63 protein-coding genes, 1 tRNA gene and 1 pseudogene (1 of these 65 running past the window's edge) are annotated in these 55,026 nt (G+C 58.9%); 12 read left to right on the forward strand and 53 right to left on the reverse strand.

All coding sequences use genetic code 11. The features are described 5' to 3' along the window. The 6 genes from ET524_RS10490 to ET524_RS10515 all read left to right on the forward strand — a co-directional run. On the forward strand, positions 1-4,625 hold the 3' portion of the coding sequence (locus ET524_RS10490) for an acyl-CoA dehydratase activase (RefSeq protein WP_129425658.1). It extends 187 nt beyond the left edge of the window; 4,625 of the gene's 4,812 nt are visible here — the last part of the coding sequence; the start codon falls outside the window, past its left edge; the stop codon is at positions 4,623-4,625. 371 nt (positions 4,626-4,996) lie between these two features. Continuing rightward, positions 4,997-5,329 carry a cupin domain-containing protein gene (locus ET524_RS10495; protein WP_129425660.1) on the forward strand — a complete coding sequence of 111 codons (333 nt, stop codon included), beginning with the start codon at positions 4,997-4,999 and terminating at the stop codon, positions 5,327-5,329. A 228-nt stretch (positions 5,330-5,557) separates the two neighbouring features. Then, on the forward strand, positions 5,558-5,899 hold the full coding sequence (locus tag ET524_RS10500; protein ID WP_201738785.1) for a cupin domain-containing protein: 342 nt from the start codon (positions 5,558-5,560) through the stop codon (positions 5,897-5,899). A 382-nt stretch (positions 5,900-6,281) separates the two neighbouring features. Continuing rightward, positions 6,282-7,499: an ATP-binding protein gene (locus ET524_RS10505; RefSeq protein ID WP_129425662.1), complete on the forward strand. Its 1,218-nt coding sequence runs from the start codon at positions 6,282-6,284 to the stop codon at positions 7,497-7,499. A gap of 1,082 nt (positions 7,500-8,581) precedes the next feature. Continuing rightward, positions 8,582-10,108, forward strand: a complete 1,527-nt coding sequence (locus ET524_RS10510) for an MFS transporter (protein ID WP_201738786.1) — start codon at positions 8,582-8,584, stop codon at positions 10,106-10,108. A 568-nt stretch (positions 10,109-10,676) separates the two neighbouring features. Further along, positions 10,677-11,015: a hypothetical protein gene (locus ET524_RS10515; RefSeq protein WP_129425664.1), complete on the forward strand. Its 339-nt coding sequence runs from the start codon at positions 10,677-10,679 to the stop codon at positions 11,013-11,015. A 301-nt stretch (positions 11,016-11,316) separates the two neighbouring features. On the opposite strand, the gene ET524_RS10520 is transcribed toward ET524_RS10515, so the two are convergent. Beyond that, positions 11,317-11,970 carry a TetR family transcriptional regulator gene (locus tag ET524_RS10520; protein ID WP_129425666.1) on the reverse strand — a complete coding sequence of 218 codons (654 nt, stop codon included), beginning with the start codon at positions 11,968-11,970 and terminating at the stop codon, positions 11,317-11,319. A gap of 391 nt (positions 11,971-12,361) precedes the next feature. Here ET524_RS10520 and ET524_RS10525 point away from each other — a divergent pair, with 391 nt between their 5' ends. Continuing rightward, positions 12,362-13,528, forward strand: a complete 1,167-nt coding sequence (locus ET524_RS10525; protein ID WP_129425668.1) for an iron-containing alcohol dehydrogenase — start codon at positions 12,362-12,364, stop codon at positions 13,526-13,528. A gap of 181 nt (positions 13,529-13,709) precedes the next feature. On the opposite strand, the gene ET524_RS10530 is transcribed toward ET524_RS10525, so the two are convergent. The 3 genes from ET524_RS10530 to ET524_RS10540 all read right to left on the reverse strand — a co-directional run bounded on the left by ET524_RS10530 (position 13,710) and on the right by ET524_RS10540 (position 15,592). Then, complete coding sequence (locus tag ET524_RS10530) at positions 13,710-14,591, reverse strand: MBL fold metallo-hydrolase (protein ID WP_129425670.1); 882 nt, start codon at positions 14,589-14,591, stop codon at positions 13,710-13,712. 261 nt (positions 14,592-14,852) lie between these two features. Next, complete coding sequence (locus ET524_RS10535) at positions 14,853-15,203, reverse strand: sensor histidine kinase (RefSeq protein WP_129425672.1); 351 nt, start codon at positions 15,201-15,203, stop codon at positions 14,853-14,855. Further along, entirely contained in the window at positions 15,200-15,592 is a 393-nt protein-coding gene (locus tag ET524_RS10540; RefSeq protein ID WP_129425674.1) for a hypothetical protein, read from the reverse strand. Before ET524_RS10540 ends, ET524_RS10535 begins: the two co-directional genes overlap by 4 nt. A 495-nt stretch (positions 15,593-16,087) precedes the next feature. Here ET524_RS10540 and ET524_RS12065 point away from each other — a divergent pair, with 495 nt between their 5' ends. Both ET524_RS12065 and ET524_RS10545 read left to right on the forward strand, forming a co-directional pair. Continuing rightward, positions 16,088-16,219, forward strand: coding sequence for a hypothetical protein (locus tag ET524_RS12065; protein WP_269089556.1), 132 nt, complete (start codon positions 16,088-16,090; stop codon positions 16,217-16,219). Between the two features lie 152 nt (positions 16,220-16,371). Then, the gene (locus ET524_RS10545) at positions 16,372-16,563 is read left to right on the forward strand and encodes a hypothetical protein (RefSeq protein ID WP_117628898.1); all 192 of its coding nucleotides are present in this window, start codon (positions 16,372-16,374) and stop codon (positions 16,561-16,563) included. Between the two features lie 84 nt (positions 16,564-16,647). Here the strand turns inward: ET524_RS10545 and ET524_RS10550 are convergent, their stop codons facing one another. From ET524_RS10550 to ET524_RS10750, 43 genes are all read right to left on the reverse strand, one after another. Further along, the gene (locus ET524_RS10550; RefSeq protein ID WP_161566699.1) at positions 16,648-17,685 is read right to left on the reverse strand and encodes a GH25 family lysozyme; all 1,038 of its coding nucleotides are present in this window, start codon (positions 17,683-17,685) and stop codon (positions 16,648-16,650) included. 5 nt (positions 17,686-17,690) lie between these two features. Further along, positions 17,691-18,389 (reverse strand): C39 family peptidase, encoded by a 699-nt coding sequence (locus ET524_RS10555; RefSeq protein ID WP_129425678.1) that lies wholly within the window; start codon positions 18,387-18,389, stop codon positions 17,691-17,693. After that, positions 18,367-18,777 carry a phage holin family protein gene (locus ET524_RS10560; protein ID WP_129425680.1) on the reverse strand — a complete coding sequence of 137 codons (411 nt, stop codon included), beginning with the start codon at positions 18,775-18,777 and terminating at the stop codon, positions 18,367-18,369. Before ET524_RS10560 ends, ET524_RS10555 begins: the two co-directional genes overlap by 23 nt. Then, positions 18,777-18,893, reverse strand: coding sequence for a CD1375 family protein (locus ET524_RS12070; RefSeq protein WP_269089557.1), 117 nt, complete (start codon positions 18,891-18,893; stop codon positions 18,777-18,779). The genes ET524_RS10560 and ET524_RS12070 overlap by 1 nt, the downstream gene beginning before the upstream one ends. Further along, positions 18,893-19,264: a hypothetical protein gene (locus ET524_RS10565; protein WP_129425683.1), complete on the reverse strand. Its 372-nt coding sequence runs from the start codon at positions 19,262-19,264 to the stop codon at positions 18,893-18,895. The genes ET524_RS12070 and ET524_RS10565 overlap by 1 nt, the downstream gene beginning before the upstream one ends. Then, positions 19,230-20,555, reverse strand: a complete 1,326-nt coding sequence (locus ET524_RS10570; protein WP_161566700.1) for a reverse transcriptase domain-containing protein — start codon at positions 20,553-20,555, stop codon at positions 19,230-19,232. The genes ET524_RS10565 and ET524_RS10570 overlap by 35 nt, the downstream gene beginning before the upstream one ends. 114 nt (positions 20,556-20,669) lie before the next feature. Continuing rightward, entirely contained in the window at positions 20,670-22,232 is a 1,563-nt protein-coding gene (locus tag ET524_RS10575; RefSeq protein ID WP_129425687.1) for a hypothetical protein, read from the reverse strand. A gap of 2 nt (positions 22,233-22,234) precedes the next feature. Continuing rightward, positions 22,235-23,035: a BppU family phage baseplate upper protein gene (locus ET524_RS10580; protein ID WP_129425689.1), complete on the reverse strand. Its 801-nt coding sequence runs from the start codon at positions 23,033-23,035 to the stop codon at positions 22,235-22,237. Then, on the reverse strand, positions 23,035-23,508 hold the full coding sequence (locus ET524_RS10585) for a hypothetical protein (RefSeq protein ID WP_129425692.1): 474 nt from the start codon (positions 23,506-23,508) through the stop codon (positions 23,035-23,037). Before ET524_RS10585 ends, ET524_RS10580 begins: the two co-directional genes overlap by 1 nt. After that, on the reverse strand, positions 23,501-23,689 hold the full coding sequence (locus ET524_RS10590) for a hypothetical protein (protein ID WP_129425694.1): 189 nt from the start codon (positions 23,687-23,689) through the stop codon (positions 23,501-23,503). Before ET524_RS10590 ends, ET524_RS10585 begins: the two co-directional genes overlap by 8 nt. Before the next feature lie 12 nt (positions 23,690-23,701). Continuing rightward, positions 23,702-26,488, reverse strand: a complete 2,787-nt coding sequence (locus ET524_RS10595) for a phage tail spike protein (protein ID WP_161566701.1) — start codon at positions 26,486-26,488, stop codon at positions 23,702-23,704. Then, positions 26,479-27,213: a distal tail protein Dit gene (locus tag ET524_RS10600; RefSeq protein WP_161566702.1), complete on the reverse strand. Its 735-nt coding sequence runs from the start codon at positions 27,211-27,213 to the stop codon at positions 26,479-26,481. The genes ET524_RS10595 and ET524_RS10600 overlap by 10 nt, the downstream gene beginning before the upstream one ends. After that, positions 27,203-29,809 (reverse strand): phage tail tape measure protein, encoded by a 2,607-nt coding sequence (locus ET524_RS10605; RefSeq protein ID WP_129425700.1) that lies wholly within the window; start codon positions 29,807-29,809, stop codon positions 27,203-27,205. The genes ET524_RS10600 and ET524_RS10605 overlap by 11 nt, the downstream gene beginning before the upstream one ends. A gap of 82 nt (positions 29,810-29,891) precedes the next feature. Continuing rightward, entirely contained in the window at positions 29,892-30,038 is a 147-nt protein-coding gene (locus ET524_RS11620; protein WP_161566703.1) for a hypothetical protein, read from the reverse strand. Between the two features lie 40 nt (positions 30,039-30,078). Then, positions 30,079-30,525, reverse strand: coding sequence for a hypothetical protein (locus ET524_RS10610; protein ID WP_129425702.1), 447 nt, complete (start codon positions 30,523-30,525; stop codon positions 30,079-30,081). Beyond that, positions 30,525-31,115, reverse strand: a complete 591-nt coding sequence (locus tag ET524_RS10615; RefSeq protein WP_129425704.1) for a major tail protein — start codon at positions 31,113-31,115, stop codon at positions 30,525-30,527. The genes ET524_RS10610 and ET524_RS10615 overlap by 1 nt, the downstream gene beginning before the upstream one ends. A gap of 14 nt (positions 31,116-31,129) precedes the next feature. Continuing rightward, positions 31,130-31,456 (reverse strand): hypothetical protein, encoded by a 327-nt coding sequence (locus ET524_RS10620; protein ID WP_129425707.1) that lies wholly within the window; start codon positions 31,454-31,456, stop codon positions 31,130-31,132. Then, entirely contained in the window at positions 31,453-31,833 is a 381-nt protein-coding gene (locus ET524_RS10625) for a hypothetical protein (RefSeq protein ID WP_129425709.1), read from the reverse strand. Before ET524_RS10625 ends, ET524_RS10620 begins: the two co-directional genes overlap by 4 nt. Then, entirely contained in the window at positions 31,830-32,045 is a 216-nt protein-coding gene (locus tag ET524_RS10630) for a hypothetical protein (protein ID WP_129425711.1), read from the reverse strand. The genes ET524_RS10625 and ET524_RS10630 overlap by 4 nt, the downstream gene beginning before the upstream one ends. 89 nt (positions 32,046-32,134) lie before the next feature. Further along, positions 32,135-32,452, reverse strand: a complete 318-nt coding sequence (locus ET524_RS10635) for a phage head-tail connector protein (protein WP_129425713.1) — start codon at positions 32,450-32,452, stop codon at positions 32,135-32,137. Between the two features lie 14 nt (positions 32,453-32,466). Further along, complete coding sequence (locus tag ET524_RS10640; RefSeq protein WP_129425715.1) at positions 32,467-33,720, reverse strand: phage major capsid protein; 1,254 nt, start codon at positions 33,718-33,720, stop codon at positions 32,467-32,469. A 2-nt stretch (positions 33,721-33,722) separates the two neighbouring features. Further along, on the reverse strand, positions 33,723-34,364 hold the full coding sequence (locus tag ET524_RS10645) for an HK97 family phage prohead protease (RefSeq protein ID WP_129425717.1): 642 nt from the start codon (positions 34,362-34,364) through the stop codon (positions 33,723-33,725). Further along, positions 34,345-35,577, reverse strand: a complete 1,233-nt coding sequence (locus tag ET524_RS10650; RefSeq protein WP_161566704.1) for a phage portal protein — start codon at positions 35,575-35,577, stop codon at positions 34,345-34,347. The genes ET524_RS10645 and ET524_RS10650 overlap by 20 nt, the downstream gene beginning before the upstream one ends. 30 nt (positions 35,578-35,607) lie before the next feature. After that, positions 35,608-37,362 carry a terminase large subunit gene (locus tag ET524_RS10655; protein WP_201738787.1) on the reverse strand — a complete coding sequence of 585 codons (1,755 nt, stop codon included), beginning with the start codon at positions 37,360-37,362 and terminating at the stop codon, positions 35,608-35,610. Beyond that, a complete protein-coding gene (locus tag ET524_RS10660; RefSeq protein ID WP_129425723.1) occupies positions 37,328-37,756 on the reverse strand; it encodes a hypothetical protein in 429 nt (142 codons plus the stop codon). Before ET524_RS10660 ends, ET524_RS10655 begins: the two co-directional genes overlap by 35 nt. Before the next feature lie 154 nt (positions 37,757-37,910). Beyond that, positions 37,911-38,240, reverse strand: coding sequence for an HNH endonuclease (locus ET524_RS10665; RefSeq protein WP_236648309.1), 330 nt, complete (start codon positions 38,238-38,240; stop codon positions 37,911-37,913). Between the two features lie 109 nt (positions 38,241-38,349). Beyond that, a complete protein-coding gene (locus ET524_RS10670) occupies positions 38,350-38,796 on the reverse strand; it encodes a hypothetical protein (protein ID WP_129425725.1) in 447 nt (148 codons plus the stop codon). 11 nt (positions 38,797-38,807) lie between these two features. Further along, positions 38,808-39,230, reverse strand: a complete 423-nt coding sequence (gene dut / locus ET524_RS10675; RefSeq protein WP_236648310.1) for a dUTP diphosphatase — start codon at positions 39,228-39,230, stop codon at positions 38,808-38,810. A gap of 27 nt (positions 39,231-39,257) precedes the next feature. Continuing rightward, complete coding sequence (locus ET524_RS10680) at positions 39,258-39,701, reverse strand: single-stranded DNA-binding protein (protein WP_129425729.1); 444 nt, start codon at positions 39,699-39,701, stop codon at positions 39,258-39,260. Beyond that, positions 39,691-39,933 carry a hypothetical protein gene (locus tag ET524_RS10685; protein ID WP_129425731.1) on the reverse strand — a complete coding sequence of 81 codons (243 nt, stop codon included), beginning with the start codon at positions 39,931-39,933 and terminating at the stop codon, positions 39,691-39,693. Before ET524_RS10685 ends, ET524_RS10680 begins: the two co-directional genes overlap by 11 nt. Beyond that, entirely contained in the window at positions 39,923-40,237 is a 315-nt protein-coding gene (gene mihF, locus ET524_RS10690; RefSeq protein ID WP_201738788.1) for an integration host factor, actinobacterial type, read from the reverse strand. The genes ET524_RS10685 and mihF overlap by 11 nt, the downstream gene beginning before the upstream one ends. Positions 40,238-40,377: 140 nt before the next feature. Next, on the reverse strand, positions 40,378-41,571 hold the full coding sequence (locus ET524_RS10695) for a tyrosine-type recombinase/integrase (protein ID WP_236648311.1): 1,194 nt from the start codon (positions 41,569-41,571) through the stop codon (positions 40,378-40,380). Further along, on the reverse strand, positions 41,552-41,782 hold the full coding sequence (locus tag ET524_RS10700) for a hypothetical protein (RefSeq protein WP_129425735.1): 231 nt from the start codon (positions 41,780-41,782) through the stop codon (positions 41,552-41,554). Before ET524_RS10700 ends, ET524_RS10695 begins: the two co-directional genes overlap by 20 nt. Then, the gene (locus ET524_RS10705; protein WP_129425737.1) at positions 41,775-42,023 is read right to left on the reverse strand and encodes a hypothetical protein; all 249 of its coding nucleotides are present in this window, start codon (positions 42,021-42,023) and stop codon (positions 41,775-41,777) included. The genes ET524_RS10700 and ET524_RS10705 overlap by 8 nt, the downstream gene beginning before the upstream one ends. 179 nt (positions 42,024-42,202) lie before the next feature. After that, a complete protein-coding gene (locus ET524_RS10710) occupies positions 42,203-42,433 on the reverse strand; it encodes a hypothetical protein (RefSeq protein WP_129425739.1) in 231 nt (76 codons plus the stop codon). Positions 42,434-42,489: 56 nt separating this feature from the next. Continuing rightward, positions 42,490-42,870, reverse strand: coding sequence for a DUF3310 domain-containing protein (locus ET524_RS10715; RefSeq protein ID WP_129425741.1), 381 nt, complete (start codon positions 42,868-42,870; stop codon positions 42,490-42,492). Next, positions 42,867-43,049, reverse strand: a complete 183-nt coding sequence (locus ET524_RS10720; RefSeq protein WP_129425743.1) for a Lar family restriction alleviation protein — start codon at positions 43,047-43,049, stop codon at positions 42,867-42,869. The genes ET524_RS10715 and ET524_RS10720 overlap by 4 nt, the downstream gene beginning before the upstream one ends. Continuing rightward, positions 43,046-43,582 carry a hypothetical protein gene (locus ET524_RS10725; RefSeq protein WP_129425746.1) on the reverse strand — a complete coding sequence of 179 codons (537 nt, stop codon included), beginning with the start codon at positions 43,580-43,582 and terminating at the stop codon, positions 43,046-43,048. Before ET524_RS10725 ends, ET524_RS10720 begins: the two co-directional genes overlap by 4 nt. Positions 43,583-43,920: 338 nt before the next feature. After that, a complete protein-coding gene (locus ET524_RS10730; protein ID WP_129425748.1) occupies positions 43,921-44,367 on the reverse strand; it encodes a Lin1244/Lin1753 domain-containing protein in 447 nt (148 codons plus the stop codon). 218 nt (positions 44,368-44,585) lie between these two features. Then, positions 44,586-44,855 (reverse strand): hypothetical protein, encoded by a 270-nt coding sequence (locus tag ET524_RS10735; protein ID WP_129425750.1) that lies wholly within the window; start codon positions 44,853-44,855, stop codon positions 44,586-44,588. After that, positions 44,845-45,246: a hypothetical protein gene (locus ET524_RS10740; RefSeq protein WP_129425752.1), complete on the reverse strand. Its 402-nt coding sequence runs from the start codon at positions 45,244-45,246 to the stop codon at positions 44,845-44,847. The genes ET524_RS10735 and ET524_RS10740 overlap by 11 nt, the downstream gene beginning before the upstream one ends. A gap of 192 nt (positions 45,247-45,438) precedes the next feature. Beyond that, positions 45,439-45,837 carry a hypothetical protein gene (locus tag ET524_RS10745; protein ID WP_129425754.1) on the reverse strand — a complete coding sequence of 133 codons (399 nt, stop codon included), beginning with the start codon at positions 45,835-45,837 and terminating at the stop codon, positions 45,439-45,441. A gap of 107 nt (positions 45,838-45,944) precedes the next feature. Beyond that, positions 45,945-46,169, reverse strand: a complete 225-nt coding sequence (locus ET524_RS10750) for a helix-turn-helix domain-containing protein (RefSeq protein WP_117628938.1) — start codon at positions 46,167-46,169, stop codon at positions 45,945-45,947. A 234-nt stretch (positions 46,170-46,403) separates the two neighbouring features. Here ET524_RS10750 and ET524_RS10755 point away from each other — a divergent pair, with 234 nt between their 5' ends. Further along, complete coding sequence (locus ET524_RS10755) at positions 46,404-46,742, forward strand: helix-turn-helix domain-containing protein (protein ID WP_117628939.1); 339 nt, start codon at positions 46,404-46,406, stop codon at positions 46,740-46,742. A 63-nt stretch (positions 46,743-46,805) separates the two neighbouring features. Beyond that, positions 46,806-47,759 (forward strand): annotated as a pseudogene (locus tag ET524_RS12195) (recombinase family protein); the annotation flags it as partial. Positions 47,760-48,240: 481 nt separating this feature from the next. Here the strand turns inward: ET524_RS12195 and ET524_RS10770 are convergent. From ET524_RS10770 to sufC, 6 genes are all read right to left on the reverse strand, one after another. Continuing rightward, positions 48,241-48,316: transfer RNA gene (locus ET524_RS10770), tRNA-Ala, on the reverse strand. Between the two features lie 572 nt (positions 48,317-48,888). Then, on the reverse strand, positions 48,889-49,311 hold the full coding sequence (gene sufU / locus ET524_RS10775) for a Fe-S cluster assembly sulfur transfer protein SufU (protein WP_129425758.1): 423 nt from the start codon (positions 49,309-49,311) through the stop codon (positions 48,889-48,891). Next, complete coding sequence (locus ET524_RS10780) at positions 49,304-50,638, reverse strand: aminotransferase class V-fold PLP-dependent enzyme (RefSeq protein WP_129425760.1); 1,335 nt, start codon at positions 50,636-50,638, stop codon at positions 49,304-49,306. The genes sufU and ET524_RS10780 overlap by 8 nt, the downstream gene beginning before the upstream one ends. A gap of 2 nt (positions 50,639-50,640) precedes the next feature. Then, positions 50,641-51,903 (reverse strand): SufB/SufD family protein, encoded by a 1,263-nt coding sequence (locus ET524_RS10785; RefSeq protein WP_129425762.1) that lies wholly within the window; start codon positions 51,901-51,903, stop codon positions 50,641-50,643. Then, positions 51,903-53,312, reverse strand: a complete 1,410-nt coding sequence (sufB, locus tag ET524_RS10790) for a Fe-S cluster assembly protein SufB (RefSeq protein WP_129425764.1) — start codon at positions 53,310-53,312, stop codon at positions 51,903-51,905. The genes ET524_RS10785 and sufB overlap by 1 nt, the downstream gene beginning before the upstream one ends. A 10-nt stretch (positions 53,313-53,322) precedes the next feature. Then, entirely contained in the window at positions 53,323-54,096 is a 774-nt protein-coding gene (sufC, locus tag ET524_RS10795; protein ID WP_129425766.1) for a Fe-S cluster assembly ATPase SufC, read from the reverse strand. A gap of 464 nt (positions 54,097-54,560) precedes the next feature. On the opposite strand from sufC, the gene ET524_RS10800 reads away from it, so the two are divergent. Further along, the gene (locus ET524_RS10800) at positions 54,561-55,013 is read left to right on the forward strand and encodes an RrF2 family transcriptional regulator (protein ID WP_129425768.1); all 453 of its coding nucleotides are present in this window, start codon (positions 54,561-54,563) and stop codon (positions 55,011-55,013) included. The last annotated feature ends 13 nt before the right edge of the window (positions 55,014-55,026 follow it).

The raw sequence follows: 55,026 nt of genomic DNA on the forward strand, positions 1-55,026 counted from the left end.
GCGGTCGCGCCGGAGACGAAGGCGCTTGTGGAAACAAGCCTGCCGCCGCTTCCGCAATTTCCGCCACGTCGCGGCCTCTGCCGCTTAGCGCGTGCGGCGGCGTGGCGGTCACGGGCAGCGGTGCGGGCATGGTGCGCGCGCTGGCTCCGGGGCTTCGCGAGCTCGAAGAGGTTCCCGCCCTGGTCAAGGGCGTGCGCGCGCTGGCCCCGCAGGCGGCATGCGTCATGCAGATGGGCGCGCAGTCCGGCGTGTTCGCCACCGGTTTCGCGTCTGGTGCGGCGCCGGAGTTCGCCATGAACGAAAGCTGCGCGGCAGGCACCGGCAGCTTCTTCGAGGACCAGATGCAACGCCTGGGCCTGCCGCTTGACAGCTACTCTGACCTGGTGACACGCGCGCAAAGCGTACCGCGCCTGTCAGGACGCTGCAGCGTGTTCGCGAAAACCGACATCATCCATCGCCAGCAGGAGGGCGTGCCCGTCGAGGATATCCTGCAAGGCCTGTGCCACGCCACCGTCAAGGCGTTCAAGGCCACTATCGTGCGCAGTCTTCCGGTTGAAAAGCCGCTGGCGCTTGCGGGCGGCACGCTGCTGAACGCCGGCGTTGTGCGCGCCGTGCGCGAGGTGTTCGACTTGGGCGAAGACGAGCTTTTGGCTGACCCGCAGCTGGTAAACGCCCAGGCAGTGGGCGCGGCGCTTGCAGCCGCGGAAGCAGGGGAGGCGGATGCCCAGCTTGCTGCCTTGCGGGCGGCACTTGGTGGCGAAAGCGCTGGTCAGGCTGACGATCTTGCGCGCCTGCCGCGCTTACCGCACGTGGATTGCACGCCGAACCGCGGGTTCGCGTTGGCCCCCAGCCCGTGGAACCCTGCTGGTGCGCCCGCCTACGACGGCAGCGCGGTGCCGCGCTCGGCAGCCGTGGACGCGCTGGCCGCGGGCCAGCCTGTGCCGGTGGCGCTCGGCGTGGACGTGGGCTCGACCAGCACGAACCTGGTGCTCATCAGCACTGACGGCGTGCTGCTTGACGCGCAGTACCTGCGTACGCGCGGCAACCCCAAGCAGGCGGTGCGCGATGGCCTGGCCTCGCTTGCCCAGCGCGTGGGTGGCCGGGCGCACGTGGTGGCCGCGGGCGTCACGGGCAGCGGGCGCACCATGATCGGCAACCTTATCGGGGCCGATGCCGTGCGCGACGAGATCACCGCGCAGGCTCGCGCCGCTGCGGCGGCCGATCAGCTGGTGGACACCGTGTTCGAGATCGGCGGCCAGGACTCGAAGTACATCGGGCTGGCGGCGGGGCAGGTGGCCGACTTCCAGATGAACAAGGTGTGCGCGGCGGGCACCGGCAGCTTCGTCGAAGAGCAGGCCGCGCGCCTGGGCATTGCGCTGTCCGATTACGGCGCGCTGGCGCTTTCGGCTGAGCATCCCGTTGACCTGGGCGAACGCTGCACGGTATTCGTGGAAACGGCCATCAACGCCGCGCTGGCGAAAGGCGCTACGAAACCCGAGGTGGCCGCGGGCCTGTGCCTGTCGGTGGTGCGCAACTACCTGCACAAGGTGGTGAACAACAAGCCGGTGGGCCGTCGCATCGTGCTGCAGGGCGGCGTGGCCTACAACCCCGCCATCGTGGCGGCGTTTCGCGCGTACGCAGGCGACGACCTTACGGTCAGCCCGTACTTCGCCGTCTCGGGCTCCGTCGGCGCGGCCCTGCTGGCCGCTGAAGCGCAGGGCGTCCTGTCGGTGCAAACCGGTGTAACCGCAGATAAAACCTTCCCGCCTTCGAACTTCAAGGGTTGGGACCTTTCGGGCGCTTCGCACGCAGCGCACCGCGTCGATCCGGAAGAGATTGCCGCGAACCGCGCGTTCTTCCACAAAGTCGACGAGATGTACCTGGAGGGCTACGACCCGCAGCGCGACCCGGCGAAGAAGACCGTCGGCATCCCGCGCGCCCTCATGCTGCACAAGCTGTTTCCCATGGCCAACACGTTCTTCAAGCAGCTCGGCTTCAACGTGGTGCTCACCGACGCGTCCGACGAGGAAACGGTGCGCTTGGCGCAGGCCAGCGCGCAGGGCGAGACGTGCTACCCGGTCAAGCTGGTGCACGGGCACATGGCGCAGCTGCTTGACGCGGGCGTCGACTACGTGTTTATGCCCAGCGTGCACACCATTCGCCACCTGAAATCAACGGTGCCGCACAACTACGCGTGCACGTACATGCAGTCGATTCCGGCCATCGTGGCGAAGGAACTCGACTACGAAGGCCACGGCATCACGCTGCTGAATCCCCAGATGAACCTGGATTTCGGGCAGGGAGCCATGGCCGAGGTGATGCTGGAGGTGGGCGCGCAGCTGGGCCGCACGCCGCAGGAAACGGCGCGCGCCATGCTGGCCGGCGGGTTCGCGGTCACGGAATTCACGCGCAAAACCGAAGAGCTGGGCGACCAGCTGCTGGCCAGCCTGAAGCCCGGCGAGCGCGTCATCGTCATCATCACGCGCAATTACGGCATCGTGGACCCGGCGCTGAACATGGGCATTCCCGACCTGCTGCTCGACCGCGGGCAAAAAGTGATCACGGTCAGCCATCTGCACGCGCATGACCTGGGGATTTCCGCCGATTATCCGGGCGTGGTGTGGCCGTTCGGGCAGCACATCCTCTCGGGCGCGAAGCTGGTGCGCCGCGACCCGCGCCTGTTCGCCGTGTACCTGACGAACCACGGCTGCGGGCCCGATACCATGATCAGCCACCTGTTCGCCGAGGAAATGGCTGGCAAACCGTACCTGCAGATCGAGATGGACGAGCATTACTCGAAGGTGGGCGTGGAAACGCGCGTCGAGGCGTTTTTGAACGCGATCGAGCACTACGAGGCGGCCGATCTGCGCGGGGCGCCTACGTCGACGTGCGTGGTGAATTCGGCGTGCGAGCCGGTGCGCAAAGGCGAGCTGGCGGGCCTGCCGTCGTTCGGGCCGTATGGGCCGCTGGCGGCGCAATGGCTGCGCGACCAGGGGATTTCGGTGTGCGAACTTGTGCCGAACGCGCAGACGCTCGAGCTGGGCCGCAAGGAGTGCACCAGCAAGGAATACTACTCGTTCGCCAGCCTGCTGGGCGTGAGCTTGGCGGCCGCGGAAAGTGCGAGCGCGGAAGGTCCCGTGCAGCAGTTGCTGCTGCCGTCATCGCAGGGCGGCGAGGCCGATGGGCAGTTCGACCGCGTGGTGCGCAGCGTGCTTGACGCGAAGGGCTACGCTGATGTGCGCGTAATCGCGCCTGACGTGGAGCTGCTGCCGTGCAATCTGGACGACCCCGAGGGCTTCTTCGTGCACATGCTGGCGGGCGATGTCGTGTGGGCAGCGGCGCCGGAAGCACGACCCGACCTGCGCAAACGCCTGGCAAAGCCGAATTTGTCGCTTGACGACGTGCTCGCTGCGGCGTGCGAAGTTGGCGCTGCGGCGGGCGCTGGCGCGACCGCATCCTCGAAGGATCTCGGTTCAAGCTGCGCGCGTAATGTGGAGGTGAAAACCTCTGACATTTCGGCTTCGCCCAACTGTGATGCAGCAGAGGAGCTGCGGCTCAAGACCTCCGATGTCTCTGCCCGCGATGCTTGTCCCGCAGCAGGCGGCGCCCGCAAAACGCTTGCGGTGGTGGGCGAGTGGCCGCTTGTTGCGGGCGATGAGCTGACGGGCGGGCTGTTCGCGCAGCTGGAGGCGGAAGGCTATCGCGTCGTGCGCGCCCCCTTCGCCGAATACCTGCTGTTCATCTGGGAAGACGGCTGCGACGAGGCAAAACACGCCAAGGTGGTGGGTGGCCTTATGCCCATGCTCGGCGAAACCGGCACCCCGAAAACGGTCGGCTTGCCGGATGTGCCCGCGGCAACGCCTTCCGCGTCGGCGCAGGATTCGGCTGTCGACGCGAAGCGTTCGTCGGCCGCGCTCGTTGATATGCCCGCGCCTTCTGCTTCCGCCAGCGTGCCCGCGGCAACGGTTCCCGCCCCTGCGCTTGCCGATCTCGACCAGGAGCTCACCATCGCCGATGTGCAGGCGTTGGCCTCTGGTTGCCAGGCCGCTTGCGCGAACGCGCTCGGCGGGTGCGACGGCTCGCATGACCACGGCGCTGCCGCGGCGGCTTTGGCAACCGGCCCGCTTGAGGTTGGCGCTGACGTGCAAGTGAACCCCCTGTTCGGCGCCGAGCAGCGCACGCTGCCGCAGGACGAGTGGCGCGCGCTGCTTGCCCGCCTCGCCGACATGATGGCGCAGGTGTCGGACGCACTGGGGGCGGCGTCCCCGTATGCGTGCCGCTGTGCGGCCCTTCGCGATTCGGGGGGCGAATTCGAGCGGTCTGATTCTGACGGTCGGTGTGAAACTGCTGCGGAATCCTCTGGATTCAACGGGTTGCGCCAGATGGCAACTGATGCGTTAGGTCAGTTCGCGGGCGCAAACGCGCGCTACCGCTACGCAAAGGCGGTGGAAATCGGTGACCGCGCGGACGGCGTGATTGAGGTGGCGTCTACGTACGAGAACGTCGACATCATGCTGCGCCTGAAGGGCATTCCCGCGAAGGCCCCGCTTTTGCACCTGGCGTTCGACGGCGCGCTCGACCAAAGCGTCGAAGAGCGCCTGCGATCGTTCCTCTACTACGTGTGAGTGCTGCAATGTTGCCGCGTAGGTGTGCACGCCCGCGCACCTACGCGGGTTGCAATCGCGTACCTTCTGTCGCAACGGCGCAGTTGCATTCAGGTTGTCGGCAAAATGGCCACTGTTTGCCAAAAAATCGACAATCTGAATGCCACGCCGTTGCGGGGCGTATCATTTTGTTCTGTTTCCAGCAGAATGGAAGCCTATGAGTGGGCATAATGGACAAAAAGATGGGAAGCTGAAACTCATGGCCGTAAAACCGCGGTCGAATCGTCCTTCGCAATTCAGCTTCTCGAAAAACCGTCCAAGAGTGGCCATTCTTGCGAGTTTCTGAATGCTTCATACCCCTCATAGGGCTCAAAGCGAAAGGAGGCGGTTTCATGCCGCTGAGGAATTTGCCTACCGAAGCCGCGCAATCACTGGCGCAGCTGATCGATATTTGCCCAGGTCAAGTATCTAGTATGGCGCTCACGCGCAACGCCGGGTTCGACTTGACGCTGCTGGCGTTCGCTCCGGGCGAAAGCGTCAGCGAGGAGGAATACTTCGGCGATACGCTGTACTACTTGGTGGAGGGCATGGCATGCGTGGTGCTGCCTGACGCGCGCGTGACGCTTGCCGCAGGCGAGGTGCTGCGCGTGCCGGCGCACGTCCTGCACGCCGTCGAAGGCGCCGACGACCACGGCTTCAAACTCCTGCAACTCAACGCGCAATAGTAGCAAAACCTGACAAAGGGACAGGTCATTTGTCAGGTGGAGGAGCTGGAATAAGGCTCGGGCACGTGTTCCGCGCAAAGTGCGTTTCCCTAAAGCGCCTCCGGAGACTCACAGCCGACCCCTTCTGGTCGCCATTGGAGCTTGTCTTACCCCTATGGCAACCGTGACCTCGCAAAGCAAAACCAACAACGCCGCCAGCAGACGGCGCGGATAACGAAAGGAATCATCATGGCAGAACTCATCAAAAACGTGGAGCACGGCAAGGTTTTCGGCCTGAAAGACCTGGTGGAGCTTGAGGCCGGCAAGGTGAACAGCCTCACGCTGTCGCAGACGCCGGGCTGCAAGGTCACGGTGTTCGCCATCGACGCCGACGAGGGCATGTCCTCGCACGCCGCGCCGGGCGACGCGCTCATCACCGTGCTCGAAGGCACCGGCGAGATCACCGTCAACGACGTCCCGCACCAGCTGAACGCGGGCGAGTCCATCGTCATGACCGCCGGCAGCCCCCACAGCGTGCGCGGCGTCACCCCGTTCAAAATGCAGCTGACGGTCGTAAAACCCACGGAATAGCGTCCAGGGATGCGAAACTTCCGCGAGTATGCGTTTTAACACGAATTGTTACTATGCCAGAACTTACCGCAATCGTTTGAACTGGGAAAACGCAACCGAAAATCCATTCATACTGCGAGATGACCAATCAAAACGCATGCTCGCGGAAGTTTCGCGCATGCGTACGCTAGTAACGGCCGCAGCCAGGGCGTAGTGCCTGAATGCGAACCAATCATAGCGGGTTTCCGGCAAACTCATCTCAAGGCCGTCCTCTTACGCCATGCGTTGCGGGAGAACGACTTTGTTTACACGGTCTTATAGCGGTGAAAATTGGGAGTACAACTCCCAATTTTCACCGCTATACTGTATGGTCGTAAGCAATCGATGCAGCAAGGAGGCTTTCATGTACGTGCATCGTGAAGTCGAAGCGACCGTCGATAAAACGCTCAAGCAGGGCAAAGTCGTGCTGGTGACGGGCGCACGCCAAGTGGGTAAGACCACCATGCTCCAACAGCGTTTCGGCGACGCTTTCGATTATGTCTCCATGGAAGACCCCCGGCTGTTTTCGCTGGCCAAGCAGGATTCTGTGCTGTTTTTCGAATCGCGAGAGCTTCCTTTGATAATCGATGAGGTGCAGCGCGTGCCCGAACTATTCTCGGCTGTCAAATGGGTGGTCGATCAGTCGCAGGAAAAGGGTCGGATAATCCTTACCGGCTCGCAAACGTATCACCTGATGAAGGGCGTAAGCGAATCGCTTGCCGGCCGCATCCGCATCATCGAGATGCCGTCTTTAAGCTTGCGCGAGCTGCTAGGCGTCGCCGAAGCACCGAATGGATTCGTTCCCCACAAAGTGAAATCTGCGGACATTACCTCGCTCCCGGAAGGCTTCGACATATGGGAGGCCATCCACAGGGGGTCGATGCCCGAGCTGCAAAACCCCGAGGTCGATTGGGATGCATATTACGCTGACTACGTGAGCGCGTATCTCGAGCGCGACGTGCGCGACCTGGTGAACGTCAAGGATGAGGCGAAGTTCTACAGCTTCATGGTTGCATGTGCAGCAAGGTCGGGGCAGCTGCTCAACGTTTCTGACATTAGCAACGACATCGACGTTGATCGCAAGACGGTCGATTCGTGGCTTTCGGTTTTACAAGCGTCGAATATCGTGCGTATCGTTGAGCCGTTTTGGCCGAATATCGGGAAAAGCCTCACCAAAACGCCTAAGCTATATTTTATGGATACGGGGCTGGTGTGCCATCTGACGCGCTGGACAACATCCGAGCAGCTCAAGGTGGGCGCTGTGGCGGGGCATGTTTTCGAAACATTCGTTGTCTCTGAGGTTTTGAAAAGCTATATGAACGCTGGGGCAAACATGCGTGACGTGTGGTTCTACCGCGATTCGAAGAAGCGGGAAATCGATCTGGTGATTCAGCAGGGGCACGTTTTGCATCCCGTCGAGATTAAAAAAGCAGCTATGGTAGGAAGTGACGCGGTGAAGAATTTCTCGTGCCTTGAGGCGTTGACCGGCTACGAGGTTGGCTTCGGAAACGTGGTATGCCTAAGTGCTGAGCCGTACATGATTACTCGCAACGTCCAGGCCATTCCGGTCTGGGCGATATAAACCTAGCTGTCCTGGGAAGCTAAATAGCGGTGAAAATTAGGAGTGCAACTCCCAATTTTCACCGCTATTCGTTTGCTTGACAGTGATGATTGCTGGCGAAGCTGGTTGCTTATTTGGCGGTTGCGCCTAAGGAAACGTTGCTCTCGGATGCATAAACCCGGGTCAATGGAGTATGTTGTCGTAACGCAAACGCCATTAAAGTTACGATAACGTTTGAACGATGCGGCTGGCTTCGTAGATAATCCGATTGCCTGTGTTGAATACTACGCCAGCGGAATACCTTTCAATAGTTTCAGCTATGCCTGAAACTATGGCCGGAAATGAAAGTAGTTTCAGGCACAACTGAAACGATAGTTAAATCTGGAAAAGTTTCAGTTGTAGTCGAAACTTTTCTCGATTCCGAAGGTAGTTTCAGTTGTAACCGAAATCATTGGCAAAGGCCGGAACAGTCTCGGCCGCAAACCGAAATTCTGGCCGAAATCCCCTACGGCTTCTGGATAGTTGCAGCTATCTACTCCCTAAAACCCAAGTGCTCTTCTAGGAAATGTCAAGGGTTTGTGACGATGCGTCGGTTGTGGGTTGACGTTTGCGGCGAAAGGACGATTATAGAGCGCGTTGAAAGCAACGGGCTTTCAACCGAGCGCCCCGGCGCTTGAAACTTTGCATCGCAAGATGCAAAACCGCTGGTCAAATGGCCGCAGCGCCGCGCCGCCAGCAAAACGTTAGGAAGTATGATGACCTGCACCAACCTGCACACCCCGCTGATTACCACCCTGCTGATTATGTAGGGTCCGGGTTGCGAAGTTGCTGCCCGAACCCTAATTCGGGCAGCTGATGGTCCTGCACGCCGGAGGCTGTTTGAGAAAAACGGCCTCCGGCTTTCTTTTGCGCCGATACGCGGCGCAGCGTTGCTCCCCACAACGTTGGCATTCCCTTTTAAGCATACTGCCATCACACACAGCCTGCTCATTTCTCGCCGAACCAGCCGCGCCGTTTTTCTCAAACAGCTTCCGATGATAACGGGATCGGTCGTCGGGAAGCGGCGGCGCCCTCAGGGTGTCGCACAGAGGAAAGGCAAGGAAATGGCGAATCCATCAACACGAAAGCCCCTGTTCGAAGGGGTGAAAAACACGCTCGCAAGCATGGGCGGCGCAAAACCCGCCTGCGCCGGCGCTGCTGCCGGCGCACCGGCAGGCAGCGGTTGCCGCGCCGATGAAGGCGCGCAAGCATCCGGCGTGCGCCGGAGCATGATGGCCATGGCCCCGTGCGGCAAGCCCGCCGCAGCGGTGGCGGGCGCGTCCGCCGGCGCGGTTGCCGCGCCAGCGCCCGGCGTGAAGCGCGACTCCACGCTTGAGGTCATGGTGGCGTCCATGGTCGGCACGGCCATCGAGTTCTACGACAACTACTGCTACTCCATCGCCGCCGCCAGCTACTTCGGGCTCATTTTCTTCACCGACGTGGCGAAGTCCGACCCGGTGTTGGCCACGCTGCTGGCGTTCGTCACGTTCGCCGTCAGCTTCTTGGCGCGCCCGTTCGGCAGCCTGTTGTTCGGGCACTTCGGCGATCGCCTGGGTCGCAAGAAAACCCTAGTCGCAGCCCTGATGCTCATGGGCGCCGCAACGTTTTGCGTCGGCCTTCTGCCCGGTTACGATGTGCTCGGCCCGGCCGCGGTCGTGCTGCTGTGCGTCTGCCGCGCCTGCCAGGGCCTTGGCCTTGCAGGTGAGTGGTCCGGCGCCGCGCTGGTGGCCACCGAGAACGCGCCGACCAACAAGCGCGCGCTGTTCGGTAGCTTCCCGAACCTGGGCGCCCCGATCGGCTTCTTCTGCGCGTACGGCGTGAACCTGCTGCTTGACACGATGCTGCCCGCCGACGCCATGGTTGCTTGGGGCTGGCGCATCCCGTTCCTGCTTTCCTGCCTGCTGGTGATCGTCGGCCTGGTCGTGCGCCTGCGCATGAGCGAGACGCCGGTCTACAAGAAGGCCGCCGCCGAGCAGCGCACCACGAAGACCCCGCTGCGCGATCTGTGCCATCATTGGCGCCGCGTGGTGCTTGGCACCTGCACGATGTCCATCACGTACACGCTGTTCTACGTGCTTGGCACCTGGTCGCTTTCGTATGGCACCTCGACACTCGGCTTCACACAGCAGCAGTACCTGGGCATGCAGATGGTGTCGGTCGTGTTCTTCGCCGGGTTCATCTTGGTTGGTTGCCTGACCGCCGACAAGCGCGGCCGCAAGCCGGTGCTTTTGGTGGGCAATGCGTGCACGCTCGTGTTCTCGTTCGTGGCTCCGCTGCTTCTGGGCGGGCATAACGTTGCCGCCATCATGGTGTTCCTGTGCGTCGGGTTCGCCTGCATGGGCACGATCTTCGGCCCCTGCGGCAGCTACCTGCCCGAGCTGTTCCCCGCAAAGGTGCGCTACTCCGGAGCTGGCCTGAGCTACAACCTGGCGGCCATCACCGGCGGCGCGTTCGCCCCGACCATCGCATCGGCCCTGGTCATGACGTTCGGCATCCAGGCGCTTGGCTGGTACATGGGCGGCATGGCCGCAGTTGCCCTGGTAGCGCTGCTGTTCTTCCGCGAAAGCAAGGACGTCGATTTCGAGCAATAGCGGAAAGCGAAAACCGAGAAGCAAGACGAAAAGCGAGAAGCAAGAACCGAAGCCTCGCAAGTGTTTGCATAATGCGCCCGCGTGCCACCCCGTGCACGCGGGCGCATTTTGTTTGCAAGCGGAAGTTGCTGCGGCGTCTGCTTGCAGCGTGCAAGGGTTGTGCGTATGGCCTGGCCCGGGGTCGGGCGTTTGTTGCACGAAAGGCCCTGCAGCGCATCGCTTCTGCGCAAAGAGCTGCAATATGTGGTCCAAACCCCCGCAAGCACATTGCCCAACGCGCTTGCGGGGCTTCTGAACCGCTTTCCCAAACCGTTCAGGCTCTGTGTGGCGCTTGGCGCTGGGGTCGCAAACGAAAAATCGCTCATGTATGTGATTTGTTGCGCGCTCGTAAGGTCAACCGCGATATGGCGTTGCGTTTCCCCAGTTCAGGAGTTTGCAACTTTTCTTAATACTGCGGCGGTTCGTGTTAAATCACATACATGAGCGATTTTTGGAATTGTTGGCGCCTTTGCGAGGGGTTTGGCGCGTAAGATAGTGGCAGCAGCAAGAGCTTGATTGGGGGCGGAAAATGGCGTCGAAGAAGAATCGGTCATCATGGGCGAAGGAGAAAGCCCAGTTCAACGCCGCGTTGAGTGATTTCGATTCACTGGGTGATTTCAGCTCGCTTGACGATGCGTTCGCGCGCGAGGATTCGCGCCGCGCCGCAGCGGCGGCCGAGCACGATGCCGCGCAGCGCTACAAAGCCTGCGACTCGAAGAACCGCTACGCCACGCGTGCCGAGGCGCAGGAAAACCTTGCCTGGTGCGAACGCTGCGGCAAACGCGGCCTGCATATCTACGAATGCCCCTACTGCGGAGGCTGGCACCTCACCTCGCACCCCTGGGACGAGGGGGAAGCCAGGGGGTAGCCGGATGGGTGGCTTGGTGGCTTAAGCTGGTCACGCGGATTGGTTTTCTGGGTGGAACTTGTTGCATGAATCTCGCCCCAAAGCCATGGCTGCTTGAAGTTGCTATTATTTTCGCCCGTTGCTGCCAAACAATTCGGTAATGCGTTACGTTGCGCCTTTTTGCGCTCGCAAAGCAATTGGTCGAAGACGGACGGGGCTAGTTTATGACCTATAATGCTTCGTTCGATACATTGCCTTTGGAATCGTAGTGAAATCCTGAACGCATTTCCGAACTTTTTGGCGGCAAAGGGTGAAAAGCCGGCTATTTCGTCGGATGTTCCTGGTACCAGGCCAGCGTCATGGCGACGAAGTCGTGCATTTCGGCTTGGAAGTCGATGGGGGCGGGCGTGACGCCTAGCTCGGCCATCACTTGCTTGACCACGGGGTTGTTCAGGCACGACCCGGCCAGCCCCACGCCGTGGAAGTGGATGGTGTTCGTGAAGGCCTCCACGCGCTCGGGCGCAATGTGCAGCACACCGGCCAGCTGCTGGGAAAACGGCTCCAGAATCTGGTAGTACCCGCGCTTGAACTCGCGCAGCTTGTCGGCGCCCACGTTGGTCTCGATGACGGAAAACAGCAGGTCAGCGTAGCGGAAATAGTCGTAGTGAGCCGCGGCGATGCCGGCCCACACCGTGGCGATGGTGGCGTTGTCGAATCCGCATCCAGCCGGCAGCGCGGCCATGATGGCGCCCATGAACGCATCGCGTTTGTCGCCCACCACGGCCAGGAAAATCTCTTCCTTCGTGGAAACGTACTTGTACAGGTTCGTGCGCGACCAGCCCAGCTCGTCGGCCAAGGTGGTCAGCGTGATCTCGTGGTAGGGCCGCGTGGCGAACTGGTGCACCAGCGCGGCTTTGACCTGCGCTAACCGCTCTGCCTTCTGCTCATCGCTCCGTGCTCGAATATAATCTGCCATACCGCTTTCCGTTTCTGTTCTTAAGGGGCAAATGCTTCGCACCCTGGGTTTTCCGCCGCACCCCGGCGCCTTGGCGCAACGTCGCGCGAAGGCCAGGCGCGATGTTGCCCGATGATTGCCGGTTTTGCCGCAAAGCCCGAAGTGCCTTGCGAACGAGCCGTTCCAGCCTGCCCGGTGGGGGCGTATCGTCCCTGTTCATGCATGGTTTGCATCGTGCCCATCTTGTTTTGCAAGCACTATAGCACACCGCCGAACGTGCATGCGCGTAGGTGATGAATACGTGACGTTACGTCGCTCAATCCTTTACAAGTGACACGTCGTTGCGTAAACTGCAAACCAAGACAAGTGACGCAACGTCACCAAACGCAATATCAAGGAAAGGAACGTCCCTATGCTCGGCGACTTCACCTATTGCAACCCCACGCGCTTGCACTTCGGCAAGAACGCCATGTCCGCCCTTACCGAGGAGTTGGCGAAGTACGGTCAAACCGTGCAGCTGATTTACGGCGGCGGTTCCATCAAGCGCAACGGCATTTACGACCAGGTCATCGCTGCACTTGAGGCTGCGGGCAAAACGGTGGTCGAGGACGCCGGCGTCATGCCGAACCCCACGGCCGACAAGCTGCGCGAGGGCGTGAAAATCGCGCGCGAGCGCAACGTTGACTTCCTGCTGGCCGTGGGCGGCGGCTCGTGCGCCGACTACGCGAAGGCCGTGTCCGTGTCCATGAACTGCGACGATGACCCCTGGGAGAAGTACTTCGCCCGCTTCGAGGAGCCCACGTGCGAGATCATCCCTGTCGGCGTGGTGCTGACCATGGCCGGCACCGGGTCGGAGATGAACGGCGGCTCGGTCATCACGAACCACGAGCAGAACCTGAAAATCGGCCACGTGTTCAGCACCGACGTTGCGCCGAAATTCGCCATCATGAACCCCGAGTTCACATACAGCCTGCCGAAATACCAGATGGTCGCGGGCATCTTCGACATCATGAACCACATTACCGAGCAGTACTTCTCGGGTACCGACGACAACACGTCCGACTACATCATGGAGGGCCTCATGCGCGGGCTGGTGAAGGCAAGCCGCGCGGCGGTGGCAAACCCCGAGGATTACGAAGCGCGCAGCAACATTATGTGGACGGCCGCGTGGGCGCTCAACACGTTTGTGGGCTGCGGCAAGGCGCAGGACTGGGAAGTGCACATGCTTGGCCAGGCCGTTTCCGCCGTCACCGACGCCACGCACGGCATGACGCTGGCCGCCGTCGCGCTGCCGTACTACCGCTACATCATGGACGCGGGCCTGCCGAAGTTCGCGCGATTCGCGCAGAACGTGTGGGGCATCGACGCCGCGGGCAAAGCCGACGAGCAGCTGGCCGCCGCGGGTCTCGACGCTATGGAAGCGTGGATGCGCGAAATCGGCTGCGTCATGAACCTCGCTGAGCTGGGCTGCGACGAGTCCATGCTGGAAACGCTGGCCGACGCCACGTTCGTCATGGAAGGCGGCTACCGCAAACTCACCCGCGAAGAAATCATCGCCATCTTCCGCGAAAGCCTGTAGAGCAAGAAAGTGGGACAAAGGAACAGTCCCTTTGTCCCACCTTGTCGGGTCCCGCAGGTTGAGCCCGTAGGGGGCTGTATCGAAATCACTTTTGATACAGCCCCCAAATCGATAGCGCCCGAAGGGTGCGTCACCATCTTCCCGAAGCGGGCGCGGCAAGGGACAACCGCGATTGCGTCCGTTATCGCGCGCTGGTGAGGCGAGCTTGGTAGCCGCATAGCACGTCGGCGGCGCAGTTGGCTTCGGCGAGTGCGGCTTCAAGCGTGCGTTTGGCCAGGGAATACTCGTTGTTGTTCTGCGAGATGTGCATGGCAACCACCGTCTGCGGCTCGCGCTGGCCTGCGGCGCGGCTTGCGGACACCAGCGCGGCAAGCTCGGCGGCCGCCTGGCCGTTGGACAGGTGCCCGGCGTCCGACGCGATGCGCTGCTTGACCACGTAGGGGTAGGGGCCTGCGGCCAGCATCTTCGGGTCGTGGTTGCTCTCAAGCGCCAGGATGCGTACATCGGCCAGCGCCGCGTGCGCCGCGGGCGTGACCACGCCCGAGTCCGTCAGGTAGCCGATGGCGTCGCCGTCGGCGGCGTCCTCGATGCGGAAGCCGAACGACGCGGCCGCATCGTGGCTGGTGGCGAACGGGATCACGCGCACCCCCGCGGCCTCGATGGCGCTTGCGCGCGCCGCGGCCTCGATGGCACCCACGTCCGCTCCTGCGGTAGCCACCGCGCCCGCCGCGGCCGCAAGTTCGTGCACCTCGAACGCTTCGGCCACTTTCGCCAGCGCATCGCTGTTCGCCACGCAGCCGCGCGCCACGTAGATTGGCGGCTGGCAACCCAGCTTCGCCAGGCCGCGCAGCACCACGCCAAGGCCCTTGACGTGGTCGCCATGCTCGTGCGTCACGAAAGCGGCCTCGATGCGCGCAGGGTTGAATCCGGCCTGGTCGCAGCGGGAAAGGAAGTCGCGTTTGCAGATGCCGCAGTCAATGAGCACGCCCGCGCCTGTGACAACGTTTTCCACCACGGCGGCGTTTCCCGAGCTTCCGCTGGCCAGTACGTGCAATGCAAGCATGCGAATCCTTCCGTTCGGCGCCGCTTCCGGCGCAAATGCAACAGCGCACCAGTATAGCCCCGAACGCCGCAGCCCGGTGCACTTTGCCCGCAGGCCGCACCCAACCTCGTCGCTTGCCGACGATAGGAAGGGCCCGCTATGGAACGTATTGCCCACGCATACCCCTTGCGCGCTTTGTCTCTGCTGCTTGCCATCTGCCTGGCGTTTTGCTGGCCTGCGCCCGCGCTTGCCGACAGCGCGTCCGCCGATGGCGCAGCCGCTTCATCCGTTCCGCAAGCCGAAACGCCCACGTACAAGATGGCGCTCTATCTTCACGCCGCCCTTATCGCCCGTAATCACGCTGACGCCGTGCTCGGCCGCCTGGGACATGAGGATGGCGCCGGTGTCGCGCGAAAGCTCCACCAGGTCGAACGGCTTGTGTTCAAGCTCGATGGCGCCCGACTCCAGCTTGCTCATGTCCAGCACGTTGTTCACCAGTGACAGCAAGAAGCCCGATGCCGAACGAATCTTGTCGCGGCATTCCGCCTGCTTTTGCGGGTCGTCGGGGAAGTGGTCGGCGATGTCCACCATGCCGCGGATGCCGTTGATGGGCGTGCGGATGTCGTGGCTCATGCGGCGCAGGAAGTTCGTCTTCGACGCGGTGTGCGCTGGCTCAGCATCAGGCCCACAATGACGGCCACGTAGGCGCCCAGAATACCCATGACGCGCATCTCGATGGTGACGTAGGCGTGCTCAAGCAGCAGAAACGCCAGCAGTGCGCATGCGGCGCCGAACAGGTTGTCGCGTGGGCGCGCGTCGAACAGCAGCGGAATCGTGATGAACGCCAGGCACGTGAGCACGCTTTGCTGGAACGGCTGCAGCGCGATGTCGCAATACATGGTGAATGCGTACCACGTGATGGCCAGGAACATGCAGAGGAACAGCGCGTTGTGCGGCCGGTCGTCGGCGGCTATTTCGCGCGCGGGGACGAGATGGGAAGGAGCGGCGTTTTCGATAAGCATCACCAATAATAAGGCAGGGGACGTTTCGCTTTTGCGCTTGGCGATGCCGCCCCGTCTTCATGTTATTCGCGAATCCACTATCAAGCGCAAAAAAGACGAGCCCCAAAAGGGTTCGTCTAATGTTCCAATGGCAGAGCCTAGGGGGATCGAGAATCCATGCGCTGCGCGCATGTCTTCGTTCGTCGGGCTTCGCCCTCCTCGTTCAACAGCCCGCTGGGCCGTTGAACCCTCGCGGGGTTCAATCCCTGCGTCGCAAATAAAAAAATCGCAGGCTTGTTTCCAAACCTGCGATTGAACATGTGGTGGAGCCTCGGATTATTTGTTCGAACCCCACTATAGCCGCAAATGGACGTGAAATCAAAGTTTCTCACAACTGGTTCTGCATCATAACACTGATTAGCGCGCAAAAAAGTTAGCAAAACTCAAATTGATGCTTGCGTTAGTATGGGGTATACCCTATAATAGTAGACACAAGGAAGAAAGGAGGTGGTTAAAATGGATGACAAAATATGGGACTTGGCAGTATCCATCATCGGCATAATCCTTGCAAAGGCGCTCGATGAAGGAATCCAAGCCCTAAAAGAAAAGACCTCTCGCAAGCCGGGAAAGCATGAGAAGAGGTCTTAGTTAGGGCAAAGGGCACCGCTTCGGCGGTGCCCGAACGCCAAAGCTATTCTAACTTAGGAGGGACGCGATGAAAACAGGAATCATGGTTTTCATCATCTCGTTTATTTCTTTCAGGATGTGGCGCAAGGCCAGGGAAAAGCGGGGGAAGTAAGATGGCAACGGAAGCGCAGCGGCGTGCAACTTCTGCTTACCGTAAAAAATCGGTAAAGCAGCTGACAATTCGGTTTTATCCGAACGATGAAGACGAGATCATGTATACATGGCTCAAAAATCAGGGCAACACAACCGAGTACATCAAGAGCTTGATTCGACAGGACATGAACAACGAACGCGAGCTGCCGTAAGATAACACCAGGTTAATGATTCGATGCAATGCCGTATAAACGCAGAAATGCCCGCACCCCTTAACAGGGTGCGGGCATTTTAGGTTAAAGAAGCTCGTTTGCTCGTTTCTGCACGGCATCGTAGTTTGCGCCAAGCTTTGCCTTGCGCGTCTCACCGTCTCCGTACTCGCCGCGAATGACTGCGCGTGCTAGAGCGTCGATGTCAACGCCGTTGGCCTTGCCGTTAACGATGGTCTGCACCTCGTCATAACGAGAGCCAAGGATTGCACGGCGCGTATCTCCGTTGCCGAAAAGGCCGTTGAGCACATCGGATGCCAGATCGTCGGCGCTTGCTGTCGCGGCGCGATTGATAAGGCTCTGCACTTCGTCGAATCGTCCGCCAAGCTTTGCCTTGCGCTCGTCACCGTTGCCGTACTTGCCGCGCATCACATCTGTCGCGATGTCTGCGGCGCTGCCGCTTGGCGCGTCGGGTGCCGCAGGCTGCACGTTGGACGTGCCGGGCTTGGCGTATCGCGCCCAAGCATCGGCATCCATGTAGGCTATATCGAGGTCGAGATTGCCGCCGTAGCCGTCCAAGCGTCCGTGTGACGTGTACTGATGCATGACGATTGTTTTCCATGCGCCGAACTCGCCGCCTGGAAGCCATGGCGAATCCTGATAGCCCGTCTGCTCGTCGTTGGCGTACTGCGCGACCCAAAGGGCGTGGTTTCGCGCGATAGCGCCCCAGTCTTCGTCATCGTGCGGGCTTTGAACGATGTTTCTATATGTGTAGAACAGGCATCGAACGCCGGTCAGCTCGTAGATGCGGTCGAGGAACCTTTTAGCGCCGTCGGAGCCGATGCGCCCGCCGTCTTCGTAGTCCAGAATGGGGATTCCCTCGCCGAAATAGTTTTTGCAGTTAGCATAGAAATAATCGGCTTGCTCCACTGGGTCGCAATCCCACATGAAGTGATAGAAGCCCCATGGCTTGCCTGCTTGCTTGGCCTTTTGGATGTTGATATCGCAGTAACCGTTGACGTAGCTAGTCCCCTGCGTGGCCTTGCAGATTACGAAATCGTAATCAACGGCGTTGATGTCTATATCTTTTTGCCAGTCTGATATGTCGAATCCTCGCATGCTCATATGTATCATCCCCTCACCGCGTCGAATTGCATGAATCCGACGCTTAGAAGCTCGTCTTTTGTCCATGTTTTGATTGAGTTAGCGACGTCATCGGGGTCGCGCAAAAGGTACGTGCCATCGCCGTTTGAGCGCCAGATCATAACGACGTGCGAGCCGTAAGAGCGCTCGCCAAAAGCGCCTGAAACGCCAGCGAACACAACCCAGCCGTCATCGACGGCCTTAAGCGCTTCGGCGGTGCCCCAAAACGTCTCACGTGCTTGCAGGTGGTAGGTTTTGGCTAGATAGTCCGAAAACTTCGCCATGTCGTTAACACGGTCGGTAAGGCAGCTTTCGCCGACGAATGCCGCCAGAAGGTCGGGCGTGATCTCTTTGTTTGTCAGGTAGCTCAAGGCCATTGCCGCAGACGTAAGGCCGCAACCGTATGTGCTTATAGTCCCGTCAGAGTAGGCAACGTTTGCCCATTGAGGGTCTTTCTGCAGAAAGAGCGGCATATAGCCGCTCTTAGCGCTGGTTTTTGCGGTGTCGTATACGGGAATAGCGGCTATATAACCGTCGCTATAGCCCTGCTTATACGTCTGCGCGGTTGCGTTAACGTCATCGTTTATGTGTGAAACCGTCAGGCCGAACCAAAGGCACATGCCGACGGCGAAGCCAAGCAGTGCGGCAACGGCAAGCCTGAGACTAGCCGCGCTTCGCGGCTTCATCGGCAATCGCCTTCGTAATATCGTCGGTGTCGGCGTGCTCGAAAATCTTCATGATCGGTGCATCGGCAAGCTCCGGGTAAGCTCGCTTGATGTTCTCAAGGATGGAAGCAAACTCCATGCCGATGATGGCGATGCAAACGACGTAGACGGTAACGCCGCCGAAATCAAGCCCTGCGATGTGTGCGCCAAGAATCTCGATGCAGATAGAAAGCAGGATGATGAGCGACAGCGTGGCCTTATGTCCCAAGCCCTGACGCATTGTCGAAGATTTGAAGTTATGGTTGAAAAGCGACTGGGCGATGCCGGTAACCATGTCGAAAAGCATCATGAGAAACGCACCGACAATCGCCCAGATTTGCGGCTCAGTGAACGTGTAGATAGCTTCCATTAGTCCTCCTTCGTGTCTGCATCAAGCAGCTTCTTAACCTCGTCGCGCCAGCGCTCCGGCACGCTATCAAGCGTTCTCTTGCCAGCCTTCACGGCCTTGTAGTAGATCTTCGCCATTACTGCTCACCGCCTACCAAATCGCCGATTTCGAGCAGCGCCGCGTTGGTGTCCTCAAGCGCTGCACGGGTATCCTTGAGCTGCGCAATGAGCTTGCCGATTTGCTCGCGCTCGGTAAGCTCGTCATCCTCGTGAGCTTCCCAAAGCTCGTCGAATGCCGCCGTAACCTCTTCGACGCTAGGCACGCCGACTGCCACGAAGTGCAGCTCGTCGGCTCGGTAGAATTCGATAGCCTTTTCGGCATCCGCTCCGTTGTCGGCAACGTCCTTCTCGATGTTTCGGCGAAGCCAAACATCAGCGGTCGCGCCGCCTGGTCGGGCTTCGATCATCACCGCATCAATCGGCGTTGCAGAGCATGTCGTTACGCTCATGGTTGCCCCTTTCTGCCGCGCTTATGTGTGCGCGGGCTTGCCTGAATACCTTGCTGAAACCGTTGTCGCGCCAAACATCGACGCAATCTGCGTGTCTAAACCAGCCGCCATAGCTCGTAGCCCTACGCGCCCGCTTTAGCGTCGGTGAGCGCCTGTATCTGCGAAGAGCGCGGCAAGCGCGAAGGAAGAGCGAGCCGCGAAGCGTGGTGCGATTCCTGCGCACCGTGTAGCCCACAACATCGACCGGCTCTTCGTTGCTGATGCGGCTTATCTTCCAGGGCTTGACGTGCAAGCCGAAGCCCTTGAGTAGGAAGCGTTGCAGCTTGCGGGCTGCGCTGCGCAAATCGCGCTTGTCGCGCCCGAAAAGGTAGATGTCATCGGCGTACCAAAGCTGATGCGTCACCAGCGGAACGTTGGCGTTTCGGCGTACCTTGCGCATGTTCTCAACCTCGTGATAGCCGAAAGACAACACCAGCTGCGACATCCGCAGGCTGAAATAGCTCCCGATTTCCAGTCCGCCGCCGTAGGTGGCGAGCAGCGATTCGGCGATATAGAGCACGTCGGGGCTTCGAACGTAGCGGCGAAGCAGCATCATCACCACGTCTGCCTTTATGGACGGGTAGCACTTGCGAACGTCCATGTGCACGTAGTAGCCGCCTTCCTGCGACCACCTGCGCACGGCGTGCGCGGCCATGAGCTGCCCTTTGCCGGGGACGCTCGAAACCTGCCAGAACCCTACCTTCGCATCGAGCAGGCGCGACATGGCCGCGACGGCCACGTAGTCGCATACCTGCTGCTTGACGCTCTCAACGCCGATGATGCGCAGCTTGCCGTTGGTCGGCTCGCGGTGCCGGTATCGCTTTATCGGGCGGAACGTGAGCGAGCGCGTCTCGACCTCGCGCACGATCTCCTGAATCAGCGCCGAAGCGCTGCCGTGTTCCTGTCGAACGCGCCAGGCGTTCTTTTTGCCCGCCTTGGAATCAAGCCAGGATTCGTAGGCGGAAATGACAAGGGCTTCGTCCACGCGAAGCCCTTTGCAATAGCTCTTCAATTTTTTGACCTTATAACTCTCTGGATGTCGTGCGAGCGGTCGCGTTTCCGTTACTAGCCCGCTGGTCTTAAGACTGATTTCACTGCGTTGAGCCAGGCTTGCCCGCTCGCCACCAGCGGCGGCGGGTAGTCGCGGCGGAAATAAAAATAGATAGCTGGTTGTTGAGATAATCACCCAGGTAGGCGCGAGCCGATGTTCCACCTGGCGTTGCCGGTGCCGTTGTTGCCGTTGACGTACCAAAGGCCAGCATTGCCCCTGTTCCTCAAGTTGCCGAGGGAAAGCCAAGAGAACATGACAGCCCGCGCGCCGCGAATCCCTGCTTGTTTTTACAAAGGGGACAAGTCCCCTCGCGGCTTACGCCGCTTCACCCCTGGAGCGACCATTTGCAGAGCGGCGCGAGCCGAAGTTCCACCTGGCGACGCCGGTGCCGTAGTTGCCGGCGACGTACCAAAGGCCAGCATTGCCCCAGTCCCACACGTCGCCGAGGGAAAGCCACTCTCGCCATCCGACGGTGGTGTCCGCGACCTTGTAGTTGCCGTCGCAGACGCCGACGGACGTTGACGCGCCCGTTCCCTGCTGCATCATAAGGCCGCTGACGGTCTTCGGGTAAAGGCCGTAGTTCCAGCCTTCGGTTGCAGGGCCGGGGAAAGCGCCGCAGGAAAGAGCGCCGGACGCGAGATCGCCGCTTTTCTCGTTCTTCGTGTCGGGATTGACCCAAACGACGGTGCCGCTTCCCGTGTACTGGATAAGGACGTTACCAAGCACCTCGTACATGCCCAATCCAAGCTCGATACCCTGCATAACGAACGGCTCGCGACCGCTGGTGCAGCTTGTCGGCGAACCGTCGCCCTCTACCATGTCGCAAGCGCCGGTGTTCCACGGCGCGGTGCTGAGGTAATAGGTGGTCTCGACGTTGAACGGCTTAGCCACATCGAAATATAGCGCCGTGTTGGAATCGTCAACGGCTACCTTCTTGAGCACCTTAGCGCCGTCGAATATGTCATAGTTGTAATCGGTTCCACGGTCGGTGCTGGTTCCGGTGTGCGTGCCGAACATCATTGCGGAACCTACGGGGATAGCGTCGGCAGTTGCCTTTTTAATCACAACACGCGTCGTGTTGCTCTCTGCAAGCGTCGGGTTGCACTGCTCAGTATGCCCCGTGCAGCCCGCAAAGACGCTCTGGCTGTTCTTTGTAGCGTACTTGAGCAGGAACATCGCCTTGACGTACCAATCGTCGGCAGCGACCTTGAGCGCATCGCCGGTCGCAGCCGTTTTCATAAGGCCGATTCCGCCGTCATGGCTAACGCTGCGCGTCTTGACTGGTGCGCCGCTCACGCTTCGCGGCTTGCCGTCGGCATCGACAGAAAGCGCGTACTTGGCATAAAGCATATAAGGGCGCTTAGCGCCGTTTGGCAGGTACGCGGCGGGCTGCGACTTCATGCCCTGGTTCTGCGTGTCCGAAACGGTGAGGTTGACGGCATCGTCCGTCTCGGTTTCGAGCGTGTAGAGCACCGGGGTCATGATCCACGTATCGTCCTTGCGCGAAAAGCGCCCGTCACCGTCGATAGCGGTAACGTATGGCGTACCGTCAGCGTCAACGCCGCCGTTCACCTCGAAGAAGATAAACGCGCCGTGATTGACGTATGGGTCGATAGCCGCGCGACCGATTACGCCGGGCTTGGGGTTCGCGATTCCCGCGTTGACGCCGGTCTTCGTGCAGGTCGTGGCGCTTCCCTTCGGGATGCTCACCCCGTAGTTCTTGCCGTCGCGCATCTTCGCGAGCCAAGCGGCGAGCGAAGCGTTGGTGTAGCGGCCTGTTTCGGCATCGAAGATCGGCACCGTTGACGCGCCCATGCTCTCAAGCGCGACGGCCACGCGCTCAAGCGTCTCATGGTCTGCGATGTGGGTTTTATCCATGCCTAATCCTCCGTATCGACTAGAGAGATGTAATCCGTATCGCCTACTGTGTCGTAAGCGATGTAAAGGCGCTTGTCGGGGCTGATAGACCCTCGCGCCTCCTCGGCGGCCTTGAGCGCTTCCGTCTTCGCATCGTTCGCACCTTGCGCTGCGGTGTCTGCATTTTCAGCCGACGTATTGGCCTTGCCTGCGGCGGTGTCTGCCTTTTCAGCCGCCGTGCTGGCATCGCCTGCGGCGGCGTTGGCTTTGCCGGTTGCAGTGCTGGCATCGCGTGCGGCGGCGTTGGCTTTGCCGGTTGCCGTATCCGCTTTTGCTGCCGCCGTGTTCGCTTTTGAAGCAGCGCCGTTTGCTGCCGTAACAGCTGCTTCGCTGCTCTTAACCGCCGTTTCACCTCGCTTGATTAGGTCATCAATCGCGTTGTCCCACGACTGAGCGGGCTGTTGCCCCTCTTTGGCGCTGCGCAGGATATCCAGGGCGAAGCGCTCCGTTTGCGCCAGGAAATCGCCTTTGACGATTTCGAAATACGCTTCGTCGGTGTATCCCGGCACGCTTGCAAGCTTCGATTCGTCGCAAACGTAGGTAATCGTGTTTCCGTTTACCGTCGCGCTTCCCCTGTAGTAGTGGATTCGGTCGGGAAGACGGGCAACCAAAAAGGCGCTGTACCCAGACAAAGACAGCTCGCCGCCGTTGTCGTAGATAAGCGCCTTGATGGTAGTGCCGCCGCCCTCGCCCTGGGCGATGCGGATGCAGTTGTTTCCGCATCCTCGCTTGTTAACGTCTAGCTCGATTGTCTGCACGTTCATTAGGCATCGCCGCCGTCAACAAGCATCCATTCGCACGCCAGAATCTCCGTTCCGCTCATTTTCCCGATTGCTTCCTCATACGGAATCTTGAACAGCAACGGACGGTGCTTGATGTTCGAATAGAGCGCCAAATCATCCATGAAGCGCTTATATGCATCGGAGCCAATTTGAAGCTGCTGTCTGCCGGTGGGCATGCCGTTTTCGGAAATCTCAGGATCGCCGTATTTCTCGATAAGCTCGTCGCGCCGCTTTAGGTACTCCATGGCTTCGGATTGGAGTACACGCACGTTGCGAGCGGCGGCATAGCCTACGATATCGCGTCGCTCAAGCAGCGGTTCGAGTGACAAAAGCATCTGATGCATCTGCTCGTTCGTGTACTCGTTGGGCAAAATGTCTTTAACGTCGATGCTTTGCTCTGTCTCGGTAATAGAAGCTCCCAACGAAGAAGCGAACGCATTAACCCCGCTATCCATTTACCGTTACCTCCTTAATTACCGGCTTTGGCTCGTCGATTGCCGCAATCTCAACGGCAATGTCCGCAACCTGTTTTTCTATAGTCTTGTAAATCTTGTATCCGTTGCTCGCGTAGTAATCGAGCATTTCAGGCTGGACGTAGAACGTGATTCCGTCCTTCTCGACGCGGTAAGTTACCACTGATATACCCCCTTAAAGAGACGTGACCATAAGCCCATGGTCAAACGTCAGCGTGTAATTCGTCCAGTTCATAGATAGGTTTTGGCAAATTCCGCTTACGTTATAAGTTCCCGTGAGTTGCAGGTTCGTCCAGCTGCTTCTTAGGTTGCCAACAAGCGTGATGCTCCCGGTCTTACCTGTCGTGCATGTAACGTCATCAGTGAACGGCTTGTATCCGCAAACACCGATCCAGTCATCGGTCATAAGGCAGATGCAGCCTTTTCCGGCAAGGCGGGTTCCCTTCACCTTTGTTGCGGTGTTGGTGTTGTTGAATCCAACATAGCCCGTAATGTCCTCTGCGCTGCCGCCGTATAGATAGCCGTCGGATAGAGCCGTATAGCAAGAGCCGCTGCCGACGCTGAAACCGTCTCTGCCGATGTAAAGGCCATACGTGTTCGAGTTAAGCGTTAGCTTGCCGCTGTAAATCTTCGTATCGCCGATGGCAAGCCCGCCGATGCTGCCGTACTTGGTCTGAAAATAACCGCTCGTCAGCGACCAATAGTTCTTGTTCTGGCCGTCGCTGATGATGCCGCTTTTTAGGTACGTGGCATTGATGTACAGCTGCCCGTTTGCCATGTAGATGCCCTTCGTGGCACCGTTGTTCGTAAGTCGGTTGAACACCTCGGTTTGCGTCAAAAGCGCGTCTGTTGCCTGCGCTGCGTTGTATTGTTCGACGAGAGAATGGCATTCCTGCGAAACCTTTAGATAGGCGTTCACTTTCGTGGAAAACGCCGAATAGACCGCTTTATACGTCTCAACGGCTCCGTTTAGCGCTTCGGCGGTCGTGCATGCAGCTATCGCGTCGATCGCTGACTTTAGCTTGCCATATGCGCAGCTTTCAGTGATCGTCGCTTCGTCGGTCGAGCCGTAGGCTTGCGAGAACGCATTCGTCAATCGATTGTATGGCCTTGCCGATATAGGCGTGTTCTCCGTCCCGTCTAGCGCGGCGCTGCTTTTCTTAAGGGCCGTTAAATCTTGGATAGCCCAGGCGCGGTCGTGCGCTATCGCCTGCATCACCTTCGCGACGGCGGCTTTCTCCGCTTCGGTAACGATGCCGTCTTTGGCGATGTCATCAACCGTCTTGTCAAGCCCGCTTATGGTTTCGTCAATTTCCTTATTTCTTTCCTGGAAATCTTCCCCTAGGCTCTCGATGTCTTTTGCGTTCCGCACCATTCCGCCGTGCAGGTCTTCAACCACGCCATTGACAGTCCAGCCGGCATCGCCGTATTTGGCATTTGGCGATAGCTGGAATTCGCCCGTTTCCAAATCCCAGTAGTTGGCTCCCACCTCGTCGGTGAGCAAGCCCGCGCGGATGCGTTCTGCTCGCATCGTGCCAGTATTGATGCAATCGGCGCTCACCTGAGAGCCGGTGATGAACGTTCTCCAATTCCATTGGCCGTCGCTCGTCAGGCTATCGGCAAGGCGAATGCCCATGCCGTTGATGTTGACAGCACACATTCCGGACGTTGCCTTGAGCGGAACGCCCGTTTCGACATCAAGCGGCACGTTCGAGTGGATAGCTCCAAGCTCGAACGTCTCGACCTTGTAGGTTCCGACGGCGTTGAAAGCTTTATTGAGCGCCACCATGAGCTGGTTGAGCCACGAGACGGACGTGTCGGCCACGGCATCGTAGTTAGCCCGCTGGTCGCTGCCTTTTTTAAGCTGCTGAGCCATAGCCTGGAAGATGTCGGCCAGGTCGTCGGTGAGGTTGCCGAACGTCACCGTGGCATCGCCGGTAACAAGGTCGCGAGACAGCTTCGAGACGCGCCCCTTTAGGCGGATGCCGGCATCGGAAAAACCCTTGTCGATGATCGCCACGCAATCTCCGACGGCCACGCCCTCCCAATTTCGCCCGAACGCGAACAGGTCAAGCACGCTCGCTTCGTATGAAACCGTGGGCGTTTTTACCGTTTCAAGGTAATCGCGCGTCTCGGCCAAAAGCTGCGCCGCATCCTCGCACTGCTCGTTAACGTAAACGTCCACGGCTGGTGCAACGCCGCCGCTGCCGTCGGGATGCCCCCAAACCTCGGTTGCGGATGCGTCCTCGACGTAATCCTTGCCGCCGTTGATGTCACCGAACGTCAAACGGCGGCCATAGCCGCCGGTATCCGTCTCAACGCCTTTTCCGTAGCCGTAAACCCTCGTTTTCGGGTTTGCGCTTCCTGTCTTGCGCTTGATGCTGACCAAGTCTTTAGTCCACGTGAAGCGCTTGGGGCTTTGCTGGTTTCCGCGCGTGGCCACCACGCGCACGTAGCGATGCGTTACCTGCACGCCGTCCGTCTCGATTACGGTTTCCAGCTCGCCGCCCCACGTTTCCAGCAGGTCGCTCAAGCCTTCGCGAACGCTGATGTGATAGAAGGTATGCGATGCGCTGCCGGGCTGGTCGCAGTTGCCAACCTCCCAGCGGGTGCCAGCAAGGATTGACGCAAGCGCCACGGCAACGCTACCGGAAGGGCGCTTGTCTTCAATGTAGTCATCCCACGTCTCGTTGATGGAGTTGATGCACGTGACGCTGGTATGCGGCTTGCCGGAATCATCGTGCAGGCGCTCGATTTCATCCACGATATGCTCATGCACAACGCCTTGGCGATCAACCCAAACAAGGCGCTCGCCCTTGGTCAAATCCTCGTCGCACATGATCTTAAGCTCGTCTGTTCCGTCGGTCGCTTCCTCGTGGGTCGCGGTGGTATAGGTAAGCCGCCCAAGGTTAACGCCCCAGCGCGTGAAACGGGTGAAGTTGACCTTGTTGATTAAAGCCATCTTTCCTCCCATTCCAAAAGCGCGGTGCCGCTAGAAATCTTGATGTGCGCACGGTCTTTTACCGTGAAAAAGTCGCTCATGATGTTGAGCTGGGCAACTGAGCCGTTAACCGTGACGTGCTCTTTGTCGAAGTCCATTCGGATGACGCTCGAAGCCGTCAACGGCTGCACAACCTCCACGAATTCCGCGGTGTCGGTGTTGGTGATGCGCCAAGAGCTGCAAGCTCCCGGCTTCGCCGTCACGGTGATGGCAGCAGGCAGCGTGCCGCCGACGGCGAACGATGCTGCGCCGCGCACGTCCATGCGTCGATGCTGCCCGTAATAGTCGGGGTCGCAGATATGAAACGTCACCGTGGTAGTAGGGCAATCGTCGGTAATCTCGTCCAAATCGGTAGAGCCGTTGACGATTGCCATAAGGTAGCGCGTCGGGTCATCGGGCAGGTAAAGCGGCGCTGGCTCGTCAGACCAGAGCAGCGCCGCCAGCTCATGCCGCGCCTTAGCGACCTCGCGCCGATGCTCGGTGCGAAGCCACATGTCAACCCGCAAATCGTAACCGGCACGACGAACCGTCTTGAAGTATTCGCCGTGCCGTCCGGGCGCGTCCTCGAAGCTCGCCGAAACGCTCGCCATGATGGGACGGCGCACCTTGCAATATACGAGCTTCGACAAGTCGTGCCCGTTGAATATGATGCTGTCGCTTTGGTTTCGCTTTCGCTTAAGCTCCAACGGGCACCCCCTTTTGCTTGAGTTTCGACGCGATGCCCGCGCCGATCTGCTGGCCGGTCGTGTACGCGTCCATGTTGTTCGCAACGGTAGCGTTAACGGTCACGTTGACCTGAGCGCCGCCGCCGAAGCCGCCGCGCAGGCGGTCTAGCACGCGGGCGATGCCGGCTTCGACGCTCTCTTTGACGCTGGAACGCAGCTTTGCATCTGGCGCTACATGCTCGCCGCCAGCTTCGCCAACGCCGATGATTGACGGCTTATCGAAGTAGCCGCCCTTGGCGAACCAATCGACGCTGATTGACGGCAGCCTTACAACGCCGCCGATGTTGCGCCAGCTTACGTTGAAATGCGGCATGTTGATATGCGGCAAACTGATGCGAATCCCGCTGAAAGCGTTCTGAATCTTTCCGGGGATGCCGCTGATGAAGTTCCACGCTTCGTCGATAGGCGAAGTTATGTTGCTCTTGATGTTTGAGAAAACGCCAGCGACCGTGCTTCCAAGTCCGGGAAAGCCCAGCTTCTCGCCGATGGAGTTACCGGCGTTTATGGCGTTGTCCTTGGCGTTGTTCATCTTCGTTTGGATGTTGCTTTGTATCGCCTGGAAGGCGCTACCGGCTTGCGACTTCGCCGCGTCCCAATCGCCGTTCATGGCGGCTTTCAGGGCGTTTGAAGCGGCAGAGCCGACGATTTGCCCGGTGTTCATGTCCGTTTGAATCGAATCCTTGATAGCGCCGAATTTTTCGGACGCTGCGGATTTCAGGTTTTCCCAAGCGTCGGACGCGTTGGATTTCAAGCCTTCCCAAGCGTCGGAAGCGCCTTGCTTGATTCCTTCGAATTTCTCGCCAAGGCTGTTTTTGACCTCTTCGGCTTTTCCGGTTATCCCGTCCCAAACACCAGACCAAAATTCCGGCACGCCTGCGAAGAAATCCTGCACGCCTTGCCATTTTTCCGAAATCCAGCCCGTGAAATCAGACCAAAGCTGCTTTCCCGTCTCGGTCTGCGTGAAGAACCACGTAAGGCCAGCGACCGCAGCCGCGACCGCAGCAACGCCAAGCAAGATGGGATTCGCGGCAATCAACCCGGTGAACGATGTCCAGCCGGTCGAGAGCTTGCCGCCAAGGGTCGATGCCAAGCCGCCCGCCTTCTCGGCCATGCCGCCAAAGCCGGTAGCTGCCGTGCCGATAGCGCCGCCGCCCTCGCCGAACTTGCCCGCAAGGGAAGCGAAGCCGCCCGCAACGTCCTTGAACGTCTGGCCGATCTCAACGCCCTTTTGGAGCGTCTTTCCGATGCCGGTTGCAAGACCGCCGAACGCGACCGTCCCCAAAGCAACGTTGGCGGCCATGTCCTGCTGCTCAGGCGTTAGGGACTTGTACCAGTCCGAAACTCCCTCAAGCGCTGGCGTTACCTTCTCAAGCAGCGTAGTCCCAAGCTCAAGCGCCTTTTCCTTGAACGGCATCGCCGCTTCTCCGGCTTCGGCCATCTTCCGGTTCAACTCGGCTTGCGCTTCGCGCGTGTCGAGCATCGTTTTATTAGTCTCTTGGTACGTCTCGCCGATGTTGCCGTAAAGGCCATCGAGCGTCTGCGTGATAAGCGAAGAGCGCTCTTGCTCGTCACCGCAGGCGGCAAGCGCGGCGTTGAAAGCGTCTTCTTTCGTAGCTCCCTGGTCTATCTGGTCGTTGAAAGCCTGCTGCGCCGCCTGGTTACCCGAAAGCGCGGCGCTCCACTGCTCGTTGCTCGCCGTAGCCCAGTTGAGAGCATCGGCAAGGCCGCCGGTGACGGTGCCGGTGTGCGCCGTTTCCTGAGACGCTTCAACGAGGTTTTCGAGCGGCAACGCATCGCCGAACTTGGAAAACGAGCCTGCGGCGATGTTGTTCCACTTGTCCAACTCCTGCTGGTTGGTGGTCAGGCGCGACAGGTTCTGCGCCGCTTCGGTCGCGGTGTCCTCTTCGCCAAGCAGCTTGTAAAACAGCGCGTAAGAGCTTCGCGCCTGCTCTGACGTTCCGCCAGCGTCCTTCCATGCAGCGTCCAGTTGGTGCGTCTGCTCGATCTGCTCTTCCTGGCTGCTGGCAAGCCCGACAAGCGCGGTTGCCGCGCCGGTGACGGTGCCGGTGATTGTCTTTCCGGCAGTCTCAAGACCCTTGCCCGCCTTTTCCAGCTTGTCGCTGTTGTCCTGGATGGTCTGGCCGAACTGGTAAAGGTTTCCCTTGGATGCCTGGGCTTCGCGACCGACGCTTTTAAGATCGTCGGAATAGCTCTCAAGCTGGTTTTCGCAAATTGCAATCTGCGCCTTAAGGCTCGAATACTGCGCTTCCTCGCGCTCGGTAAGCGTCGCGCCGCTGCGCTTCTTCTCGTCGAGCGTTGCCAACGCAGCCTTGTAAGCGTCGAGCTTCGTTTTCGTCTCGCCGTAGGCGCGGTTGAGAAGCTTTTCCTTTTCCACGAGCAAATCGGTGTTGCCGGGGTCGAATTTCAAAGCGCGGTTGATGTCTTTCAACGCGCCCTGAGTGTCCTTCGCCGTGGTCTGCACGCTCTTCAACGCGCCCTGCAACTCGGTCGTATCGCCGCCGAACTTGATTGTCAGACCTTTGTACGTGACAGCCACAGTTTCACCTCTTTTCGATTGTCAATTAAAGAAATGAGCGCACAGAACAGCGCACCGGCAAAGGTGCGCTGGCGCTTTACGCTCACAGGCCAGCCCAGAAGGCCGCTTCGCCCTGCCGCGCCTGCTCGTCATCCTCGGCATACGCAACGGCATCGTTAACGAAGCTGTATATCTCAAGCAGGTTCTGCACCTGCGCATAGGACAGCGCGTGCAGGTCTTGGATGCTCAAGCCCGCCTGCTGGCAAGAGTAGATATAGAGCGCGTCGCAGCTACTTTCCAGCTCCGGCGGAAGCGGCGGCATCGGATGCTTCGGCGGTCGCGGCTTCCACGTCCGCTTTTGCGTTCGGAAAGTAGTTGTCCTTGATGATCTGCATCACGTCGGATGCCCAACCGCCTTCGCGCTCAAGGTCGAATTCCGATTGCGGGAAGCTGCAAACCCAATCGTCAAAGGACTTGCCAAGGTCGGTCTTGTCCTTCGCTGTCGCGTTGTACGTCTTCGCGCACGCGTAGAAAATCTCAAGCAGCGGCACGATTGGCGGCATGTTCGACGTTGCCGAAACCTCAAGAACCATGGAAACGGCTTCGTTGATGTCCTTCGGTCTGCGGCTCCCGTCCTTTCGCTCAACGAAGAACTCGCGCGAGTATGCGATAGGGGTGAAGGCGTTGCAAGCGACGGGGTACTTAACGCCGCCGACCTCGATGATTCCGCCGTCCATTACGCGGCCTCGGTCTTAGGCTTGGCGGCGGTATCGACCTGCTCGAAGAACTTGTCGTAATCAGCGATGTCGCTATACGTGTCGATGTAGCAGCCGCGCCAGCCGGTCGGCAGCGTGACGGGGCGGAACGTGAGCTCGTAATCAATCTGCGTGATGTCGGGCTTGTCCTCAAGCGTCTTCGCATCGACGGACGCGGGCTTGCTGGTGCACTTGTAGATGCAGCGGCGCTTTCCGACGGCGTGGCCGGGCTGCTCGCACATGAAGGCGAACGGCTTAGGGGTCTTGCCGGACGTTGCCAGCACGCGGCCTTTCTCGTCGATGTCGAAGCCGTTGATGTCGGCCAGAAGCTCGCGCAGCTCCGGCGTGCTCTCGATGTCGTAGAGCGACCACGTGATAGAGCCGCCGTTGTCCTGGTACTTGTCGAGCCAAGGTTCATTGTCGCCGTAGCTCGTAGCCTGCTCGATGGACGGCTCGATCTTGATTTCGACCGTGCCGGGGATATGGATTGGCTTCTCATACTCGAACGTATCCTCGTCTGTGAAACGCGCGACGTGCGCGTTCTTCACGCCGAAGAACCCATTTCGTGCCATATCTGCTCCTTTCGTTATTCGGTAACGTCGATCTCGTAAGCCGTTTCGATAAGCTCGTCGTTGTCGAGCGGCTTTACCGTCTTGCTGTAGTTGAACTCTGCGGCTTCGAGCGCCGCTTCAAATCGCTTCTCAAGCTCGTAATCGCGCTCTCGCACGTAAAGCGCCACATCGTACGGCATCCATCGGTACCAGCCCACGTTGTCGGCGCTCACGCCCTCGCCGTAACCGGCTTCGATGTCGATATACGGCGGCGCTGGAAACCCGCCGTCGCGGAAACCGCCGTTAGCCCACGGCAGGCCGAACGCGTCAAGCAGCTTCGCCAGGTCTTTAAGGCTGTTCATTGCGCCCCCTTCGAAAACTCGGCGGCAACCTCCTTGTAAACTCCTTCGATGACGTGATCGCCATCGACTTTGCCGGGATAGCTGCCGTGCTGGTTTTTGATAGCGTGGCCGTTTTCGAGCAAGTGCGTAAGCTGGTATTGCTTGTTGTGGACAACGCAGGTCGTGCCCGTCGCTTCGGTCTTCACGTCGGCAGACCAGCCCTTTGCGTAGCTTCCGCCGTGGCGCTTCCTCTTGCGGCTGCGCTCCTTGAGCAGGCGAACGGCCTTGTTGCCAGCGGCCTTGACGTTGCCTTGCAAGACCTCTTCGTTGTCCTCGATTACCTCTTCGATGCTGTTCACGATGATTGATTCCAGCTGGTCAATCTTTATCCCGCTCACCGGTTGCCTACTTTCTCGACAAGCGTTAGGCGCACGTTATCGACGTTCGCCACTACCGCCGAATCGACGGCGTAGCGGATGCCGTTGAACTCGCAGAGCTTTTCGCCGCTGTAGGCGCAATCGCGCACCGTGATGACGGCCTGCGGCTTAACGCCAGCCTGCGCGGCGGCGTAATAGGCCGTCTGGCTTATGCCGTACACATTGCACGGCACGCGGCGGCACCGTTCCTTTTTATGCGAAACGCCCAGATCGTCGCGTTCTGAAACAGTAGCTATCAGCGTGCAAACGCCAGCCCACCCGCTCATTCGGCATCACCGCCGTTATAGGCGGAATCGCCGCTCATGCTGGTGAGCATGGTTTCGAACGAACGCATGAACTTTTCAGCGTCGGGATTGTCCATGCCAAAATTGGCCTTTACATAAACCTTGATTGCTAGCCGAACGCGCCCGTCCGAATCGTCATGCGCCTTATCTTCAGAAACGCCGCCCGCCACCAGCTCGGCGCGGGCGGCTTCGATTACGTCAGAAATCTCTTCGTCGTAATCGTTGACGAAATCAGGGATGCGAAGCGCGGCACGGCACGCATCCAACAGCTTGCCTTTATTAGCTTTTGCGACCATGCTGCGCCACCTCCTTAAGCTTGCTTGATGGTGAGCTGCGCGAACGCTTCGGGGACGGCAAGAACGCCGTCGAACAGAACGTAGCCGTCGAAGCAGCGCTTCTGAGTGCGCGGCTGGACGTAAGGCGTAACGTCGGGGCCGTCGAACATGTTTCCCTTGAACAGGTCGGGGAAGCCGGCCTTAATCACGTTGTCGGCGATTGAATCGTCCTGTTTTACAACCTTGCCGAAGATTCGACCCTGAACCGTCGGGTCATCGGTAGCCTCATTTGCAAAATAAGAACGACCGTTGGCATCCTCAAGCATGGCAATCTGATTCCAGATGGTGTTGTTATTGGCGTAGATGATGATTCCCTTAGCCGCTGCGTTGCCGTAAGAGCGGAGCAGGCTCAGCATCTTCACGATGTCGGCCTTGGTAAGGTCCTTCGCCGCCGCCGTCTGAATCTTGTTAGCGGTCGCGATACCGTAATTTTCATCGGCAAGCTTCTCGTGGACGAATGCGTTGCACGCGACGGAGAGACGTGCAGAAACCTCGGAAATGATGTACTGCTCGAAGCCGGGAAGCGACTGCGTTGCCATCTTTCGGGACATCTCGACGGTCTTCTTAATCTCCGTTCCTACGAGCGGCACGGTATCGAAGTCATTTTCCTCGATATCGGTAGGGGCTGCGCCCTCTTCGGTCTTAGCCGCATCGCCCTTCTTGATGGACTTGTGGCGCGGGAACTCGACTTGGCCGGACATGGTCGTTCGGCTGATGTCGCCGAAGAGAACTGCCGTGTTGTCGATAAGGGATATGATCTCGTTCTGCACGGTCACGGGAACGAGAGAATCCGTGTTCGCCGTGGTCATGGTGAACTCCGCTCGCTGCTCGATTGCGTGGCGCTGAGCGGCACGCTCGGCATCGGTAAGCGCGGTGCCGCCGACAAGCTGGATGCCGGAGCGCTCGGCCAGACCCTTTACCCAGGCGCGGCGCTCCGCCTGGTCGTAATCGGTAACGTCGTAGGCAGCGCCGGAAACGCCCGCGATGTTGGCGGAACGTGCCAGCGGGACGGAATCGATTCGCTGGGCGCGGCCAGCGTCGATTGCGGCGCGTGCGTTCGCGACGGCGGCGGCGCGGGTCTGCGCCGCCTGCTCGCCAGCGGCGCGGCGCTGGTTGATCTCGTCGGTCAGCTCGGCCATGCGGGCTGCATCCTCTTCCGTCGGCTCGGTTCCGTCGGAACACTGGTCGATAAGGGCTTGCAGCTCGGCGATAAGCTCTTCGAGTGTCATAACTATTTACCTTTCTTCGCGTTAGTAATTGCCAGGCACGCTTTAGCGCGAAGCAAAGCGGCCTTCCTGCGCGCAAGCTCCTTGCGCGACTGCTCAATCACTCCGTTAAGCAGATTTCTTGCACTTATTTCGGTGTTCGGGTCGGCTGGCAAGCTGACTGCGGACACGTCATAAATCTTCTTGACCCTGGTAATCGTCGTGGTGTGCGTATCGCGGTCATACTCTGATGCGCCGATGGTGAAAGCCCACGACATGCGGGTGACAAGCCCGTTATCGACTTCCTCGAAGCGCTTTCGCGCGGAATCCGACTTCGATAGGTCGGCGGCGATGAACAAGCCGTGCTTGTCAGGCTCAACAATCAACGTGCCGTTGCTCATTCGAGCGAGCACGTCCCCGCAGTGGTCGAACTGCATAATCACGTCGCTCATATCGGTTTCAACGAAAGCGTCAGGGCTGATAATCTCGCGATATTCGGTGCCGTCCCACGGGTCTTGCCACAACACGTATGGGTCATTAAACGTCGAAGCGTAGCCCTCGACGTAGTAATCGGATTCGATGCGCTTTTCGCGCTCGCTGTCGGTCGGAAGACTTCGTAGCACCACCTGCATTGCGCGGTATTGCCGCTCATTCGGTTTGGCTGGCATCTTCACCCTCCTTTTTCTTGCCGTCGATTGCGGCAATGTTCGCGTTTGTCTCGGCAGCAGCCGCCGCCTGCTCGGATGTGTGCTGGCTGATTAAATCAAGGTCGATATACTCGCCACGGATAACGTGGCGCTCGCCGCCTGGATAGCTCGGCGATTGGAAGACCTCGGCAACCTGATTGCCGCACCAGATTCCACGGTCGAAAAGCGCCGTTGAGACGTTGAGCTTGGTTTGATTGCTCGCGAACTCAAGACGGTTGGCCGAAAACATAATCGAGTTGCCGTGTGCAATCTCGTTCGGCGTGAACGTCATCGCAGTGAGCACATAGCCAAGCTGCACGGCGAAGACCTCGGTACGCCCCTCGTAAAAAGCGTTGTACGTGTCCTCGTCGGCCTTGTTCATAACGATGTCTTCGTTGGAGCCGAAGAAGCGATAGGCCGCTTTCTCTATGCGCTCCATCTGCGCCGCATCGACCGTGTAGCTTTGCGGGGCGATCTGCTTTACCTCTTGATACTTGTTGTCATAAACGACGATTCCGCCGGCGTTGGACGCACCCAACTGCTCGTTGAAGGCTTCTGCGGATTTCTTCGTATCCTCCGGGTTTCTGTTCTGCGACAGCTTGCCGATGAATCGCACCGCCGCGCCCTGCTCGATAGCCGTTTTCTCGGCTTCCTCCTGAGCATGAATCAAATCAAGCGTGGGATTGAGCACGTTGGTTCCATCGCCGAACAAATCGCTCTTGAACTGGTGCCGCGTCATAACGCCGATGCGCGACCACTCAATCAAGGTCTTATCCCCACCAGGGAATCGAAGCTCAAGCCACAAAGCGCCGTCAACGTCGTAGGCTTCGCACTGGCTCGGCAGCACGGGATAGTAGCCAGCGGACGTGATGCCGTCCCCGCCATCGACCGGGACGATCAAGCACGTGTCGCAAACGTCAAGCATCGTCGAAATGCGATGCAGAAATTGCGGCGTTGTCATCCACGGGTTCGGTTGCCATTGCAAAGAGCGCGTCCATTGCGGTTGCGCCGTTCCCGAAATCTCAGGCCGAAGCTTCGAAGCGTGGTCGGCGTTCCTCTCGATGATGGAGCGCGTCAGCTCGGCTTCGTAGATACCGCCAGACCACGACGTAAAGCGCGGCGCGTATGCCGTGAACGTCTGGAAATAGCCATCGACGGCCTGCATGATCGGCTTGTGAAAAACAGCGTCGAACATAGAGCGCATAAGCGTTGGTTTTCGCACGTTTTAACCTCCAATCATGCTTTGGTAATCGTCCATCATGTCTTTGAGCACCACGAACGCATCGCATTCCGCCGCCCAAGCGTCGATGCGGTTGCGCGGGTCTTGGTTTTTCTTGTCTGGCGCGATGTTGCCGTTGGCGTCGTTGCGAATCATCACGTTCGAGCGGCACCATTCCGCAATAGGATTTTGGTTGTCCACGATTCGGTTTTCCTTGTAGAGAGCGCGAAGCTCCTTCATAGGCATCGAGAGCGTTTGAGCTCCCTGGATGACCTTCTTGAAGTTGTCGGCTCCGAAATAACCTTCATACGCTTCGACCGTCGGAACGTCCCGCATGTGCCACGGGTCGTACCCGCAGGCAACCGTATAGATGCCGTACTTTTCCTGAATCTCAGTGACCCAATCCAGAACGTCGCGCTTGTCGATGATCGGCGTTGCCGACGTTCGCAGCAGGCCACGGGCAATCCAGGCATCGTAAGGCACGCCGTCGCGCCCGCCGCGCCGCCCCTCGGCTTCCGCCTGCTCCAAAGCGCGAAGCGGAATCCAGGCCATGTGCATTGCATAAATGTTCTCGTCGTTGGGGCGCATCATCAACAGGCACGCAGCCGTTAGGTCGGTAGTGTCCGAAGCGTCAACGCCAAGCACTGCATAAGAAAAAGACCCGTCAGACGGGTCGAAAGTTGCTTCGTTATGTATCTCAGACCAGGTGAGCCAGGCTTGCGACTGGTTTTCAATCAAATTGAAATCCTTAACAAGCAGTGTCGGAAGAAACGTCGGGTCATCCTTGGCCTTCGAAACGTTTTCCTTGAGCGATTTGTGAGACTTGATAGTTCCATCGCCGGGGTTCGCCTTGATCCAGCACGTTTCGTCTTGCCATTCCTCGCGCTCGTCAAGCTCGAAGATGAAGGCGATGAAGTGTTCGGCCTTCTCGCCGGACGCTTTGCCTTCCAGCCACTTCGAAGCGTATTCGTATTGGGCATCGAAGATTCCGCCGCGAACGAAACCGTTGGTCGTGATTTCCAAAACCAGCGGTTGCCGTCTTGCCGAAATGCCTTGAATAGTCAGGTCGTAAAGGTCGCGGTTGCGCATAGCCGCCAACTCGTCCACGATTGCGCCTGAGATGTCCAGACCGTCAAGGTGATTCGTGTTGGCGCTCAGCGCCTTAATCGACCCCATGTTGAGGTCGCAGTAAAGGTCGCTCACGCGCTTTCGCACGTGCTTTGCCAGCGCAGGCGATGTCATTACCATACGCCAGGCGTTGTTGAAGCCCTTCGCCGCCTGGTCGTGAGCCGTAGCGACGTTGTAGACCTCTGGTGCGCCCTCGTCATCGTTTATGAGCAAGTCAAGCTCGATTGCAGACGCAAGCGCGGTCTTGCCGTTCTTACGCCCCATGATCCAGAGCACTTCGCGGTATTGTCGCAAGCCCTCTGCATCGACGAAACCGAAGATAACGGACAAGATAGCGAGCTGAAAAAGCTCAAGCTTGAACTTACGCCCAAGCTTGCCGCTTGGAAGTCGGCAAAACGTCTCGATGAAGTTAACGTGCTTAGCCGCGAACTCTTCGCGAAAGTGATACGGGTAGAGCGGGTCAACGTTATCCATGTCGCGCAGAACGCGCTCCGCGACCTGATGCATCTTTTTGCAAGCGGTGATCTCACCGTTGAGGATGCCACCGAAGTAGCTTCGTATCGCCAGCTCGCAGCGTCCCGCTCCGCTCCACTTTCCCTTAGCCGCCGAAGCGCGTTTCATTGAGGTAGTCAATGAGGGCATCGCCTGCGGTGCTGCCTGACGGCATCATGTCGGTGAGCTGCTTGATGCCGCGAGAAAACGTGGTGAAAAGCTTGTTGTAAGCGCTGAAACCCGGATGCTCTCGCAGGCCGGATTGACCGCCGCCGTTGTCGTACTCCGTGAAGATGCTCTCATGCATCAGCTCGCGCCGCGCTTCGTCAAGCTTCACTTTCAAAAACGCGATATTGGACATCAGCGGAAGCACGGTGCTTCGCTTTTCGTCGGGAATAGCGTCCTTGGTGAGCCGTTGGAGCTTTTTCAGCTCGCTTTGGTAACGGCTCTCGATTGAAGCGGTGTGCTTCTTCGGGGGACTTTCCGTGGCTTTCGGCAAAAGGTCGTTACTTTCGCACACTTTTCGCGTTCCCACAAGACCACCCCCGTTCTGAAAACCTTTGCGCGCAAAATTCTACCTTCCGGCGTTGGTGCCCTAGGCTGGGTGCCTTGGTTTTAGACCGGGGGGATAGCTTCGGCGCTGTGACCTGCTGTTTTGTTTTCTGTTCTGATTGACTGGCCGTTTGTGCTCAGTCTGTGTTTTCGTTTGTCAGCGAAATCAAGTTGCCGTCCTCGTCAAAAGCGAAGCCATGCCTTGTGCTGCCTTGCCTTGCCCAGCCATGCACCTTCTTGTGGCAGAGGTCGCAGAGCGAGACGAGGTTGCGCGGGTCGGTCGCTATGTTCGGGTCGGTGATGTTCGCTGGCGTTAGCTCGATGATGTGATGCACCATCGTTGCCGGTGTAGTGATGCCAGCCTTCAAGCAGTGCTGGCAAAGGTAAGCGTCGCGCTGCAAGGCAAGCTCTCTTGCTTGCTCCCAATCGCGCGAGTGGTAGAAGCGATACGAGAAGCTTTTGGCCATCGCGAATCCTTCCATCAAAAAAGGGACGCGAACCTAAGTCCGTGTCCCTTTCGAAAATCCACCGTATCGAAATATAGCGCAAAGCGAAAAGTGATGACAAGTACCAATCTCAAATTTCTTTGAGAGCGGCAAAGCCCACCTCGTCGATATAGCGGAATCCAGCATTGCAAAGTTCCCTGCACCATTGGCGCGAGCACTGCATCACGTCGGCTATATCGTCCCACGGCATCGCTTGAAGGTAGGCCATGCACAGAGCGTCGGCGTATCGGTTGCCCTTAAGCTTCGCCAAGCCGCCGCGATTGTCAGTTCCGTATAGCAGCGCCGTAGCTTCGTCAAGCAATGCTTCGCTGTCGCTGATGCGCTGCTGTAGCCTGCCTTCGAAATCAATGCGGCTGTTGATCGCATCCATCGGGTCAGAGCTTCCACCGCCGCCGCCAGCGGTGTAGCTCTGCGCCTTGGCTCCCTCGCGGGCCTTAAGGCGGGCTAGCATCTCCCGTGCGTGTTCGATGCTAGCCACCTCGTCGCGGATGCCCTCGAAGTATTCCTTGGCATCCATCGGCACCGCTCCTAGTCGATGCCGGTAGAGCCGAAGCCGTCCGTACCGCGCTCGGTGTCTGTCAGGCTTGCGACCTTAACGAGGTCGCACGGCACGAACGGCACAACAACCATCTGGCACACGCGCGAGCCTTTCGGTAGAAACACCGTATCGCAGCTGAGGTTGACAAGCGGTGCGCACACCTCGCCACGGTAGCCGCTATCGATTACGCCGACGCTGTTGCGCAGCGTAACGCCGTAGTGAGCGCCAAGCCCGGAGCGCGGGAAGACCAGGCCAACGCATCCGCTCGGAATCTCGCACGCAAAGCCCAGGCCGCAAACCGCGCTGGCGTTAGGCTCAAGCCGCACATCCTCGGTAATGCAAAGGTCAAAGCCCGCATCGCCATCATGCGCATAGCGCGGCAGCTCGGCACCGTCGGTAAGAACAACGTTCATCTTGCGTCCTTGCATTTCATCAGCTCCTCAAAAGGGAATGTCTTCGTCATACACATCGGGATAGGCTGCGGGCTGCGGGGTGGCCTGGTATTGCGGCTGCGGCGCTGCCGCCTGGTAGCCTTGCTGCTGTTGGCGTTGCGCTGTCATCGTCACCACGTTATCGACGATCACTTCAAGCTGGCGGCGGCGGTGGCCGTCCTTTTCCCACACGCTCTGGTGCAGGTGCCCGATGATTGCCAGACGTGCGCCCTTTTGCAGCATGCCGTTTCCGTACATCGCTTCGCCGCGCTTGCCGTACATGATGCAGTCAACCCAACTCGTCACGTCCTTATAACTTCCGTCGGACTGCTTGCGGCTCTTGCTCACCGCAAGCGAAAAGCTGGTGATAGCAAGCCCGCTGTTGGTGTATCGCACCTCGGCATCTTGCCCAAGGTTTCCGCTCAGCGTCACGCTGTTAAGGCTATCGCTCATAGCTACCTCCCGTAACGATTGCCAGCGCGAGCAGCGCCAGGATTGCCAGTGCCGTTGCCACGCACGGGAAGACCCAAGAGAACCAGCCGCCCGTGAAAAGGTTGATGAACAGCTCGGTAAGGCAGAACATCAGAAAGAAGAAAGCAACGGTAGCGATTACCGCAACAGCCGTTAGCAGTGCGGCGGCAAGCCTTGCCTTTCGTACTGCCTTTTCAAGATCACTACGCTTCATTGCTACCTCCAAGAGCTTTAAGCAGCTCGTTTCTCTGTCGTTTGCTCAATCCTCGGATTCGGCGGCTCTGTGCGATTCGAAGCCGCTTCATAAGCTTCTGCGCTCGCGACAGGGCATAGCCCGGAAGCGACCTCATGAGCGATTCGACGGGCATTCGCAGAATTGCTTCGTTGCCATCATCGGCAAGCCTGAAAACGTCATCGACGCTCATTTCACCGCTCGAAAGCTTCGTTTTAACCTCTGCACGCTCACGGCGTGCCTTCAATGCTTTATCGAGGTTTTGGCGGCGCTCTTCTTCGGTCAAAATAGGCACCATTTCTATAACCTCCTGATTCTTACTTTAGATACGGCGGTTTGATTTCCTGAAACCGTCGGTTTCTTGGCTTGACCTCGCGTTATCGCCTTGCTTTGCGAATCTGCGAAATCAAGCCGTTTACACTCCGTTTACACACCTGATTTCAGGCTTTCGGCGAATTCCTCAAAGGCTTTGGCCGCTGCCGCATCGCGTCCAGGCATCAGGTGCGCGTATAGCCTTAACGTGGTCGCTTCGTTGGCGTGCCCAAGCCTTGCGGCAAGCGTCTTGAGGTCAACGCCGTTGGCCAGGCACCATGTCGCGTGCGTATGCCGCAGCGAATGGAACGTGCAGGCTTTAGGCAATCCGCAGCGGTCGCGCGTGCGGCTGAAAGCCTTAGATACCGTCGTAGGCCGCATGAAAGAGCCATCGACGCTCACCAGTGCCGAATCGGGCGTGAAAGCGTCTGAAAAGCCGTCCTGCTGCTCCATGAAGCTGTAAACGCGGCTCCACTCGCTGTCGGTCAGCGATACTTGGCGCGGCTTCTTGCTCTTGGTCGTATTCGAGCGAATAACTCCGCCGCCGGGCGGCTCAAGCGCAGTTCCGCAAACGAGCACGTAGCCCTGCGCCTTGTGCAAGTCCCTGCGTCGCACCGCGCACACCTCGCCGACGCGCATACCCGTATGGAGGGCGAACCAAGCGGCGAACGAGTAAGCGGCATCGCGCATGGTCTGCTTGCTGCGCTTCGTCGGGTAAAGGCGATTGCTTACTGCTGCATCGAGCGTTTGGAAATCCCACTCGTCGATTACTACCGCTTCGTGCCTTTGCTCGTCGGGCTTCGCGACCATCAGCATTGGGTTTGCGTCGCAAATGCCGATGCGAACCCAATAGCTGAAAGCTCCTTGCAAAAAGTGATGGACGCTAACCACCGTGTTTTGCGATAGCCCTTGCCCTCCAAGCTCCTTCGGCACCATCAAGCGCCGCTCGAAGCTGTTCAGTTCGTAGGCCGTCAAATCGCGTGCAACCTTGCCTTTGAGGTATCGGCCAACATATGACCGCGTGAACAAAGTCCACCGCTTCACCGTGTTCACGGCTGCGCCCTTGGCTTGTCGGTCTGCAATGTACTCGCGCAAAAGGTCTGCTATAAGAGTGCTCTTGATCTGCCCGTCAAACGTGAGCTGCGAAGCCCACGCATCGGCCAGCGCTTGCGCTTCCTCGCGCGTTACGGCATCGGGAAAGCTGCGGCGCGGCCTTATCTGCTTGCCCTCAGGTGTGCGTCCTAGATACGGCTGGGCAAACCAAACGCCCTTGCCGTCCTGCTTGACCTCAACGCCCATGGTGATCATGGCGCCGCTGCGATTTCGCGACCTGCTCGCAAATGATTCCCGAAATCTGCGATAGCTCTTTGAGGCATGAACGAAAAACAGAGCTCTCAATGTTACTAACTAGCGGTTTTTCGTTAACGTCGATGAACGCATGAACATGAGCAGATCCGTTGGCGTTGTCAAACGAAAATTCTTCGCCGCATCCGTCGTAGTAGGCGAAAACCTTAATCATCGCCCTGCTCCTTTTCAGCCGCCTTCTTGGCCTTGCGCATGTTGAACTTCGCCGCGCAGATGAACCAGATGCACACGGCCAGCAGGCAGCAGAAGAAGGTAAGGAAGCCGAAACCAGCGCCGAAAATGAACCCAACGGCGATACTGGCAACAAGCATGGCGAACGGGATGATTGCCAGCACACACCCAATCAGCGTCATGGACGCGACTTCGAAATCTTCCTTGGTCTTAAGCTCTTTCATTTCGTACCTCCAAATTACGGTTGATGACCTGGATTGCATCGCTTACGCAGTCGAACCAGCAAACCAAATCGTCGTAGCTGACTTTCGAGCTTTCGCGGTCGTACCGCTCGCACGTGGTGATGCGATTGCTTATGTCTTGAGACAACGCGCAAAGGTTGTCCAAGACCTTTCGGTCGTGTCTAGTCGTCATCGTCGGTCACCCACTCTTCGTAGTGGTTCTCGCGCATGAACTCGTCGAAATCAGCTTCAAGGCTCTCGCTTTCGCAGCCTTGCCACCCCCAGAACTCGCTTATGTACGGCTGGCAATCGCGGCATGAATAGCGCTTCCAAAACTCGCCCATCCAAAAGCCGCTTTCCTTGATGATGTGCGGCGTGCCTTTTGGAATCGTCTTGCCGCAATACGCGCACACGTGCGGCCTGCGCGTTTTTTTAACGCCTATCGGCGCGTTGTAAAAGCTGCTCCCGCTCATGACCGATCACATCCCAAAGCGTCAAGCATGTTGCCGATGCACTCGCGAGCCTTCTGCAAGTCCTCAACGCCGTTCTTCTCTTTCCAACGCCAGAGGTACTTGAACGCGCATCCTTGCATGTATGCCGTGTAGGCATCTGTGCCAAGCATGGATTCCATGGCCGTTTTGCACTCGATTCCCGTGTAGCCCGCGTAATGCGATGGCTTGGTCACGGGGTCGCAGCCGCGATGGTTAATCGTTGAGCCGTTGATGTCGCATGACGTAAGCTCTGAAACGTCGAAGTTGTCAAGCTCGCCGTTCTTGTTTGCTTCAGCAACGGCCTTCTCGAAGTTCTCAGGGTCGGTCAGATCGCCAACGCGTTTGACGTATGAAGTCATTCCTTGCCATCCCTTCTGTTCAAGTTCTTAATCGCTTCTGCTTTCGTCTTTCCGATTTCGCCCTGTGCATCGCAGGCTTTACATGCGCAAATCCATCCAAAACCAGATTCGAAGTGATAGGTGCTTCCGCTGTACGCCCATGCTTTGCCACCGCAAAATGGGCAAGGCTTGATCTTCATTGCTTGCGCTCCTTCCTTGCCTGCCACCACATGCGCAGCAACTCAAACAACGGTGGTATTTCACTTTCTGAAAATCGAAAATCTGCCGCATATGTCGGAATGGATACGACAAGCGGGCGCAGGTTCGCTTTCTGGAAAAACATTTGGAGTTCATCAACGAGTACCGGCATGCCTTTTTCGTAATGCGATGCATAAGAGCGCTCAAACGAAGATCCGTTTAAGCACAAGGGCTTAGGCATGTCATACCCATTGCGCTTTGCTTGGTGGTAGATATGAGAAGCGATTCCAAAATTGCAAGTAACAATCGGAATTCCCGTTGCTGCCGAAATCTCGATAAGCCTAGTTGTCTTTCCGGTCTGCCTATCTCCCACGATGCAGACAACAGCATCTTCATTCTTTGGTTCGTCATTCTTCGTCCCCCTGCACTTCCAGCAGGCATCGCGACTGGCAATGAACCAATCAGTCGGTCGCTCTTCGCCGCAGCAAGGGCAACGGCGTTTGCGAACCTTGTTGGCATAACTTGAGTAAGGCATGTTTTCCACCGCCTAATGTTGAAAACTTGTTAGTAACTTAGCCCATTGTTGAAAACGTGTTGAAAACCAGTTGAAAACTGCTTTTGAAACATCGAAAACGAGCTTTGGAATCGCGCGAAAACTTGTGCGCTCAGAAAGAAGAACCAAGAAAGATAACCTTGCTTGTGGCTAAACCTAACAAGCACGTTGCGGGTTTTGGGTTTGGGTTGGGCTTGAGACCCAACCCAAAACCCGCTTCTGTATTGTTATGTATTGTATTGTTAGGCTTTTGCCAGTCTAAAACCGTCGGTTTTGCGTTGGTTTCTCCCTCGGTCATCGTGAAAACACCTCTTGACCTGCTACTTTGGCGGTTCGGCCTTGTTCTTGCGCGGCCTGCCGCCTTTGGCTCCATTCGCGCGTTGCGAGCCGAAATAAAGGGCGTTTCGCTGCATCCTCTCGCTCTCGATGCGGCCTTTTCCGTCGCGAACAAGCAAGCCGACCTCAAGCAGGCAGTCGATGAAATCGCGCGTCTGGTTGATGCTCAACGTCTCGTCGAAAGCGCCGCTTGAACGCAATCCGATTTGCGTTGCCAGAATCAGCCAATCTTCATCAGTCTCAACGGGCAAGGCATGGTGCTTAGTTCGTGCCAGAAGCTCGCAGAGCCGCCAATAGGTGCCGTAGGCAGCGTTGCCATGGCGCATGATAAGACGCTGGCACTTGATGTCGAGCGAAGCGTTAGCGTCGTGCTGGAACCAGGCCATAGGGTCTTGTGCTCGGTCGTGGACGTCCTTAGCAATCATCGTCATCGTCTTCACCTCCCATCGTTAATCCGTCGCTCGTCCCTTGCTGATGCCAGCCGTCCCACAGACACCGCCCAACGTCGCGGCAGTTTGTCCAGATGATCGTTCCGCGAAAGCCGCACTTGCTCTTGAGCTTTTGGCCGCATTCAAGCAAATACCGCTCAAACGGGCATTCGCCAGGTGTTGGCATCGGCGGTTCATCGAACAGGTCAAGTGTTAGTTGATCACTCCGCATGCTTAGTGGCGATGTACGACTTGCAGGCCGCTTCGATGGTCTTGGTCACGAACTCTTGAGGTGTCACGCCGTCAAGCTCGCTGGACTGCATCATCTGTTGGATGCCAAGCAACGCCGCGCAGATGAAGACAAGCGACATATCACCGTCGAACTGATGCGTGCTGCCGGTCTTGGTATCGAGGACACCAACGCTCACTTTGGACTGGGCGATGAAATCGACGGTTTCGTCAATGAATGTGATCGTTTCTTTACGCTTCATGGTTGTTCTCCTTGTCGTAGATGGATTTACGAAGTTCGATGTTCAAATCCGGATGCTTCTCAAGCAGCCAACGGCTGAGCAGCGGCGTATCCGTGTTGTTGATGGCGTAGACGTGCTCAAGCCCGTTTCCGTCGTGGAACGGCACGCCCACAAGCTCGCACGTGCCTTCGTAACGCTGCTTCTCGATTAGGTATTTGGTGCTGACGCGCAAGCCGCGCTGGTTGATAGCGAGCGCCGTTAGCTCGATTTGCCGCAACGCCTGCGGATTGAGCCTGCACCACGTTTCGAAAAGCTCTTGCCGGTCTTTGAGCTTGAGCGGCACCGGATACACGGCCATTCGCTCTTGATGCATGACCGATTCGAGCGGCTGCGTGTAATCGTCAACGTCCATGGCGTTTCCTCGCTTCCCGGCTCATGAAGCGCCTGAAAGCCGCTTCCGCGACTCCTCGCGGTGCCGACGCAGGAACGGGCAAGGTATGGCGCGTGCGCACGTCTCCCGCGCCGCTAGCGCCCGTGCGGCGGGCTTGCTCGATGACCACGCAGGCAACCCAGAAGCCGTTAGCGTCGCGGTCGAGATAGCCCCTCATTTGCACACCTGGCTAACGAGAAGCCACAAAACTCCGATGAACATCGGGAAAGCAACCCACCCGCAGTTGAGCAGGTCGAACAGCCAGAACATGAACGCGCAGGCGGCCATGGGAAGAACGCCGGACATCATCAGACCAAAACCGATGTAGCAAACCCACTTGAAAACCGCTGGTTTTCCTGCTAAAAAGTCATCGTCATTACCGTAGGAAGTTTTGACATAGCCCGTGCCTGGTTGCCGCCAGGTGCGGGCGCTTTCAGTTCTCCGGCTTGCACCATGGATTCGATGTGCTGGTAAAACCTGCGTTGCGTAGCGCTCAGCTTGCAACGGTTTCGCGTAATCGAAACCACGATACAAACCGTTGGTTTGTTCATGGGTTTCATACGGTTCATACATTTGAAACCCCCTCCTTTCTTACTTGTTCATCCAGATTCCAAAGGCAACAGCACTGGCAATGAATGTCCAGATGCCAGCAATGGACATAAGCGTGTCAAGCGTTTCCATTAAGCAACCTCTTCCCATCCCATCAGCTCGTTAGGGCTGATGTGCGCCACTCGACAGATAGACATGATCTTGTCGGCACCGGGGATATAACCCTCGCCGCTCTCGTACTTCACGACGGCATCTTTTGAGATACCGGCGCGGCGTGCGAACTCGTCTTGCGTGATGTCGAGCTTTGCGCGGGCGGCTCGAAGATTGGCCGCAAACGTTTCCTTATCGAAGTTCATACGTTTCACCTCCTCTCATTGAGCAGTGTTCGTTCTCCTTGCTTGTCAAGGAGAACGCCCGTATATTTCACGGGTTTACACGTGAAATATTAGCTAGCTGCTAATCTGCTTAGCAACTGGTTCCGTAGAATAGACAAGCAAAATAGCTTTGTCAAGCGGAAATAAATAATTTCGTTGTGTATTGGCTATTTTCGTTGTACTATGCACCTACGAAATTAGAGAAGGAGACTAGCAGTGAACATAAGGCTCATGAAGCTCAGAAAAGCCGCTGGTTTTTCGAACAGGGACGAATTCGCCGAGAAAATCGGCGTGAACAAGTACACCTATAGATCATGGGAATCTGGTGCGGCGATGATGAACGCTGAACAAGTTTGGAACTTGGCGCTAGCGCTCGGATGTTCGCCGAACGATATATTGGGCTGGAATGAGGAAACAGGCGATTTCGATGATATGGACGAGTTATCAAGCGACGAACAAGAAATCGTCGATAACTACCGCGAAAGCTCGCCAGAGTGGCAGCAGAACATTTCGATGACCGCCAGGGCGGCGGCTTCGGAATCGAAAAGGAAATAAAAAAGCCCCGCGCTACCGTCCAAAGTCTCGCAGGGCAATACCAAAAGGCAAGGTGATTTTATCATGTCAAAGGGAACACGTGCGGCGATTTACGCACGTTTCAGTTCGCATAACCAACGAAGCGAAAGCATTGACATCCAGGTAGAGAAATCGCGCGAATACTGCGCAGACAATGGCCTTGACGTTGTGCGCGTCTATAGCGATTATGCGCAAACAGGCCGCGACGTTAAGCGCCTGGAATTTCAACGCATGATGGAAGATGCGAAACTTGGCATCTTTGATTACGTTGTCATATACAAGGTTACGCGCATCATGCGAAACCGCGACGAAATGGCGCTTGCGCGAATCAGGCTGCGCAAGTCTGGCGTTGAAATCCTTTACGCCGGTGAAAGCCTTGGCGAAGGCTCGACGCGCGTCTTGAATCTTGGAATGCTCGAAGTGCTCGCAGAATGGGAAAGCGCCATCGACAGCGAGCGCATACGCGACGGCATCCAGAAAAACGCGGCACGCGGCATGGCGAACGGTCGCACTCACTACGGTTGGGACATCGTAGACGGCTATTATCAGATCAACGAACGCGAATCCGCCGTGATGCACCGAATGAAAAACATGCTCTGCTCAGGCTCCACCGTTGCCGAAATCACGCGAGCTGTAGCAGGGGAACGCGGCAAGCGCGGCAAGCCGCTAACGCACAACACAATCTCAAAGCTGCTTAAACGCGAACAAAACTGCGGCGTATACGATTATGCCGGTGTGCGCATTGAAGACGGAATGCCTGCGCTCTGGTCGCGCGAAGAGCAAGACATGATCAACAGCATCCTCAAAACCAACGGCAGGAAGCATAGTAAGACGGCCACAACGGATGATTACCCGCTTAGCGGCAAGCTCTGGTGCCCTGAATGCGGCCAGTTTTACACCGGAACCAGCGGCACATCAAAAACCGGGCGCGTTTACCATTACTACCGCTGCAAGAAGTGCCGTCGCACGTTGCGGCGCGATGTGATAGAAGATGCCGTGCTTGATGCCATATATGAGACAGTCAAGCAAGAAGACATGCGCAAGCGCATCATCGAAGGCATGGTGCTATACAACGACGAAAAAGAAGATGAAATCGAGCCTGCAAGCAAGCAGATAGAGCGCGAGATAAAGCGCATTGACGCTGCGTTTGAGCGCATTTGGCAGGCTATCGAAGACGGCATAGCGCCCCCAGGCGGTAAAGAGCGAGTGGACATGCTCAGAGAGCAGAAAGCGGCCTTAGAAACAGACCTGCGCGGAGCTCAGGCAAGGGAAGGCGCGACGTTGACCGAAGAAGCGCTAACGTCGTGGCTAGATCACCTAGCCGAAGAGCCGGATACCGAACAGATAATCGATATGTTCGTCAGGATGATTGAGGTTGACGGGGAACAGCTGAATCTTTATTTCGCCTTTGATTTCTGGGACGACGATTTCATGCCACAAAAAAAGACGAACCCCGAAAAGGGTTCGTCTAATAATCCAATGGTGGAGCCTAGGGGGATCGAACCCCTGACCTCATGGCTGCCAGCCATGCGCTCTCCCAGCTGAGCTAAGGCCCCGAAAATTGGTGCGAAAGTCATTATACGGAAACCCCCATCCTATGCAAGCCCCTATTTCCGAAAGATGGAGAGCGTGTGAAGGCGGTGGAGCGATTCTCGAAAATTTCTCTTCGATGGCGATGCTAGCCAGAGAACTCCAAGAGCAATTATCGATTGCAAGGGCTACGAGCTGGCGCAAAACGGAACTTTCCGAATCTCGAAACCAAATGGTGGGTCGATTTGGCACGAAATTGAACTTTCTGTCACTTTGCGCATGCTTGCCCGAAACAGAAAGCTTCTTTTCGTGCCAACCAAGGTGCCATGCGGACGTTTCGGTATGTTGGAAGATTCGGAAAGTTAAAAATCGTGCCAAAAAACCGCTCGAAATGTATTGAGCTACGGAAAGTTCGATTTCGCGCCCAAGCGATTTTGCTTTGCGGTATGGGGTTTGCGAAATGATGTCATGCGTGCCTGATCATGCACTGAAATCCTGCCAATTCCGTAAACGCAAAAGAAATGGCTGTTAGGCCAAGCGTCCCAACAGCCATAACCTAAAACGGGGCGAAGTGATTGCCACTTCGCCCCGAATCGTTTTACTCTTCGCCGATCATCTCGGTGAGGGTTCGCCAGCCAAGCTCTGCGCATTTTACGCGGGCGGGCATGTGGCTGATGCTTTCGAGCTGGGTCGCTTCATCGAGGTCTTCTTTCTCGTCCTCGGTGAGCTGCTCGCCCTTCACCATCTTCATGAACAGGCCGCACAGACGGCGCGCTTCCTCGACTGTCTCGCCCGTGACCAGGTCGGCCATCATGTCTGCCGACGCCTGGCTGACGGCGCAGCCATGGCCCGTGAACGCGGCTTCCTCGATGACGCCGTTTTCCACGCGCAGCTTCAGCACCATCTCGTCGCCGCAGCTGGGGTTGACGCCCTCGTGCTCGTCGGTGGCGCCTTCCAGGTCGTACTTGTAGTCGGGGTGCGCGTTGTGCTCCATGAGCGCGGCGGTGTAGATGTTAGCCATTGAAGGTCCTCCAAACGTTGCCGAGGCCCGCAATCAGGGCGTCGACGTCCTTCTTGTCGTTGTAGAACGCCAGGCTTGCACGGCAGCACGCCAGGTTCTCCACGCCCAACCACGTGAGCAGCGGCTGCGCGCAGTGGTGCCCGGCGCGGATGGCCACCTGGTCCATGTCCAGGATGCTGGCCACGTCATGCGGGTGGATGCCGTTGACGTTGAAGCTGATGACGCCGTGGTGCATGTCGGGGTCGGGGCTGCCGATGATGGTGATGAACGGCAGCTTCGCCATCTCTTCCATGCAGTAGCGCACGAGTGCGCGCTCGCGTGCGGCGATGACGTCGATGCCCACCGACTCCACGTAGGCGATGGCCGCCGCGGTGGCGTAGATGCCGGCGGCGTCCTGCGTGCCGGCCTCGAACTTCTCGGGCACGGGCGCCCACGTGGCGTCCTGCTCGGTGACCGAGTCGATCATCTCGCCGCCGGTGAGGAACGGAGGCATGGCGTTGAGCAGCTCGTCGCGGCCCCACAGCACGCCCATGCCGAACGGGCCGAACAGCTTGTGCGCGCTGAAGGCGAAGAAGTCGGCGCCGAGTTTCTGCACGTCGACGTGGATGTGCGGCGTGGACTGCGCGCCGTCGACCACCAGGTAGCCGCCCTGCGCGTGCACGCGGCGGCCGAGCTCCTCGACGGGGTTCTGCACGCCAAGCACGTTGGACACGTGTACGACGGACAGGATCTTCGTCTTCGGACCGATTTTCGCGTCCATTTCCTCGGGCGTGATGACGCCGTTTTCGTCGGGGTACAGGTACACCAGCTTCGCGCCTGCCGCGCGGCATGCCTGCTGCCACGGAATCAGGTTCGAGTGGTGCTCCATGATGGTGATGCACACCTCGTCGCCGGGCTCAAGCACGGTGGGGGCGAACGCCTTCGCCACGATGTTGAGCGACTCCGACGCGTTGCGCGTCAGCACGATGTCGTGCGCGTCGGGCGCGCCGATGAAGCGCGCCACGCGTTGGCGGGCGATCTCGATAGCCTCGGTGGCCTCGACCGACAGGCGGTACAGGCCGCGCAGGGCGTTCGCGTTCATTTCCTCGTAGAAGCGGCGCTGGGCGTCAAGCACCACTTTCGGGCGCTGTGCCGTGGCGGCGCTGTCAAGAAACACCAGGTCGGGGTGGTTCGCCAGCAGCGGGAAGTCGCGCTTGTACGGGTTTTCGGCGATGTTGGCGGCGCATACGATGTCGTCGGCCGTGGCCGAGGCCTGGGCGGCGTGCGCCGCGTCGGCCACGGCGCACGCCGTGCGATCGAGTTCTGCGTTGTTCGGGGAAGCTGCCATGGCTAGTCCTCCACCTCCTGATAGGGAATGCTCAAACGCTCGGCCAGGCGCGCGACGCCGGCGCGAACGGTTTCGTCTGCGATGGTGAGTGCCGTTTCCTCAAGCGTTGCCGTGGCGAACAGACCCTCGGCGGCTTCCTGGGAAAGGCCGCGGCACTTCAAGTAGAACAGCTGGTCAGCGGCCACGTGCCCGATGGTGGCACCGTGGTTGCCAGCCACGTCGTCCTCGTCGCACAGGATGACGGGGATGGTCTTGTTCTCAACCTGCTCGTCCACCAAAAGCACGGTTTCGCGCTCGGTGCCCTCGGCGCCTTTGCAGCCGCGCACCAGGTCGATGGTGCCGCGCAGCACCTTCTTCGACTGGCCCATAAGCGCGCCGTTGGCGTCGATGTTGCACTGCGTCTTGCGGCCGCGATGGCGCACGACGTAGTTGAAATCGCGAACATCGGTGTTGGCGGCCAGGTAGCGCGTGTCCACGTCCACGCGCGACACGTCGCCGCGCAGGTCGGTGGCCAAGCCCGTGTAGGACTTGCCGGCGCCCAGCATGCGGTGGCGCACGGTCACGAACGCGCCTTCGTCGCACACGATGCCGGTGTTGTCCAGTGCCGTCCACTGCTCGTCAAGCGTGTGCACGGACGTGATGTTGACGTGCGCGTTTTCGCCCGCGAACACGCGCAGCTGCACGCCTACCACGCCGGTGCCGGCCTCGGGGGAGTCAAGCGCTACCGTCAGGTCGAACGTGGCGCCGGGGGCGGCAACCACGTCGATGGCAGCCACGTTGGCCGCGCCGTCCACGCCGGTCAGGTGCACGGTTGCCGTGCCCTGCTTGCCCGCGGCGGGCGCGAACACGATGCGCTCGGCCTCGCCGGCCTGCTCGGCCAGCCATGCGGTGGCCTCGGCGCCCATGCCGCATTCGAAGGCTTCCGCCACGTTGTTCGCCATTTCCTCGCGCACGGCCTTGTGCTCGTAGCGCGACAGCGCAGGGATGTCCAGGTTCGCCGGGTCCACGTTAGGCTCGACGGCGCGCAGGATGGCGCGCGTGTCGGCCGGCGCTTCGGCGCGGGCCGCGTCCACCTTGGCCTGCAGGCCGGCAACGGCGGCGTCGAACGTGTCCGCTTCGCCAGCAAGTTCGTCGGCGGCTTCCACGCTGATCTGCGCGGCGGACTCAAGGCCCTCCGGCAGCTCGATGGTGGTTTCGTTCATGTCAAGGCGATGCCAGGTAGGCGCGGGCATCGCGTTCACGTTCTTCAAAACGTCGGCGCCCATTATCCGATCGCCCCTTCCATTTCCAGTTTGATGAGGTTGTTCATTTCGACGGCGTACTCAAGCGGCAGCTCTTTCGACACGGGGTCGGCGAAGCCGTTCACGATCATGGTGCGCGCTTCCTCTTCCGAAATTCCGCGGCTCATCAGGTAGAACACCTTGTCGTCGCCAATGCGGCCGATGGTGGCCTCGTGCCCGATGTCCACGTGCTTGCAGCGGATGTCCATGGCCGGAATGGTGTCGGAGCGGCTGTGGTCGTCCAGCATCAGGCTTTGGCACGACACGCTGCACGCGGAGTTCTCGGCCTTCGGGGTGGCCACGACGCTGCTGCGGAACGTGGACACGCCGCCGCCCTTGGAGATGGACTTCGTCTCGATGGACGCCGACGTCTCCGGCGCGGCCAGCACCACCTTGCAGCCGGTGTCGAGGTTCTGGCCCGTGCCGGCGAACGTGATGCCCGTGAACGTGCACGTGGACTTGCGCCCGGCCAGGATGGACATGGGGTACAGGTAGCCCACATGGCTGCCGAAGCTGCCGGACACCCACTCGATCGAACCGCCCTCGTCGCACGTGGAGCGCTTGGTGTTGAGGTTGTACATGTTCTTCGACCAGTTCTCGATGGTTGAGTAGCGCAGGTGCGCGTTCTTACCGACGAACAGCTCCACCGCGCCAGCGTGCAGGTTGGCCACGTTGTACTTCGGCGCGCTGCAGCCTTCGATAAAATGCAGGTCGGCGCCGTCTTCCACGATGATGAGCGTGTGCTCGAACTGGCCCGCTCCCTTCGCGTTTAAGCGGAAGTAGCTCTGCAGCGGGAAGTCGAGCTTCGTGTCTTTCGGCACGTACACGAAGCTGCCGCCGGACCACACCGCGCCGTGCAGGGCGGCGAACTTGTGGTCGGTGGGCGGGATGAGCGTCATGAACTTCTCGCGGATGAGCGGCTCCCACTTCGGGTCGTGCAGGGCCTCTTCGATGCCCGAGTACACGATGCCCATGCGGCTGGCGGTGTCCTGCATGTTGTGATACACCAGCTCAGAGTCGTACTGCGCGCCGACGCCGGCCAGGTAGCTGCGCTCGGCCTCGGGGATGCCCAGGCGGTCGAACGTGTTCTTCACGTCGTCGGGCAGGCTGTCCCAGTCGCTTTTCTGGTCGGTGTTCGGCTTGACGTACGTGACGATGTTGTCCATGTCAAGGCCGGCGATGGACGGGCCCCAGTCGGGTGTTGCCATGCTTTGGTAGATTTCCAGCGACTTCAGGCGGTGCTGGAGCATCCACTCCGGCTCGTCTTTCTTCTCCGAGATTTCGCGGACAATCTCGGGCGTTAGGCCCGCCGCCAGCTTCTCGGTGCTGTCGCCGTATGAAAAGTCGTAGAGGCTGCGGTCGATGTCCGCGACCTCGGTGCGTTGTTTGGCCATGTCGCGCCCCCTACTGCGCGTTGGCGGCAGCGGCCTGCTCGAACTGCTCGAAGCCGTTGGCGTCGATGTTCGCGATCATGTCGGCGTTGCCCTCGGCCGTCATGCGACCCTTGACCAGCACATGCACGCGGTCGACGTCGACGTGCTCCAGGATGCGCGTGTTGTGCGTGATGATGACGAGCGTGCCGTTGCAGCGCTTGCGGTACACGTCCATGCCGCGGGAAACCACGGACAGCGCGTCCACGTCAAGGCCGGAGTCGGTTTCGTCAAGGAAGGCCAGTTTCGGCTCAAGCAGCAGCAGCTGCAGCATTTCGAGCTTCTTCTTTTCGCCGCCGGAAAAGCCCACGCCCAGCTCGCGGTCCAGGTAGGCAGGGTCCATGTTCAGTTCCTCGGCCAGTTCCTTCACGTGCTTGCGGAATTGCTTGCCCTTCATGTCGCCAACGCCCGGACGACCTGCGGAAATGGCGCGCAGGAAGCTGCTGACGGGCACGCCGGGGATTTCGACCGGCGCCTGGAAGCTCAGGAAAAGGCCCGCGTGCGAGCGCTTGTCAGTGGACAGGTTTGTGATATCCTGGCCATCGAACGTAATTTTGCCGCCGGTTACCGTATATTCCGGGTCGCCCATGACCATGTGGCCAAGGGTGGATTTGCCGGCGCCGTTCGGGCCCATCAGCACGTGGGTCTCACCTGCGCCCACGGTCAGGTCAACGTCGTGCAGGATGACCTTCTCGTCAACAGCGGCGGAAAGGCCCGCCACGTTGAGGAGGATGTTCTCGTCTGCCATCTTCTTCCCCTTTTCATTTCGCTCAAATACGATTATGCTTAATCATATACGTTTGATAGGATTAAGATAACCGCACACGCGGATTTGTCAAGCGAAATTGGCTGCGGCTAAGAATCATTCCGCGAAACGTGCGCGAGTTGCGCGCCCGCGCCGTCGGTTGCGGACGCGAATGGGACAAAGGGACAGTCCCTTTGTCCCATTCGGGCAGCAGGTGCCGGGCGAACATGGTCCGGCAACGAGTGACGGGCTTGTGCTTTGCGGTGGCTTGATGCTTTGCTGCGCGGGCTTTCGCGAAGGCGAGCAAGGGCGGCGCCTTCGCGCGCGGGCCCGGCATGCTCTGCGCAGCGGGCTTCGCCTTCCTGCTTTGTGTGGGGATGCTGCTTGCGCGCGGTTTGCGGTTGTTTGGTTGGACGAGAGCGGATCGGGATTTCCGGTTCCGTACTTATATTAGTAAGGGGGAGCTTGTGCTTATCTCATCGAAGGGGCGTTATGCGCTGCGGTTGGCGGTGTGCGTTGCGCAGGCGGGACCGGACGCGAAGGTGTCGCTGCGCGAGGTGGCCGAACACGAGGAGCTGTCCCTGAAGTATCTGGAGCAGATTGCGCGGCCCATGGTGTCGGCGGGCTTGTTGACCAGCGTGCGCGGCAAGGGCGGCGGGTACCGGCTGTCGCGCGACCCGCACGAGATTTTGGCGGGCGATGTGCTGCGCGCAGTCGAGGGAACCACGGTGCCGGTGACGTGCGCGTCGCTTGAGGGGCCCGAGCCGTGCCACCGCGCAAGCGTGTGCACGACGGTGCGCTTCTGGGCCGGGCTTGACGAGGTGATCGAGAACTACGTCGATGGCGTGACCGTTGGCGACCTGGCCGACGCCCCGCAACCCCACATCCAGCTGGCCGACGCCGCGCCGGCGGAAAGCTAAGGCGCGCTCGGGT

It is taken from the genome of Senegalimassilia faecalis, from assembly GCF_004135645.1.
GTDB lineage: Bacteria > Actinomycetota > Coriobacteriia > Coriobacteriales > Eggerthellaceae > Senegalimassilia > Senegalimassilia faecalis.

What these genes read in the sequence shown, in the direction of transcription:
- ET524_RS10695 (WP_236648311.1), bottom strand. Translation starts at nt 41,571, where the DNA reads ATGATCACCATGGGCGTTGAGGTCAAGCAGGACGGCAAGGGCGTTTGG.
- ET524_RS10515 (WP_129425664.1), top strand. Translation starts at nt 10,677, where the DNA reads ATGGCGTCGAAGAAGAATCGGTCATCATGGGCGAAGGAGAAAGCCCAG.
- ET524_RS10510 (WP_201738786.1), top strand. Translation starts at nt 8,582, where the DNA reads ATGGCGAATCCATCAACACGAAAGCCCCTGTTCGAAGGGGTGAAAAAC.
- ET524_RS10615 (WP_129425704.1), bottom strand. Translation starts at nt 31,115, where the DNA reads ATGGCACGAAATGGGTTCTTCGGCGTGAAGAACGCGCACGTCGCGCGT.
- ET524_RS10585 (WP_129425692.1), bottom strand. Translation starts at nt 23,508, where the DNA reads ATGGATAGCGGGGTTAATGCGTTCGCTTCTTCGTTGGGAGCTTCTATT.
- ET524_RS10730 (WP_129425748.1), bottom strand. Translation starts at nt 44,367, where the DNA reads ATGACGATGATTGCTAAGGACGTCCACGACCGAGCACAAGACCCTATG.
- ET524_RS10520 (WP_129425666.1), bottom strand. Translation starts at nt 11,970, where the DNA reads ATGGCAGATTATATTCGAGCACGGAGCGATGAGCAGAAGGCAGAGCGG.
- sufB (WP_129425764.1), bottom strand. Translation starts at nt 53,312, where the DNA reads ATGGCCAAACAACGCACCGAGGTCGCGGACATCGACCGCAGCCTCTAC.
- ET524_RS10505 (WP_129425662.1), top strand. Translation starts at nt 6,282, where the DNA reads ATGTACGTGCATCGTGAAGTCGAAGCGACCGTCGATAAAACGCTCAAG.
- ET524_RS10735 (WP_129425750.1), bottom strand. Translation starts at nt 44,855, where the DNA reads ATGAAGCGTAAAGAAACGATCACATTCATTGACGAAACCGTCGATTTC.
- ET524_RS10700 (WP_129425735.1), bottom strand. Translation starts at nt 41,782, where the DNA reads ATGATTAAGGTTTTCGCCTACTACGACGGATGCGGCGAAGAATTTTCG.
- ET524_RS10650 (WP_161566704.1), bottom strand. Translation starts at nt 35,577, where the DNA reads ATGTTCGACGCTGTTTTTCACAAGCCGATCATGCAGGCCGTCGATGGC.
- ET524_RS10545 (WP_117628898.1), top strand. Translation starts at nt 16,372, where the DNA reads ATGGCAACGGAAGCGCAGCGGCGTGCAACTTCTGCTTACCGTAAAAAA.
- ET524_RS10525 (WP_129425668.1), top strand. Translation starts at nt 12,362, where the DNA reads ATGCTCGGCGACTTCACCTATTGCAACCCCACGCGCTTGCACTTCGGC.
- ET524_RS10685 (WP_129425731.1), bottom strand. Translation starts at nt 39,933, where the DNA reads ATGAAGCGTAGTGATCTTGAAAAGGCAGTACGAAAGGCAAGGCTTGCC.
- ET524_RS10565 (WP_129425683.1), bottom strand. Translation starts at nt 19,264, where the DNA reads ATGAGCGTAACGACATGCTCTGCAACGCCGATTGATGCGGTGATGATC.
- ET524_RS10620 (WP_129425707.1), bottom strand. Translation starts at nt 31,456, where the DNA reads ATGAACAGCCTTAAAGACCTGGCGAAGCTGCTTGACGCGTTCGGCCTG.
- ET524_RS10560 (WP_129425680.1), bottom strand. Translation starts at nt 18,777, where the DNA reads ATGGAAGCTATCTACACGTTCACTGAGCCGCAAATCTGGGCGATTGTC.
- sufC (WP_129425766.1), bottom strand. Translation starts at nt 54,096, where the DNA reads ATGGCAGACGAGAACATCCTCCTCAACGTGGCGGGCCTTTCCGCCGCT.
- ET524_RS10555 (WP_129425678.1), bottom strand. Translation starts at nt 18,389, where the DNA reads ATGAAGCCGCGAAGCGCGGCTAGTCTCAGGCTTGCCGTTGCCGCACTG.
- ET524_RS10750 (WP_117628938.1), bottom strand. Translation starts at nt 46,169, where the DNA reads ATGAACTTCGATAAGGAAACGTTTGCGGCCAATCTTCGAGCCGCCCGC.
- ET524_RS10640 (WP_129425715.1), bottom strand. Translation starts at nt 33,720, where the DNA reads ATGACACTCGAAGAGCTTATCGCCGAGCTGCAAGCCCTTATCGACCAG.
- ET524_RS10550 (WP_161566699.1), bottom strand. Translation starts at nt 17,685, where the DNA reads ATGAGCATGCGAGGATTCGACATATCAGACTGGCAAAAAGATATAGAC.
- dut (WP_236648310.1), bottom strand. Translation starts at nt 39,230, where the DNA reads ATGAACGTTGTTCTTACCGACGGTGCCGAGCTGCCGCGCTATGCGCAT.
- ET524_RS10665 (WP_236648309.1), bottom strand. Translation starts at nt 38,240, where the DNA reads ATGGCCAAAAGCTTCTCGTATCGCTTCTACCACTCGCGCGATTGGGAG.
- ET524_RS10495 (WP_129425660.1), top strand. Translation starts at nt 4,997, where the DNA reads ATGCCGCTGAGGAATTTGCCTACCGAAGCCGCGCAATCACTGGCGCAG.
- ET524_RS10725 (WP_129425746.1), bottom strand. Translation starts at nt 43,582, where the DNA reads ATGCCTTACTCAAGTTATGCCAACAAGGTTCGCAAACGCCGTTGCCCT.
- ET524_RS10745 (WP_129425754.1), bottom strand. Translation starts at nt 45,837, where the DNA reads ATGTATGAACCGTATGAAACCCATGAACAAACCAACGGTTTGTATCGT.
- ET524_RS10540 (WP_129425674.1), bottom strand. Translation starts at nt 15,592, where the DNA reads ATGCTTATCGAAAACGCCGCTCCTTCCCATCTCGTCCCCGCGCGCGAA.
- ET524_RS10740 (WP_129425752.1), bottom strand. Translation starts at nt 45,246, where the DNA reads ATGGACGTTGACGATTACACGCAGCCGCTCGAATCGGTCATGCATCAA.
- ET524_RS10500 (WP_201738785.1), top strand. Translation starts at nt 5,558, where the DNA reads ATGGCAGAACTCATCAAAAACGTGGAGCACGGCAAGGTTTTCGGCCTG.
- ET524_RS10680 (WP_129425729.1), bottom strand. Translation starts at nt 39,701, where the DNA reads ATGAGCGATAGCCTTAACAGCGTGACGCTGAGCGGAAACCTTGGGCAA.
- ET524_RS10715 (WP_129425741.1), bottom strand. Translation starts at nt 42,870, where the DNA reads ATGACTTCATACGTCAAACGCGTTGGCGATCTGACCGACCCTGAGAAC.
- ET524_RS10635 (WP_129425713.1), bottom strand. Translation starts at nt 32,452, where the DNA reads ATGGTCGCAAAAGCTAATAAAGGCAAGCTGTTGGATGCGTGCCGTGCC.
- ET524_RS10780 (WP_129425760.1), bottom strand. Translation starts at nt 50,638, where the DNA reads ATGGCAGCTTCCCCGAACAACGCAGAACTCGATCGCACGGCGTGCGCC.
- ET524_RS10530 (WP_129425670.1), bottom strand. Translation starts at nt 14,591, where the DNA reads ATGCTTGCATTGCACGTACTGGCCAGCGGAAGCTCGGGAAACGCCGCC.
- ET524_RS10610 (WP_129425702.1), bottom strand. Translation starts at nt 30,525, where the DNA reads ATGGACGGCGGAATCATCGAGGTCGGCGGCGTTAAGTACCCCGTCGCT.
- ET524_RS12070 (WP_269089557.1), bottom strand. Translation starts at nt 18,893, where the DNA reads ATGGCGAAGATCTACTACAAGGCCGTGAAGGCTGGCAAGAGAACGCTT.
- ET524_RS10785 (WP_129425762.1), bottom strand. Translation starts at nt 51,903, where the DNA reads ATGGGCGCCGACGTTTTGAAGAACGTGAACGCGATGCCCGCGCCTACC.
- ET524_RS12065 (WP_269089556.1), top strand. Translation starts at nt 16,088, where the DNA reads ATGGATGACAAAATATGGGACTTGGCAGTATCCATCATCGGCATAATC.
- ET524_RS10575 (WP_129425687.1), bottom strand. Translation starts at nt 22,232, where the DNA reads ATGGATAAAACCCACATCGCAGACCATGAGACGCTTGAGCGCGTGGCC.
- sufU (WP_129425758.1), bottom strand. Translation starts at nt 49,311, where the DNA reads ATGGCTAACATCTACACCGCCGCGCTCATGGAGCACAACGCGCACCCC.
- ET524_RS10595 (WP_161566701.1), bottom strand. Translation starts at nt 26,488, where the DNA reads ATGGCTTTAATCAACAAGGTCAACTTCACCCGTTTCACGCGCTGGGGC.
- ET524_RS10720 (WP_129425743.1), bottom strand. Translation starts at nt 43,049, where the DNA reads ATGAAGATCAAGCCTTGCCCATTTTGCGGTGGCAAAGCATGGGCGTAC.
- ET524_RS10705 (WP_129425737.1), bottom strand. Translation starts at nt 42,023, where the DNA reads ATGAAAGAGCTTAAGACCAAGGAAGATTTCGAAGTCGCGTCCATGACG.
- ET524_RS10535 (WP_129425672.1), bottom strand. Translation starts at nt 15,203, where the DNA reads ATGAGCCACGACATCCGCACGCCCATCAACGGCATCCGCGGCATGGTG.
- ET524_RS10670 (WP_129425725.1), bottom strand. Translation starts at nt 38,796, where the DNA reads ATGGATGCCAAGGAATACTTCGAGGGCATCCGCGACGAGGTGGCTAGC.
- ET524_RS10580 (WP_129425689.1), bottom strand. Translation starts at nt 23,035, where the DNA reads ATGAACGTGCAGACAATCGAGCTAGACGTTAACAAGCGAGGATGCGGA.
- ET524_RS10645 (WP_129425717.1), bottom strand. Translation starts at nt 34,364, where the DNA reads ATGCCAGCCAAACCGAATGAGCGGCAATACCGCGCAATGCAGGTGGTG.